Annotated in this window: 45 protein-coding genes and 3 pseudogenes; 24 read left to right on the top strand and 24 right to left on the bottom strand. The window is 66.8% G+C overall.

Features of this window, described 5'->3' with window-relative positions:
• The coding region (locus tag GSQ95_RS22240) for an NAD(P)/FAD-dependent oxidoreductase (RefSeq protein ID WP_158973908.1) at positions 1–1,126 on the bottom strand (1,126 nt) is incomplete at its 3' end.
• A 292-nt stretch (positions 1,127–1,418) separates the two neighbouring features.
• On the opposite strand from GSQ95_RS22240, the gene GSQ95_RS22235 reads away from it, so the two are divergent.
• The 5 genes from GSQ95_RS22235 (at position 1,419) to GSQ95_RS22215 (ending at position 6,600) form a co-directional block, all read left to right on the top strand.
• On the top strand, positions 1,419–2,171 hold the full coding sequence (locus GSQ95_RS22235; protein ID WP_133862694.1) for an electron transfer flavoprotein subunit beta/FixA family protein: 753 nt from the start codon (positions 1,419–1,421) through the stop codon (positions 2,169–2,171).
• On the top strand, positions 2,171–3,100 hold the full coding sequence (locus GSQ95_RS22230; protein ID WP_133862695.1) for an electron transfer flavoprotein subunit alpha/FixB family protein: 930 nt from the start codon (positions 2,171–2,173) through the stop codon (positions 3,098–3,100). Before GSQ95_RS22235 ends, GSQ95_RS22230 begins: the two co-directional genes overlap by 1 nt.
• Before the next feature lie 205 nt (positions 3,101–3,305).
• Positions 3,306–4,739: a PLP-dependent aminotransferase family protein gene (locus tag GSQ95_RS22225; RefSeq protein WP_158892644.1), complete on the top strand. Its 1,434-nt coding sequence runs from the start codon at positions 3,306–3,308 to the stop codon at positions 4,737–4,739.
• A 239-nt stretch (positions 4,740–4,978) separates the two neighbouring features.
• Positions 4,979–5,377, top strand: a complete 399-nt coding sequence (locus GSQ95_RS22220; RefSeq protein WP_158892769.1) for a hypothetical protein — start codon at positions 4,979–4,981, stop codon at positions 5,375–5,377.
• Between the two features lie 113 nt (positions 5,378–5,490).
• The gene (locus GSQ95_RS22215) at positions 5,491–6,600 is read left to right on the top strand and encodes a Gfo/Idh/MocA family protein (protein ID WP_158892646.1); all 1,110 of its coding nucleotides are present in this window, start codon (positions 5,491–5,493) and stop codon (positions 6,598–6,600) included.
• A gap of 60 nt (positions 6,601–6,660) precedes the next feature.
• Here the strand turns inward: GSQ95_RS22215 and GSQ95_RS22210 are convergent, their stop codons facing one another.
• Both GSQ95_RS22210 and GSQ95_RS22205 read right to left on the bottom strand, forming a co-directional pair.
• Positions 6,661–6,828 (bottom strand): DUF2897 family protein, encoded by a 168-nt coding sequence (locus GSQ95_RS22210; protein ID WP_017641898.1) that lies wholly within the window; start codon positions 6,826–6,828, stop codon positions 6,661–6,663.
• A gap of 48 nt (positions 6,829–6,876) precedes the next feature.
• Positions 6,877–7,332, bottom strand: a complete 456-nt coding sequence (locus GSQ95_RS22205; RefSeq protein WP_007160577.1) for a multidrug/biocide efflux PACE transporter — start codon at positions 7,330–7,332, stop codon at positions 6,877–6,879.
• 82 nt (positions 7,333–7,414) lie between these two features.
• Here GSQ95_RS22205 and GSQ95_RS22200 point away from each other — a divergent pair, with 82 nt between their 5' ends.
• From GSQ95_RS22200 to GSQ95_RS22180, 5 genes are all read left to right on the top strand, one after another.
• Complete coding sequence (locus tag GSQ95_RS22200; protein WP_158892648.1) at positions 7,415–8,290, top strand: LysR family transcriptional regulator; 876 nt, start codon at positions 7,415–7,417, stop codon at positions 8,288–8,290.
• A gap of 77 nt (positions 8,291–8,367) precedes the next feature.
• On the top strand, positions 8,368–9,066 hold the full coding sequence (pyrF, locus tag GSQ95_RS22195; protein WP_158892650.1) for an orotidine-5'-phosphate decarboxylase: 699 nt from the start codon (positions 8,368–8,370) through the stop codon (positions 9,064–9,066).
• A 104-nt stretch (positions 9,067–9,170) separates the two neighbouring features.
• A complete protein-coding gene (locus GSQ95_RS22190) occupies positions 9,171–10,088 on the top strand; it encodes a MoxR family ATPase (protein WP_007160574.1) in 918 nt (305 codons plus the stop codon).
• The gene (locus tag GSQ95_RS22185; protein WP_158892652.1) at positions 10,085–11,041 is read left to right on the top strand and encodes a DUF58 domain-containing protein; all 957 of its coding nucleotides are present in this window, start codon (positions 10,085–10,087) and stop codon (positions 11,039–11,041) included. Before GSQ95_RS22190 ends, GSQ95_RS22185 begins: the two co-directional genes overlap by 4 nt.
• Positions 11,038–13,047, top strand: a complete 2,010-nt coding sequence (locus tag GSQ95_RS22180) for a DUF3488 and transglutaminase-like domain-containing protein (protein ID WP_158892654.1) — start codon at positions 11,038–11,040, stop codon at positions 13,045–13,047. The genes GSQ95_RS22185 and GSQ95_RS22180 overlap by 4 nt, the downstream gene beginning before the upstream one ends.
• On the opposite strand, the gene GSQ95_RS22175 is transcribed toward GSQ95_RS22180, so the two are convergent.
• From GSQ95_RS22175 to GSQ95_RS22165, 4 genes and pseudogenes are all read right to left on the bottom strand, one after another.
• Positions 13,029–13,208, bottom strand: coding sequence for a hypothetical protein (locus GSQ95_RS22175; protein WP_007160571.1), 180 nt, complete (start codon positions 13,206–13,208; stop codon positions 13,029–13,031). The two genes, GSQ95_RS22180 and GSQ95_RS22175, sit on opposite strands and share 19 nt — an antisense overlap.
• Positions 13,209–13,282: 74 nt before the next feature.
• Positions 13,283–13,813 (bottom strand): annotated as a pseudogene (locus tag GSQ95_RS27285) (methyl-accepting chemotaxis protein); the annotation flags it as partial.
• 333 nt (positions 13,814–14,146) lie between these two features.
• Positions 14,147–14,314, bottom strand: a pseudogene (locus GSQ95_RS27280) (HAMP domain-containing protein); the annotation flags it as partial.
• A gap of 402 nt (positions 14,315–14,716) precedes the next feature.
• On the bottom strand, positions 14,717–15,547 hold the full coding sequence (locus GSQ95_RS22165; protein WP_158892658.1) for a TatD family hydrolase: 831 nt from the start codon (positions 15,545–15,547) through the stop codon (positions 14,717–14,719).
• An 88-nt stretch (positions 15,548–15,635) separates the two neighbouring features.
• Between GSQ95_RS22165 and GSQ95_RS22160 the strand changes: the two genes are divergently transcribed.
• Both GSQ95_RS22160 and GSQ95_RS22155 read left to right on the top strand, forming a co-directional pair.
• On the top strand, positions 15,636–17,066 hold the full coding sequence (locus GSQ95_RS22160) for a transglycosylase SLT domain-containing protein (protein ID WP_158892660.1): 1,431 nt from the start codon (positions 15,636–15,638) through the stop codon (positions 17,064–17,066).
• 153 nt (positions 17,067–17,219) lie between these two features.
• Positions 17,220–17,525: a hypothetical protein gene (locus GSQ95_RS22155; RefSeq protein ID WP_158892662.1), complete on the top strand. Its 306-nt coding sequence runs from the start codon at positions 17,220–17,222 to the stop codon at positions 17,523–17,525.
• On the opposite strand, the gene greB is transcribed toward GSQ95_RS22155, so the two are convergent.
• Genes greB through GSQ95_RS22140 form a run of 3 tightly spaced genes read right to left on the bottom strand, consistent with a single transcriptional unit; the run spans position 17,522 to position 21,216 of the window.
• A complete protein-coding gene (greB, locus tag GSQ95_RS22150; protein ID WP_133862710.1) occupies positions 17,522–18,031 on the bottom strand; it encodes a transcription elongation factor GreB in 510 nt (169 codons plus the stop codon). The two genes, GSQ95_RS22155 and greB, sit on opposite strands and share 4 nt — an antisense overlap.
• Before the next feature lie 3 nt (positions 18,032–18,034).
• Positions 18,035–20,545, bottom strand: coding sequence for an ABC transporter permease (locus tag GSQ95_RS22145; protein ID WP_158892664.1), 2,511 nt, complete (start codon positions 20,543–20,545; stop codon positions 18,035–18,037).
• Positions 20,542–21,216, bottom strand: coding sequence for an ABC transporter ATP-binding protein (locus GSQ95_RS22140; RefSeq protein WP_158892666.1), 675 nt, complete (start codon positions 21,214–21,216; stop codon positions 20,542–20,544). Before GSQ95_RS22140 ends, GSQ95_RS22145 begins: the two co-directional genes overlap by 4 nt.
• Before the next feature lie 148 nt (positions 21,217–21,364).
• Here GSQ95_RS22140 and GSQ95_RS22135 point away from each other — a divergent pair, with 148 nt between their 5' ends.
• The 3 genes from GSQ95_RS22135 to GSQ95_RS22125 all read left to right on the top strand — a co-directional run bounded on the left by GSQ95_RS22135 (position 21,365) and on the right by GSQ95_RS22125 (position 23,351).
• Positions 21,365–21,919, top strand: coding sequence for an arylesterase (locus GSQ95_RS22135; protein WP_178118416.1), 555 nt, complete (start codon positions 21,365–21,367; stop codon positions 21,917–21,919).
• 98 nt (positions 21,920–22,017) lie between these two features.
• Positions 22,018–22,299, top strand: a complete 282-nt coding sequence (locus GSQ95_RS22130; RefSeq protein ID WP_158892670.1) for a hypothetical protein — start codon at positions 22,018–22,020, stop codon at positions 22,297–22,299.
• A gap of 74 nt (positions 22,300–22,373) precedes the next feature.
• Positions 22,374–23,351 carry a L,D-transpeptidase family protein gene (locus GSQ95_RS22125; RefSeq protein WP_133862714.1) on the top strand — a complete coding sequence of 326 codons (978 nt, stop codon included), beginning with the start codon at positions 22,374–22,376 and terminating at the stop codon, positions 23,349–23,351.
• A gap of 122 nt (positions 23,352–23,473) precedes the next feature.
• On the opposite strand, the gene GSQ95_RS22120 is transcribed toward GSQ95_RS22125, so the two are convergent.
• Positions 23,474–23,725: an Lpp/OprI family alanine-zipper lipoprotein gene (locus GSQ95_RS22120; RefSeq protein ID WP_007160560.1), complete on the bottom strand. Its 252-nt coding sequence runs from the start codon at positions 23,723–23,725 to the stop codon at positions 23,474–23,476.
• A 446-nt stretch (positions 23,726–24,171) separates the two neighbouring features.
• Here GSQ95_RS22120 and GSQ95_RS22115 point away from each other — a divergent pair, with 446 nt between their 5' ends.
• Positions 24,172–24,453 carry a GNAT family N-acetyltransferase gene (locus GSQ95_RS22115; RefSeq protein WP_158892672.1) on the top strand — a complete coding sequence of 94 codons (282 nt, stop codon included), beginning with the start codon at positions 24,172–24,174 and terminating at the stop codon, positions 24,451–24,453.
• 227 nt (positions 24,454–24,680) lie between these two features.
• On the opposite strand, the gene GSQ95_RS22110 is transcribed toward GSQ95_RS22115, so the two are convergent.
• On the bottom strand, positions 24,681–25,760 hold the full coding sequence (locus GSQ95_RS22110) for a 3-deoxy-7-phosphoheptulonate synthase (protein ID WP_158892674.1): 1,080 nt from the start codon (positions 25,758–25,760) through the stop codon (positions 24,681–24,683).
• 165 nt (positions 25,761–25,925) lie between these two features.
• Between GSQ95_RS22110 and GSQ95_RS22105 the strand changes: the two genes are divergently transcribed.
• From GSQ95_RS22105 to cysB, 3 genes are all read left to right on the top strand, one after another.
• Entirely contained in the window at positions 25,926–26,252 is a 327-nt protein-coding gene (locus GSQ95_RS22105; protein ID WP_158892676.1) for a thioredoxin family protein, read from the top strand.
• Between the two features lie 108 nt (positions 26,253–26,360).
• A complete protein-coding gene (locus GSQ95_RS22100) occupies positions 26,361–26,843 on the top strand; it encodes a universal stress protein (protein ID WP_158892678.1) in 483 nt (160 codons plus the stop codon).
• 251 nt (positions 26,844–27,094) lie between these two features.
• On the top strand, positions 27,095–28,069 hold the full coding sequence (gene cysB, locus GSQ95_RS22095) for an HTH-type transcriptional regulator CysB (RefSeq protein ID WP_158892680.1): 975 nt from the start codon (positions 27,095–27,097) through the stop codon (positions 28,067–28,069).
• 88 nt (positions 28,070–28,157) lie between these two features.
• Here cysB and GSQ95_RS22090 read toward each other — a convergent pair whose 3' ends face one another.
• Positions 28,158–29,081: a LysR family transcriptional regulator gene (locus tag GSQ95_RS22090; protein WP_158892682.1), complete on the bottom strand. Its 924-nt coding sequence runs from the start codon at positions 29,079–29,081 to the stop codon at positions 28,158–28,160.
• Positions 29,082–29,183: 102 nt separating this feature from the next.
• Here GSQ95_RS22090 and araD1 point away from each other — a divergent pair, with 102 nt between their 5' ends.
• A complete protein-coding gene (gene araD1 / locus GSQ95_RS22085; protein WP_158892684.1) occupies positions 29,184–30,179 on the top strand; it encodes an AraD1 family protein in 996 nt (331 codons plus the stop codon).
• A gap of 152 nt (positions 30,180–30,331) precedes the next feature.
• Positions 30,332–31,909: an aldehyde dehydrogenase (NADP(+)) gene (locus GSQ95_RS22080; RefSeq protein ID WP_158892686.1), complete on the top strand. Its 1,578-nt coding sequence runs from the start codon at positions 30,332–30,334 to the stop codon at positions 31,907–31,909.
• Between the two features lie 268 nt (positions 31,910–32,177).
• Here GSQ95_RS22080 and GSQ95_RS22075 read toward each other — a convergent pair whose 3' ends face one another.
• The 8 genes from GSQ95_RS22075 to GSQ95_RS22040 form a co-directional block, all read right to left on the bottom strand.
• Positions 32,178–33,326, bottom strand: a complete 1,149-nt coding sequence (locus GSQ95_RS22075; protein ID WP_158892688.1) for an aldose epimerase family protein — start codon at positions 33,324–33,326, stop codon at positions 32,178–32,180.
• Between the two features lie 123 nt (positions 33,327–33,449).
• Entirely contained in the window at positions 33,450–35,189 is a 1,740-nt protein-coding gene (locus tag GSQ95_RS22070; RefSeq protein WP_158892690.1) for an IlvD/Edd family dehydratase, read from the bottom strand.
• An 82-nt stretch (positions 35,190–35,271) separates the two neighbouring features.
• The gene (gene araH / locus GSQ95_RS22065) at positions 35,272–36,240 is read right to left on the bottom strand and encodes an L-arabinose ABC transporter permease AraH (protein ID WP_166655940.1); all 969 of its coding nucleotides are present in this window, start codon (positions 36,238–36,240) and stop codon (positions 35,272–35,274) included.
• A gap of 26 nt (positions 36,241–36,266) precedes the next feature.
• The gene (gene araG / locus GSQ95_RS22060; RefSeq protein WP_158892692.1) at positions 36,267–37,793 is read right to left on the bottom strand and encodes an L-arabinose ABC transporter ATP-binding protein AraG; all 1,527 of its coding nucleotides are present in this window, start codon (positions 37,791–37,793) and stop codon (positions 36,267–36,269) included.
• A 59-nt stretch (positions 37,794–37,852) separates the two neighbouring features.
• Positions 37,853–38,857, bottom strand: coding sequence for a substrate-binding domain-containing protein (locus GSQ95_RS22055; RefSeq protein WP_158892694.1), 1,005 nt, complete (start codon positions 38,855–38,857; stop codon positions 37,853–37,855).
• A 221-nt stretch (positions 38,858–39,078) separates the two neighbouring features.
• On the bottom strand, positions 39,079–39,948 hold the full coding sequence (locus GSQ95_RS22050; protein WP_158892697.1) for an SMP-30/gluconolactonase/LRE family protein: 870 nt from the start codon (positions 39,946–39,948) through the stop codon (positions 39,079–39,081).
• 82 nt (positions 39,949–40,030) lie between these two features.
• Positions 40,031–40,717, bottom strand: coding sequence for a FadR/GntR family transcriptional regulator (locus tag GSQ95_RS22045; protein WP_158892699.1), 687 nt, complete (start codon positions 40,715–40,717; stop codon positions 40,031–40,033).
• 29 nt (positions 40,718–40,746) lie between these two features.
• Positions 40,747–41,502 carry a FadR/GntR family transcriptional regulator gene (locus tag GSQ95_RS22040; protein WP_158892701.1) on the bottom strand — a complete coding sequence of 252 codons (756 nt, stop codon included), beginning with the start codon at positions 41,500–41,502 and terminating at the stop codon, positions 40,747–40,749.
• Positions 41,503–41,770: 268 nt separating this feature from the next.
• Here GSQ95_RS22040 and GSQ95_RS22035 point away from each other — a divergent pair, with 268 nt between their 5' ends.
• A complete protein-coding gene (locus GSQ95_RS22035) occupies positions 41,771–43,081 on the top strand; it encodes an MFS transporter (protein ID WP_158892703.1) in 1,311 nt (436 codons plus the stop codon).
• Here GSQ95_RS22035 and GSQ95_RS22030 read toward each other — a convergent pair.
• The 3 genes from GSQ95_RS22030 to pabB all read right to left on the bottom strand — a co-directional run bounded on the left by GSQ95_RS22030 (position 43,054) and on the right by pabB (position 46,408).
• Positions 43,054–44,334: an MFS transporter gene (locus GSQ95_RS22030; protein ID WP_158892705.1), complete on the bottom strand. Its 1,281-nt coding sequence runs from the start codon at positions 44,332–44,334 to the stop codon at positions 43,054–43,056. The two genes, GSQ95_RS22035 and GSQ95_RS22030, sit on opposite strands and share 28 nt — an antisense overlap.
• 61 nt (positions 44,335–44,395) lie before the next feature.
• A complete protein-coding gene (locus tag GSQ95_RS22025) occupies positions 44,396–45,016 on the bottom strand; it encodes a phosphoadenosine phosphosulfate reductase family protein (RefSeq protein WP_158892707.1) in 621 nt (206 codons plus the stop codon).
• Positions 45,017–45,064: 48 nt separating this feature from the next.
• Positions 45,065–46,408 (bottom strand): aminodeoxychorismate synthase component I, encoded by a 1,344-nt coding sequence (gene pabB, locus GSQ95_RS22020; RefSeq protein ID WP_158892709.1) that lies wholly within the window; start codon positions 46,406–46,408, stop codon positions 45,065–45,067.
• 153 nt (positions 46,409–46,561) lie between these two features.
• On the opposite strand from pabB, the gene GSQ95_RS22015 reads away from it, so the two are divergent.
• On the top strand, positions 46,562–47,263 hold the full coding sequence (locus GSQ95_RS22015) for a GntR family transcriptional regulator (RefSeq protein ID WP_158892711.1): 702 nt from the start codon (positions 46,562–46,564) through the stop codon (positions 47,261–47,263).
• 4 nt (positions 47,264–47,267) lie between these two features.
• A pseudogene (gene prpB, locus GSQ95_RS22010) lies at positions 47,268–47,379 on the top strand (methylisocitrate lyase); the annotation flags it as partial.

The following is a 47,379-nucleotide window of genomic DNA, read 5'->3' as shown; positions in this document are numbered from 1 at the left end:
CCTTGAAGCCATCGACGTAACCCTGGAGTTCGTCGCCTTCGCGACCGGCCGCCAGGGCGGCGACGATGGCGTCGGCGGCGAGCATGCCGGACTTCATGGCGGTGTGGCTGCCCTTGATCTTGGCCGGATTGAGGGTGCCCAGGTCGCAGCCGATCAGGGCGCCACCGGGGAAGACCATCTTCGGCAGGGAATTCAGGCCGCCCTTGACCAGGGCACGGGCGCCGTAGGAGACGCGCTTGCCGCCTTCCAGGTACTGGGCCACCACCGGATGGTGCTTGTAGCGCTGGAATTCGTCATAGGGCGAGAGGTGCGGATTGCTGTAGGCCAGGTCGACGATCAGGCCGACCACCACCTGGTTGTCTTCCAGGTGATAGAGGAAGGAACCGCCCGGGTTTTCCTTGTCCAGCGGCCAGCCGGAGGTGTGGATCACCAGGCCCTGCTCGTGCTTGGCCGGATCGATCTCCCACAGCTCCTTGATGCCGATGCCGTAGTGCTGCGGATCGGCGCCTTCGCCGAGCTTGAATCTCTGGCCCAGCTGCTTGCCCAGATGGCCACGGCAGCCCTCGGCGAACAGGGTGTACTTGCCGCGCAGTTCCATGCCGGGGGTGTAGACCCCCTCCTTGGGCTGGCCTTCGCGATCCACGCCCAGGTCGCCGGTGATGATGCCGCGCACCACGCCCTGCTCATCGATCAGCGGCTCCTGGGCGGCGAAGCCCGGATAGATCTCCACGCCCAGGGCTTCGGCCTGCTGGCCGAGCCAGCGGCAGAGGTTACCAAGGGAGATGATGTAGTTGCCCTCGTTGTGCATGGGCTTGGGCACGAAGAAATTCGGCACCTTGGTCGCCTGGCGATCATCCTTGAGCAGGTAGATGTCGTCGCGCTTGACCGGGGTGTTAAGGGGCGCGCCGAGTTCCTTCCAGTTGGGAAAGAGCTCGTCCAGGGCGCGGGGTTCGAAGACCGCGCCGGAGAGAATGTGGGCACCGACCTCGGAGCCTTTCTCGACCACGCAGACACTGATCTCCTGGCCATTTTTGGCCGCCTGCTGCTTGAGGCGACAGGCCGCGGACAGGCCCGCGGGGCCGGCCCCGACGATCACCACGTCGAATTCCATGTATTCGCGTTCCACGGCTCACTCTCCTCAGGCAAAACTCACGATCTGGTTATTTATGTAGGGGTGCAACAAAAGACTTCATTATATCCGGCACGCTCCCTGGTACCCATTCAAACGTTTGTTTAAATTTTCCGCAAGCCTGTTAGACTCGGGAGTTACTGGCCCCTGACGGACTGTCGCGTTGACCCCTGCTGCCGTGGAGGTCAACATAAGAAGAATTTGCAACAAGCTTGGACCGGCAGGGGTCGTGTCCAACGCAAGGCCGCCTTGGCGTCCTGTTTATTCACCAGAATAAATCGAGGGATTCATGAAGGTTCTCGTAGCTGTCAAACGCGTGGTGGACTACAACGTCAAGGTCCGCGTCAAGGCCGACCAGACCGGTGTCGACCTGGCCAACGTCAAGATGTCCATGAACCCCTTCTGCGAGATCGCTGTGGAAGAAGCGGTGCGCCTGAAGGAAAAGGGTATCGCCAGCGAGATCGTGGTCGTGACCGCGGGTCCCGCCCAGGCGCAGGAACAACTGCGTACCGCTCTGGCACTGGGCGCCGATCGCGCCGTGCTGATCGACACCGGCACCGCCGAGCTGTCGTCGCTGACCACCGCCAAGCTGCTCAAGGCCGTGGTGGACAAGGAACAGCCGCAGCTGGTGATCCTTGGCAAGCAGGCCATCGACAGCGACAACAACCAGACCGGCCAGATGCTGGCCGCTCTGACCGGCTTCGCCCAGGGCACCTTCGCCTCCAAGGTGGAGCAGGCCGCTGACGGCCTCAACGTGACCCGCGAGATCGATGGCGGGCTGCAGACCGTGGCGCTCAAGCTGCCGGCGGTGGTGACCACCGACCTGCGCCTCAACGAGCCGCGCTACGCCTCGCTGCCCAACATCATGAAGGCCAAGAAGAAGCCGCTGGAAACCCTGACCCCGGACGCCCTGGGCGTGGCGGTGAAAGCCTCCTACGAGGTGGTCAAGGTGGAAGCTCCGGCGGGTCGTCAGGCGGGCATCAAGGTCAAGTCCGTGGCCGAGCTGGTCGAAAAACTCAAGAACGAAGCTAAGGTGATCTGATGGCCATTCTCGTCATTGCCGACCACGACAACGCCAACCTCTTCGGCGCTACCCTGAACACCGTTGCCGCGGCCCAGGCCATCGGCGGCGACATCCATGTGCTGGTCGCCGGGCAGAATGCCCAGCCGGTCGCCGATGCCGCCGCCAAGCTCGCCGGCGTCGGTAAGGTCCTCTTGGCCGACAACGCCGCCTACGCGCACCAGTTGCCGGAAAACGTCGCGCCGCTGGTGGTCGAGCTGGCCGCCAACTACAGCCACGTCCTGGCCGCTGCCAGCACCAATGGCAAGAACTTCCTGCCGCGCGTCGCCGCGTTGCTGGACGTCGACCAGATCTCCGAGATCATCGCCGTCGAATCCGCCGACACCTTCAAGCGGCCGATCTATGCCGGCAACGCCATCGCCACCGTGCGCTCCACGGCGCCGGTCAAGGTGATCACCGTGCGCGCCACCGGTTTCGATCCGGTCGCCGCCGAGGGCGGTTCCGCCGCCATCGAAGCCGTGAGCCTGGTCAAGGATGCCGGCATCTCCAGCTTCGTCGGCGAAGAGCTGGCCAAGTCCGACCGTCCCGAGCTGGGCGCCGCCAAGGTGGTGGTCTCCGGTGGTCGCGGTCTGCAGAACGGTGACAACTTCAAGATCCTCTACGCCCTGGCCGACAAGCTGGGCGCGGCGGTGGGTGCCTCGCGCGCCGCGGTGGACGCCGGCTTCGTGCCCAACGACATGCAGGTCGGCCAGACCGGCAAGATCGTCGCGCCGCAGCTGTATATCGCCGTCGGCATCTCCGGGGCCATCCAGCACCTGGCGGGCATGAAGGATTCCAAGGTGATCGTCGCCATCAACAAGGACGAGGAGGCGCCGATCTTCCAGGTGGCCGACTACGGCCTGGTGGGTGACCTGTTCGAATTGATCCCCGAGCTGGAAAAGGCCATCTGAGGCCCACCCCCGTGCAAGAGCCCGCCCTTTGGCGGGCTTTTTCATGGGCACGGCATGGCCTCTGGCATCAAGGCGGGGTGCGCCGGTTCCTTGTCGTTTTTGGACATTGCCGCCCCGGGAAGGGAAGGGTTAAGGTCAGGCTTAGCTGTACCGGTATACCTTCAGGGTAGCCTGCTACTGTTCCGCTTTCGTCCAGGAAGACGCCATGACCAATCTGTTGCTCTATCAGCGCATCGCCCAGCAACTGGCGAACGACATCCGCACGGGGGTCTACAAGCCCGGCGAGCGAGTGCCTTCGGTGCGCAAACTGAGCCAGCAGTTGGGCGTCAGCCACGCCAGCGTCCTGCAGGCCTATGCCACCCTGGAAGACCAGGGGCTGATCCGGGCCCGGCCGCAATCGGGCTTCTATGTGCACCAGACCCCGGCGCTGACCGCGCCGACACCGGATATCGCCACGGTGGAACGGCCCAGCCTGGTGACCCGCGCGGGTATCATCAACCAGGTGCTGGCGGAATCGCGGCGGGAGGGCGTGGTGCCCCTCGGCATGGCGGTCCCCCAGCCCGACTACCTGCCCTTGCGGGCCCTGCACCAGCAACTGTCCAAGGTGACCCGTTTCCAGGCTCGCGCGGCCTTTTCCTATCTGCACAGTCCGGGCTACGAGCCCCTGCGCCGCCAGGTGGCCATCCGCCTGCGCGATGCGGGGGTGGTGGTGGGTCCGGAAGAGGTGGTGATCACCCATGGCTGCGTGGATGCGCTGCAGATGTCGCTGCGGGTGCTGACCAAGCCGGGCGACCTGATCGCCACCGAATCGCCGTCCTACTACGGGCTGCTGCAGCTGGCCGAGGTGCTGGGCCTCAAGGTGATCGAGATCCCCTGCGATCCCGAGACCGGGCTCAGTGTGGAGGCGCTGCAGCTGGCCGCGAGCCAGTGGCCGGTCAAGGCCCTGGTGGTGGCCGCGCGGCTGAGCAATCCCCTGGGGGGCAGCATGCCGGAGGCGCGGCAGAAGCAGCTGCTCAGACTGGCGGCGGAGCGCAACATCGCCATCGTCGAGGACGACATCTATGGCGAACTGACCTACGACAGCGGCTCCAGGGCGCTCAAGGCGCTCGACAAGCAGGGTCGGGTCATCTACTGCTCGAGCTTTTCCAAGACCCTTTCGCCCGGTGTCCGCATCGGCTGGGTAGTGGCCGGGCCCTACCAGGAAGACATCTGCCGCCTGCAGACCTTTACCACCCATTCCGCCTGCAGCGTGACCCAGATGGGGGTCTCCGCCTATCTGGAGAACGGCGGCTATGACCGCCACCTGCGAGCCATCCGCCAGGAATACCGCCGCAACATGACCGCCTTCCAGCTGGCGATCCAGGAGCACTTTCCCGAAGGCACCCAGATGAGTCGACCCAATGGCGGCTTCATCCTCTGGGTCAGCCTGCCGGTGCGGGTGGACACTCGCCTGCTGCACCAGCGCGCCCTGGATCAGGGGGTGAGCATTGCGCCGGGCATGATCTTCAGCAACACCGACCAGTTCAATCACTGCATCCGCCTCAATTGCGGCCTGCCCTGGGGGCGCGATGCCCAGCGAGCGCTGATGACCCTGGGCCTGCTCGCCCGTCAGCTCTGCCAGGAAAGCCTGGCCGCCTAGCGGCACGCCTGGAACCCGCCACGGGGCAGCGGAGTCGGTTGTAGAGACTGACCCCTGTCGCGCCCGGTGCCTCGCTCCGGGGGCGATATCCCAAGTGTGGTGAGCCTATGCGTGGATACCTGGCAACGACGGCGCTGGCCGTGACCCTGCTGTTGGCGGGCTGTGATAACCAGTCCCCGCCCGCCACGGCCAAGGCGCCTCCGGCAGCGGCGCCAGCGCCAGTAGCGCCGAAGTCATCGGTGGCAACCGAGGCCCAGGGCAGCGCCGCCGATCTGAGCGCCTACCGCCTGGACCCGCTCCCGACCAAGGCCTTCGTGCTGCCTGCACCGCCACCGAAGAAACAGGACCTGGCCAGGAACAGCCAGCTCAAGAAGCCTGCCGTGCCCAAGCCGGCGCCGGCTGTCGCCCATCCGCTCGACCTCAGTGTGCCCGGTGAAGCGGCGGCGTCTCCGTCGGTGAGCGCTCGCCGCCTGGGCGCAGGCAAGGCCGACAACAGCGTCGCCGAGGCGGGTCTGCTGCCGCAGCTGTTTCGCAAGGAAGGCGACCCCGGTCGTTTTGAACTGGGCGGTCGGGTGATCAGCCGGGATCGCAGCGACGACTTCGAAGGGGCGGAGGTCGAATTGCGCTTTCGGCGCTAGTCCGTGGCTGTCAGGTGGCCGTTGCTGAACATCGGCCCGGAACTTCATCGCCGCAACGCTTGCCGACAGTTCAGTTGGCGGACACAACGTCTGCCCGGATTCGGGAGCGTTCCATGCCCAGTGCGACAGGCAAGATTCTTTATGCGGTGGTAGGCGGTGGCTGGATTTCCCAGGGCGCCTTCATGCCTGGGGTCGGCCAGACCCGCAATTCCGAGATGACCGCCCTGGTCACCGGCGATCCCGTCAAGGCGCGGGATCTGGCCGCCAAGTACGGTCTCAAGAGCTATACCTATGAAGAATTCCCGGCGCTGCTGTCGTCCGGCGAGATCGATGCGATCTACCTGGCCACGCCCAATTTCCGCCATCTGGAATTCGCCGTACCGGCGCTGGACGCCGGCATTCACGTTCTGCTGGAAAAGCCCATGGCGATCAGCGAGGAAGAATGCCAGGCGATCAATGCCGCGGCTGCGCGCTCCGGGGCCAAGTTGATGATCGCCTATCGACTGCACTGCGAGCCGGGCACGGTGGAAATGATCGAGCGAGTGCGCAATGGCGAGATCGGCGATCCGCGCCTGTTCACCTCGACCTTCACCCAGCCGGTCGACACGGCCAACCACCGTGCCCAGAGCGGCTTCTGGGCCGGCCCCGTCACCGACATGGGGCCCTATCCACTCAACGCCGTGCGGGCGCTCTTTGGTGACGAGCCCATCGAAGTCAGTGCCGTCGGGGTGCAGACACCCGGGCGCGACATCACCACCTGGGATGCCGTGACCGTGACCTTGCGCTTTCCCGAGGAGCGGCTGGCGACGTTCTCCGTCAGCTTCAGCGGCCCCAACACCGAGCGCTTCCAGCTGGTGGGCCGCAAGGGCGCGATCGAGGCGTCGCCGTGCTTTGGTTTCGGCGAAGGCGTCGCCATCGGCTATCGCCTGACCGTGGACGGGGAGACCGAGGAGTTCAAGGCACCGGTGGTGGATCACTTCGGCGGCGAGACGGCCTATTTCTCCGATTGCATCCTCGAGGATCGCCAGCCGGAAATGGATGGGGAGGAGGGCTGGCGCGACGTGCGCGTGCTGGCGGCCATCGAGCGTGCCCTGCAGAGCGGTCAGCCGCAATCCCTGGAGCCGCTGCCCAAGCGCCAGGGACCGACCCGCGAGCAGGTGCGCAGCCTGCCACTGGCGGAGGTGCCGGAATACGTCAACACCAAGGCACCGCTGGAGTCCTGATGCTACAAAGCCCTGCCACCCAGAGGGTGACAGGGCTCTGCCTGGACGCCCGGGGCGCGGTCAGCGGTCCTGGGCCTCCTTGGCATCCATCTCGGCATTGCGCTGCCGGATCTTGGATTTCTGTTCGTCGGTCAAGGGCACCTTGCGCGCCGTGTCCTTGAGCATGAGCAGGCTGCCGACCACCGAGCCGATGGCGACCAGCAGGATCAACCAGGCATACCAGGGCATCTGTCTTCTCCTTGAGTGGCTATATCGCTTCGACCACGGGAGAGGCCGTCAGTGCGCCCGGCAGGTGGCATTCGTGCGCCGGAGCCAGGCGGCGTAACCCAGGTCGTAGAGCCAGTTGAAGGCCAGTGTGTAGGGCAGGAAGAACAGGATCAGTCCCAGGTCCAGCAGCAGTGCCTGCCACAGGCTGATGGACAGCCACCAGGCGGCCAGGGGCACCAGCACTAGGATCAGTCCGCCTTCGAAGCCGAGAGCGTGCAGCAGGCGGACACCCAGGCCACGGGTGAAGCCCAGGCGCTGTTGCAGCCGATCGAAGCCCAGATTGAACACCAGATTCCAGAGCATGGCGATGGCTGAAAAGGCGGCGGTGAGCAGACCCATGTGCCCCAGGGAGCGATCCAGCAGCCAGGCCAGGGTCGGAGTGGCGAGCAGCACGGCGATCCCCTCGAACAGCAGGGCGTGCAGGATGCGGGCACTGGCGGGACGCTGGGTGAGGGGGCTGGACATGAGGCGACTCCACGATGGACAGGTCCTCAGTCTCATCGGTTAAGCTGGGGAGATCAAAATGGATTCCATAGGCTGAGCCGATATGTATCCCAATGCCGAAGCCCTCGAGGCCTTCGTCGAGGCGGCCGCCGCCGGCTCCTTCAGCGCCGCAGCGCGGGTGCTTGGCAAGCGCCAGTCCAGTATCAGCGAGAGCATCGCCCGGCTGGAGGACGAACTAGGGGTGTCGCTGTTCGATCGCCAGGGCCGCTATCCGCTGCTGACGGCGGCCGGCGAGCAACTGCTCGACCAGGCCCGTGCCGTGCTCTCGGCCCATGACCGCCTGGCCAATCGCGCCACCCAGCTGGCGGCCGGGGTGGAGCCGCGCCTGACGCTGGTGATTTCCGATACCTACCAGCCCTCCCGCTATGAGGCGCTCCTGGCCGAGCTGGACCAGCGCTATCCGGATCTCGAATTCGAATGCCTGATCGCCGAGGACGCCGATGTGCTCAGCCTGGTCCAGGGGCGCGCGGATCTGGGCTTGCTGGCCGGTCAGCCGCCCTATCCGGCGGACATCGAGGCGGCCACCCTGGATGGTCTGGTCACCTTCGGTCTCTATGTCGCCGTCGATCATCCGCTGGCAGCGCTGGAGCGAGTCACACCGGCCGACCTGGCGCCCTATCGGCTGCTGCGCCTGAGCACCGTAACCGAAGCCTCTCCCCAGGTCAGCCGCCTGCCGGACACCCGCGGCCGCTGCTGGTCGGCGCCCGACTACCTGCTGCTGCTGGACATGGCGGTGCAGGGCTTCGGCTGGGCCGAACTGCCGCTGTGGCTGGTGACGACCTTTGGCCAGGGGCGGCTGGTGGAGCTGGCCGTGCCGGGCTGGCCGCAACGGGTAGCGGTGGACGTGGTCTGGTCACGGCGACGGCCGCTGGGTCCGGCGGGCAACTGGCTGCGCGAACGCCTGCTCAGGCCGAGCTGACGGAAGAGAACAGCCAAGTGCCGGCGCGGCGCTTTTCTGCGAAAATGCCGGCCTTTGCCGTTTTGCCGAGAGCTCCCATGTCCGCCTGCCAGTCTCCCATCATCGTCGCCCTGGATTTCCCTTCGTCGTCCGCCGCCCTGGCGCTGGCCGACCGCCTCGACCCCGCCACCTGCCGGGTCAAGGTCGGCAAGGAGCTGTTCACCGCCAGCGCCGCCGGGGTGGTGGAGGCTCTGCGCACGCGCGGCTTCGAAGTCTTCCTCGACCTGAAATTCCACGACATTCCCAATACCACCGCCATGGCGGTCAAGGCCGCGGCGGAGATGGGCGTCTGGATGGTCAATGTCCACTGCTCGGGCGGCCTGCGCATGATGAGCGCCTGCCGTGAGACCCTGGAGGCCATGAGCGGTCCCAAGCCGTTGCTGATCGGTGTCACCGTGCTGACCAGCATGGAGCGCGAGGACCTGGCCGACATCGGCCTGGACGTGGATCCCCAGGAGCAGGTCCTGCGCCTGGCCGGTCTGGCCGCTCGCGCCGGCCTGGACGGGCTGGTCTGCTCGGCCCAGGAGGCCTCGGCGCTCAAGGCCGCGCAGCCGGCGCTGCAACTGGTCACCCCCGGCATCCGTCCGGCCGGCAGTGCCCTGGACGACCAGCGCCGCATCCTCACCCCGCGCGAAGCCCTGGATGCCGGCTCCGACTACCTGGTGATCGGCCGGCCCATCGCCCGCGCCGCCGATCCGGCCCGCGCCGTGGAAGAGATCCTCGCCACCCTGAAATAAGCGGTAAACCTCCGGGGCGGCGGTCGCCGGCAACAGGTGCTGCTATTCTCGTTCTGCAGGCCGACCCCCTTCTCGGGTCGGCGCAAGGCGAGAGACCTCAGGGCATGCACGATAGGTTGAACGCCTGTCTCAAGGCGGTAGACGGCGTTTTGTTGGGCAAGGAAACCCAGGTCAGGCTGGCGCTGGCCTGCCTGCTGGCGCGGGGTCACCTGCTGATCGAGGACCTGCCCGGGATGGGCAAGACCACCCTCAGCCATGCCCTGGCCAAGGTGCTGGGGCTGTCCTTCCAGCGCATCCAGTTCACCTCGGACCTGCTGCCCGGCGATATCCTCGGCACCTCGGTGTTCGATCGCGACAGCGGGCAGTTCGTCTTCCATCCCGGGCCGGTGTTCGCCGAGTTGCTGCTGGCCGACGAGATCAATCGCGCCACGCCCAAGAGCCAGAGCGCGCTGCTGGAAGCCATGGAGGAGGGGCAGGTGACCATCGAGGGCGCCACCCGGCCCTTGCCCGATCCCTTCTTTGTCATCGCTACCCAGAATCCCATCTCCCAGGGCGGCACCTTCGCCCTGCCGGAATCCCAGCTCGATCGCTTCCTGATGCGTCTGTCGCTCGGCTACCCCGGCCGCGCCGCCGAGCGGGCGCTGCTGCTCGGCGGTTCCGGACGCGAGCAGCTGCCGCGCCTGGAGCCCCTGCTGGATCACGCCCAGCTGCGGCTGATCCAGGCCGAGGTGCCGCGCATCCACGCCAGCGAGGCGGTGGTGGATTATGTGCTGCGCCTGGTGGAGGCCACCCGCACCCAGACCTCCTTCGCTCTCGGCCTGTCGCCACGCGGCAGCCTGGCGCTGCTGGCCGCAGCGCGGGCCTGGGCGTTGCTGGCGGGGCGCGACCACGTGCTGCCCGAGGACGTCCAGACGGTGCTGCCGGCGGTGGCCGGCCATCGCCTGCGCGACATCGCCGATCCTGCCGGGCACGGTGGCGGCGCCCTGGTGCAGTGGCTGCTGCGCGAAGTCCCGGCGCTGTGACCGGCGGCGCCTGGCAGCGCTATCGGGACGGCTGGCTGACACGGCGGATTCCGCCGGCCAATCGCATCACCCTCGATCAGCGACGCATCTTCATCCTGCCCACCCGCCAGGGCGGCGCCTTCGCCATCGCCCTGCTGCTGATGCTGCTGGCCGGCATCAACTACCAGAACAGCCTGGCCTATGGCCTGACCTTCCTGCTGTTTTCCCTGGCGCTGGTGGCCATGTTGCACACCTATCGCAACCTGGCCGGCCTGCAACTGGTCGGCGGCGGCGCCAGCCCGGTGTTCGCCGGGGAGGTCGCCGGATTTCGCCTGCGCCTGGAGAGCAGTGGCCGCGCGCACCAGGGCATCGCCCTGGGCTGGCGTAACGAGCCGCTGGTGCTCAGCGACGTACCGGCGGAGGAGAGCGTCGCCCTGCAGATCTTTCACCCGGCGTCGAGCCGCGGCTGGCTGAGGCCCGGACGGCTGCGGGTGGAAAGTCGCTTTCCCCTCGGCCTGTTCGTCGCCTGGAGCTGGCTGGACCTGGACGTGCGCGCCCTGGTCTATCCGCAGCCCCTGGCGACCACGACGCCGCTGCGCAGCGGCCAGGATGCCGGCGGCGAGGAAGGCCAGCGCCAGGCCGGACAGGGTGCCGACGACTTCCAGGGCCTGCGGCCCTATCAGCCCGGCGATTCACGCCGGCGGCTGGACTGGAAGGCCTTTTCCCGCGGGCAGGGCCTGCTGGTCAAGGACTTCACCGCCCTGGCCGGCAGCGAACTCTGGCTGGATTTCAGCGTACTCGATGGCGACACCGAGACCCGGCTGTCCTGGCTGTGCCAGGCGGTGCTGGATTGCAGCGCCCGCCAGCTGCGCTTCGGCCTGCGCCTGCCCGGGGTGGAGCTGGCGCCGGCCAGCGGCGAGAGCCAGCGTGACGCGGCGCTGCAGGCCTTGGCCGTATTCGGACGGCCGACATGAGCAGCGCCGTGCCGCAACCCATTCCGCGCATCGCCCTGATCTGGCTGCTGGTGGCCCAGGCCCTGGTGATCCTGCCGCACCTCACCCATCTGCCGCCCTGGGTCGGCTTGCTCTGGGCCTTTTGCGCCGGTTGGCGGGTGCTGCTGTTCCGCATGCAGGTGCGGGCGCCGACGCGGATCGAGAAGGGCGGCCTGCTGCTCTTGACCATGGGCGGCATCTGGCTGTCGCGCGGCTCCTTCATCGGCCTGGACGCCGGTGCCGTGCTGCTGCTGGTGACCTTCGCCCTCAAGCTGATCGAGATGCACAGTCGCCGCGATGCCCTGGTGGTGATCTACCTGGGTTTCTTCGCGGTGGTGATCGCCTACCTGTTCGAGGACGGCCTGCTCGCCGCGCTCTACAGCCTGCTGCCGGTGACCGCCCTGGTGGCGGCGCTGATCGGTCTGCAGCAGAGCGCCCTGGCCAGTCGGCCGCTGGCGACGCTGAAGGTCGCCGGTACCCTGCTGCTGCAGGCGGTGCCGCTGATGCTGCTGCTGTTTCTGGTGTTTCCGCGCATCGGTCCGCTGTGGTCGCTGCCGCAACCGGGCGACCAGGCGCGCACCGGACTGGGCGACAGCATGGCGCCGGGGGAGATCGCCCAGCTCTCGCAATCCGCGGAGCGGGTGTTCCGGGTCAGCTTCGCGGGCGACCGGCCCGCGCAGCGTGACCTCTACTGGCGCGCCACCACCTACGAGCGCTTCGATGGCGCGCGCTGGTCGGTGGATCCCGACACGGCCTGGAGTCCGGAACCGGCCTGGACGCCTGGCGGACCCCAACTAGATTATCAGGTGGTCATGGAGCCGAGTGGTCGGCCCTGGCTCTATGGCCTGGACGTGGCGCGCAGCGATCAGCGCGACGTGCGCCTGGCCAGCGACTTCCACCTGCAGCGCCGCCGCCCGGTGGATCAGGCGCTGCTTTACCGGGTTTCCAGCTGGCCGCAGGCCATCCGCGAGCCGGCGCGGCTGTCCGCCTCCAGCCAGCGTCGTGCGCTGCAGCTGCCCAGTGGCGGTGAACCGCGCACCCGTGCCTGGGTGGCCCAGCTCAAGACCCAGGCGTCGACGCCCGAGGCGCTGGCCCAGGCGATCCTGGCCTATTTCCGCCAGCAGCCCTTCGTCTACACCCTGCAGCCGCCCACGGCGAGCGTCGATGCCATCGACGCCTTTCTCTTCGACAACCGTCGCGGTTTCTGCGCCCACTATGCCGGTGCCATGACCTTTGCCCTGCGGGTGGCGGGCATCCCCGCGCGGGTGGTGGCGGGCTACCAGGGCGGCGAATTCAACGCGGCGGGTGGCTATCTGCTGGTGCAGCAATTCGATGCCCATGCCTGGGTGGAATACTGGCTGCCAGGGCGCGGCTGGATCAGCGTCGACCCTACCGCCCAGGTGGCGCCCGAGCGGATCGAGCGCGGCTTGCAGGAGGCCCTGGCGGCCCAGGGCGCGGCCAGTGAATTCCTCGCGGACAACCCCTTCGCCGCCAATCGCTACCGCAACCTGGCCTGGCTCAATGAGCTGCGTCTGGGCTGGGACCGCATCAACTACGGTTGGCAGCGCTGGGTGCTCAACTATCAGGAAGACACCCAGGGCGAACTGTTCAAGCGACTGCTCGGCGAGGGCTCGCTGCAACGCCTGGGACTGCTGCTGGCGCTGGTGGTGTTGGGCGTGCTCGGGGTGATGGCGCTGCTGGTGCTCAAGCCCTGGCAGCGGACCCGGGATCCCCTGCTGACGCGTTTCGACCAGTTCGAGCGGCTGCTGGCGCGCCAGGGGGTAAAGCGGCAAGGCGGCGAGCCTGCCGGCAGTTTCGCCGGGCGCGCCATGGCCGAACTGCCGGCGGCATGCGCGGCGATAATGGCGTTCTCCGCGGAATTTCAGGCACAGCGCTATGCCGGTCGACCCGCGGATCCGGCGGCGCTATCGAGGGCGCTGAAAGCCTTGAAACGTCAGCTGCGTAGCCGTCAGGCGCGCAGCGACTGAGGCACGGGGAGGGCGTCGGGTTCCTGCAGAGCGAAGGCCACCAGGCAGACGACGGCCGCCAGGATCAGCGGTTGCGGATGCGGATTGCCAAGCGCCTGGGCGATGCAGCCTAGGCCCAGTAACAACAGCACGGCGGAAGTGAGGGTGGTGACCGAGCGCATGGCGGTTCTCCAAAAACGTGCGGGCATCTTGCCGCCTGTCGGGCAACCGCGCGAATGCGCTCTCGCTATGGAGGCTATAGGCGCAACTGGCGGATCGCCTGATTCAGGGTTCCTGCGAGGGCGGCCAGTTCGGTGCTGGTGCTGGCCGACTCCTGCGTCAGCAGCATGGTCCTTTCCGTGACATCGCGGATGCCTACAACCGACCTGCTCATCTCTTCCGCCACCTGGGCCTGCTGCTCCGCGGCCACGGCGATCTGGGTGTTGCTGTCGCGCATCAGGGTCACGGCGGCGGTGATGTCGGCCAGGGCCTGCCCGGCGGCGCTGGCCTGGACCACGCAGTCGTCGGCCTTGAGCGAGCTTTCGCGCATGAATTCCACGGCATCGCGGGTGCCGGCCTGGAGGCTGTCGACCATGCGGGTGATCTCGTCGGTGGAGCCCTGGACACGCTTGGCCAGGTTGCGTACCTCGTCGGCCACCACGGCGAAGCCACGGCCGGCCTCGCCGGCGCGGGCCGCCTCGATGGCGGCGTTGAGCGCCAGCAGGTTGGTCTGCTCGGCGATGCCGTGGATGACGTTGACCACGCTGGTGATGCGCTCGCTGTTCTCGGCCAGCTCCTGGATCATCACCGCGGTCTGCTGCACGCCCTGGGAGAGGTCGGCGATGGAATGACCGACGCGCTCCACCGCCTGCTGGCCGGCGCCGGCCAGGCGATCGGCCTCCTGGGACTGGTCACGGGTGCCGGCGGCGTGCTCGGCGATCTGCTGCACGGTAGCGCTCATCTCGTTGATCGCGGTAGCCGCCTGGTCGGTCTCGTGCTGCTGATCGTGCATACCGCCCCGCACGCCCTGCATGCCGTTGGCCAGGCGCCCGGCGCCTTCGTCCAGGCGCGAGGCGCTGGCGGCCACGGTACCGACGACGCGGGTGTAGCTGTCCTGCATGGCGTTGAAGGCCTGGGTCATCTGCCCGACCTCGTCACGCCCGCGCACCTCGACCCGGGCGGTGAGATCGCCGTCGCGTTCCACCCTCAGCATGGTGTCCTTGAGGCGTTGCAGATTGCCGAGGATGAAGCGGATCAGGAGCTGCGAGGCCACCAGCAGCACCAGCATCAACACACCCACGGCCAGGGCGTATTCCGGCGCCCGGGCGATAAAGATGTCGCCGAAGGTCGGGGCGCTCAGCCTGGCCGCCGCGTCGCCCACGACAGCCTTGACCGCCTTGAGCTGTTCGGCGCGACCGGAGACTTCCAGCTGCATGGCGAACAGCACCAGCAAGAGGCTGGTGACGAAGGCGACGGCATTGACCGCCCAGAATTTGTACTTGAGGGAAATATCGCGCAGCCAGGCAAACATAGGGGGCATCCAGTCGGCGGGGCCGCACAGCCTGGCAGGCCGGCGCGCCCCGGATCTTGACTGGCGTCAACGTCCTGCGAGAGGACGTCTGACGCCGTGGAATAAGCCCAAAGGTTAACGGCTTGCACTGGCCTGACTTTAGCGAAACGGTACCCGCGCCTAGTCGTATTCCTCGACCTGCTCTGGCTCGGCGATCTCCGGCAGGTCGAAGAAGGCACGAGCGGTGGCACTGGTGTGCAGGGCGGTCTGCTCGGGCGTTTCGTTGCGCAGGCGCGCCACGGTGCGCAGGATTTCCGGCAGGAAGGCCGGCTCGTTGTGGCCGTGGCGCGGCTTGGGTCTGAGGGTGCGCGGCAGCAGGTAGGGGGCATCGGTTTCCAGCATCAGCCGACCGACCGGGATCTGCCCGACCAGTTCGTGCAGGTGCAGGCCACGGCGCTCGTCGCAGATCCAGCCGGTGATGCCCAGGTGCAGGTCGAGATCCAGGTAGCCGTAGAGCGCCTTGCGCTCGCCGGTGAAGCAGTGCACCACGGCGGCCGGCAGGTGGTCGCGATAGTCGCGCAGGATCGCCAGCATGCGTTCGCTGGCGTCGCGTTCGTGGAGAAACACCGGGCGGCGCAATTCGGCGGCCAGGGCCAGCTGTTCCTCGAAGCAGCGCTCCTGCTGTGGCCTTGGAGTGAAGTCGCGATTGAAGTCCAGGCCGCATTCGCCCAGGGCCCGCACCTTGGGCTGGCCGGCCAGGTCACGCAGGGTCCTGGCGGCGGCCGCGCTCCAGGTCGAGGCTTCGTGGGGATGGACGCCCGCGGTGCTGAACAGTGCCTCGCCGGCGTCCAGGCGCAGGCAGAGGTTGAGGGCGTTCTCGCTGTCTTCCAGGGTGGTACCGGTCAGCACCAGTTGCATCACCCCGGCGGCCTGGGCCCGCTCGATCACCGCGTCCACCTCCTTGATCAGACTGGGGTGGGTGAGGTTGACGCCGATGTCGATCAATTGCATGGTGCGGACCTTCTACAGACTTTGTTCGCTCATTCTATCCGTAGTCCGGGTGCTATCGGCGCTGTCCCGGCCAGGTCAGGAGTCCTGGATGCCGTTTCGATTCACCCTTGTCATCCTCGGCTGCCTGCTCGCCGGTTCCGCCCAGGCGCGGCTCGGCGCGCTGCCACCCGAAGCACCGCGGCATGTCGCGGCCCGCGACCTGACTGCCATCGAGCGTACCGGCGAGTTGCGCGTCCTGGTCAACCAGAGTCGGCACAGCTCCGGCGAATGGAACGGCCAGGCGCTCGGCATCGAGTATCGGCGCCTGCAGACCTTCGCCCGCTACCTGCGGCAGCAGCCCGGGGGCCGGCCGCTGCGCCTGGTCTTCGTGCCCAAGGCCAAGGACGACCTCCTGGCAGCGCTGCAGCGCGGCGAGGGCGATCTGGTGGCGCCGGGCGAAACCCTGCTGCCACCGCCGCATTCGGCGCTGATCGCCGCCTCGGTGGCGGCGCCCGCTAGCCTGGTGGTAGTGGGCGGACGTGGTCAGCGCCTGCCACGTCATCTGGAACAACTGGCCGGGCGCCGGGTGGTGCTGCCCCAGGGCAGCGCCGCCGGCCCGGCTCTGGAACGGCTCAACGTCCAGCTGGAGAAGCGCAGATTGCGGCCGGTGCAGATCGAGTGGGCCGATCCGACCCTGGCGGTGGAAGACGTCTTGGAACTGACCCAGGCCGGCATCTATCCGCTCAGCGTCGTCGAATCCGGCCTGGCCCATCGCTGGGCGCGGGTGCTGTCACGCCTGCGGGTCGCCGATCGGGTGGTGGTGGCCCATGACCAGGCGCAACTCTGGTACTTGCGCGCCCCGGCGCACCAGCTTGCCGAGCGGATACGGGCCTTCGCCCGGCAACCCCAGGCGCGTGACGACGACACGGCCTTTCGCCAGGCCTATGCGCGCCGCTACCAGGTGCGCGATCCACTGCAGGCCCATGACCGCAAGCGGCTGGCCAAGGTGCGGCCACTACTGCAGCGCTATGCCAAGGCCTACGACTTCGACTGGCTGACCCTGGCCGCCATGGCCTACAAGGAATCCGGCCTCGATCCCCATGCCCGCGGTGCCGGCCGCGCCGCTGGGCTGCTCCAGATCACCCCGCGGGCGGCGCGCAGCGTCGGGGTGCGCAACCTGCATTCCGCCGAGGACAACGTCAAGGCCGCCACCCGCTATCTGGCGCGCCTGCGGCGGGAGTTCTTCTCCAGTCCGCGGCTTGCCGAGCGCGAGCGCCGTGCCTTCACCCTGGCGGCCTACAACCTGGGACCGGAGCGCGTCCAGGCGCTCAGGGCCAAGGCGCGCAAGCAGGGCCTGGACGGCGATCGCTGGTTCTTCCAGGTCGAACGCATCGCCGCCGAGGAGGTGGGTATCGGGGTGGTCAACTACGTGGCCAGCGTCAACAAGTACCGGGTGGCCTTCAGTCGTGAACGGGCGCGTCTGGAAGCACCGGCCGTGGCGGCGACGCGCGCCAGGGCGATCCGCCGCGAGGACGGTTGAAGCCCGCTTGACAGGGCAGTCTGGCCCTCCCTAGGATGATCCTGCGCCGATTTAAACAGCAACTTGCGGGGCGCTTACAAATACCGCTAAAGCGCTGGACGGAACAGGCCTCGTACTACCGCCCAGCTGGATCCACGAGGCGGAATTTCGTCCATGCTACCGCTCCCGCTACGCCTTACCCCCCTGACCCAGGGCAAGCTCGCCAGTCATCCCGCCATCCTGCTCGGCGGTCCCGACCAGCCCACCCTGCTGCGCTATCTCGAAGGCTGGCCGAGGCGCTGGCCCCACAGCCGCACCCTGCAGATCCGCTTCGCCGACCGCGCCGAACAGCTGTGTGGCTTTGCCGACGACAGCTTCGACTTCGCCGTGGTGCAGTCGCCCGGCCAGGCCGGTCTCGTACCCCTGGTGCGGGAATTGACCCGGGTGGCGCGGCAGGGCGTGATCACCCGGCGGCGCTAGCCCGCTTCTTCCGGATAGGCGATCTCGACGATGTACCAGCGCTGTTCGCCGGCCGGCGTCTGCAAGCGGACTTCCGCGTCCAGCGCCTTGCCGACCAGCGCTCGCGCCAGAGGCGAGTCGATGCTGATGAGATTCTGCCGGAGGTCGAGTTCGTCCGGGCCGACGATGCGATAGCGCTTCTCGGCGCCGTCATCGTCTTCCAGGGTGACCCAGGCGCCGAAATAGACCTTGCCCGGATCGGCCGGGCGCTCGCGGATCACCTTGAGATTCTCCAGCCGCTTGCGCAGGAAGCGCACTCGGCTGTCGATCTCGCGCAGCATCTTCTTGCCATAGATGTACTCGGCGTTCTCCGAGCGATCGCCCAGGGCGGCCGCCTCGCTCACCGCCTGGGTGACCTGGGGCCGGCGCACGTTCCACAGCTCGTGGAGTTCGGCGCGCAGCCGGGCTTCGCCGGCGGCGGTGATCAGGGGCGTGCCGGCGGTGCGCGGCGGACGGTAGCGACTCATGGATCAGCTTTCTCTTAGGATCAGTAACGGACTGGCGGTAAGGGCCCGCCGCGTGCCCAGCAGGCCCGCCGCGCCGACCAGCAGGGCGCCCAGCACCGGCAGGAGCAACAGCCAGGGATGGGGTTGCCAGTCCAGGTCGAAGGCCAGCCGGTAGAGCAGGGCACTGACGATCTCGCAACCGAGCGCCGCGAGCAAGCCGCTGGCGCCGCCGAGCAGGATGAATTCGGTGCGCCGCGCCCGTTGCAGCAATTCGCGCCGGGCACCCAGGGCGCGCAGCAGGGCGCCCTGGCGGATGCGTTCGTCGAGGGTCGCCTGCAGGCCGGCCAGCAGCACGGCGATACCGGCGGCCAGCACGAACAGCAGCACGAACTCCACCGCCACGCTGACCTGGCGCAGGATGCTGCGCAGCTGGTCGAGCAGGGCATCGATGGGCAGCAGCGTCACCGCCGGGAATTGCCGGGCCAGGTTCAGCAATTCGCGGTCGTGACCGGGCGGCAGGTAGAAGCTGCCCAGATAGGTGAAGGGCACACCCTCCAGGGCACCCGGGGCGAAGATGACAAAGAAGTTCGGCTGGAAGTTGTCCCAGCTGACCTGCCGCAGGCTGGTGATCCGCGCCTCGATCTGGCGATCACCGATGATGAAGCCCAGGGTGTCGCCCAGGCCGACGCCGAGGCTGCGCGCCAGTTCGCTTTCCAGCGAGACGCCGGGCAGCTCGCCGGCGGGCAGCGCATCCCACCACTGACCGGCTTCCAGGCGGTTGCCGTCCGGCAACCCAGCCGACCAGGTCAGATTGAGATCGCGCCGGGTGGCACGGCCACCGCGGGAGTCGTCTTCCAGGCCTTCCTGGGCGGGATGCCCCTTCACGCTCACCAACCGCCCCTGCACGATGGGATAGAGCGGACTGGCATGGGGCGAGAGCTTGCCCACCGCCGTGGCGAAGGCCTGGCGCTCGTCCGGCAGGACATTGAGGGCGAAGTGATTGGGTGCCTCGGCCGGCAATTGCGCCTGCCAGCGTTCCAGCAACTCGCCCCGCAGCAGCACCACCAGACTCATGGCCAGCAGGATCAGGCCGAAGGCCAGGGTCTGGCCCACCGCTGCCAGCGGATGGCGCAGCAGTTGGCCCAGCCCCAGCCGCCAGGCCAGGGGCGCACCCTGCATCCCCCGGCGCAGGCCACGCAGGGCCAGGTACAGCAGGCTGCCGAACAGCAGCCCGGCGAGCAGGCCGCCCACCAGCAGCGCCAGGGTCAGGCGCAGATCCAGCGACAGCCGCCACATGATCAGCCCCAGGGCCACCAGGGCGCAGCCATAGACCAGCCAGGTGCGCAACGGCACCGGCTGCAGGTCGCTGCGCAGGACCCGCAGCGGCGGGACCCGCCCCAGGGCGGCCAGCGGTGGCAGGGCGAAGCCGACCAGGGCGACCATCCCGGTGCCCATGCCGGCCAGCGCCGGACCGATCCCGGCGGCCGGCAGGCGCGCCGGCAAGAGTCCGTGCAGCAGCTCGAACAGCACCAGCTGCGCCAGCCAGCCGAGCAGGGCGCCGAGCAGACTCGCCGCCAGGCCCAGCAGCCCCAGTTGCAGGCCATAGAGCACCAGGGCGTCGCGCCGGGTCAGGCCCAGGCAGCGCAACAGGGCGCTGGCGTCGAAGCGCCGGGTGGCGAAGCGATTGGCCGACAGGGCCACGGCCACGCCGGCCAGCACCACCGCCACCAGGCTGACCAGGCCGAGATAGCGCTGGGCGCGCTCCAGGGCGTTGCCCAGTTGCCGATTGCCGTCGCCCGGTCCCTCGAAGCGCTGGTTGGCGGCCAGGGCCGGGGTGAGGGCCTGGCGATAGGCGGCCAGTGCCTGGGGTTCGCCGCGCCAGAGTTCGCGATAGCGCACCCGGCTGCCGGGCTGGATGACCCCGGTGGTGGCGACGTCGTCGAGATTGATCAGCACCCGTGGCGTCAGGCTGTAGAAGTCGCCGGCGCGGTCGGGTTCGTAGGTGAGCACCCGGGTGATGGTGAGGGTCTTGCGGCCGATGTCCAGGCGATCGCCGACCTTGGCATCCAGCGCCAGCAGCAGGCGTGGTTCGACCCAGGCCTTCCCGGGTGCCGGAGCGCCGCCCGGCTGTTCGGGACCGTCCGTTACCGCGGCGCTGCGCACCTCGCCGCGCAGCGGGAAGTTGGCCTGGACCGCCTTGACGCTGGCCAGCTGCAGGGCCTCGGCGCCTGCGGCCATGGTGCTGAAGTTGAGCGAGCGGCTGTGTTCGAGGCCGAGCTGCAGGCCGGCGTCCACCTGTTCCGGACGGGGCGGTTCGCTGCCCAGCAACACCAGGTCGGCGGCGAGGAATTCGCTGGCGCGATTCGCCATGCCCGCGCCAAGGCGAGCGGTGAAGTAGCCGATGGCGACACTGGCCGCGACGGCGATCACCAGCGCCAGGCAGAGCATGCGGATCTCGCCGGCGCGGAGTTCTCTCAGACTCTGGCGCCAGGCCAGGCCGAACAGCCGGGCGAAGGGTAGACCGGTACGCCTCATGCCGCGACCTGCCGACCGCCTTCCAGGCGCAGTTGGCGGGCGCAACGGGCGGCCAGGCGCTCGTCGTGGGTCACCAGCACCAGCGTCGTGCCCCGCTCGCGATTGAGTTCGAACAGCAGATCGCTGATATGGGCGCCGGTACGGCTGTCGAGATTGCCGGTGGGTTCGTCGGCGAAGAGAATGCTCGGACGCGGCGCGAAGGCGCGCGCCAGGGCCACCCGCTGCTGCTCGCCGCCGGAGAGCTGGCGCGGATAGTGCCGCAGCCGTTCGCCCAGGCCGACCCGTTCCAGCAGGGTCACCGCCTGTTCCCGGGCCTGGCGCGCACCCTCCAGTTCCAGCGGCAGCATGACGTTTTCCAGCGCCGTGAGGCTGTCCAGCAACTGGAAGGACTGGAAGACGAAGCCCACCCGTTCCGCGCGCAGGCGGGCGCGGGCGTCTTCGTCGAGGGTGTCCAGCCGCTGACCGGCGAGATGGACCTCGCCGCCGCTGGGCAGGTCGAGACCGGCCAGCAGACCGAGCAAGGTGGACTTGCCGGAACCCGAGCTGCCGACGATGGCCAAACTGTCGCCGGCCTCCAGTTGCAGATCCAGCGCCTGGAGGATCGGCAGCGCGCCTTCCGCGCCCGTGACGACCTTGCTAAGGTCGCGTGCCAGCAGTATGACTTCGCTCATGAGGTATCCGATGCCGTATTCGAAGGGCCCGCACGCGGGCGGCTGTGGCGAGTTAGAGTCAAAAAGCCGGGCGAAGTCCAGTGCGCCTTTGCGCCAAGGCATTGCCTGGCTGCTGGCCGTGCTTTGCCTGACCCTGACGCCGCTGGCCATGGCGCGCACCCTGCTGGTGGTGGGCGACAGCATCAGCGCCGGCTACGGCCTCGCCGAAGGCCAGGGCTGGGTACGGCTGCTGGAGCGGCGGCTGCAGGAGCAGCAGCTCGATTATCAGGTGGTGAATGCGTCCATTAGCGGCGACACCACCGCCGGTGGCCTGGCGCGCCTGCCAAAGCTGCTGGCCGATCATCAGCCCACGGTGGTGGCCATCGAGCTGGGTGGCAACGACGGCCTGCGGGGCCAGCCGCTGGCCCAGTTCGAGCGCAACCTCAGCGCCCTGGTGGAGCAGGCCAAGGCCAGGGGTGCCCGTGTCCTGCTGCTGGGCATGCGCCTGCCGCCCAACTACGGACCGCGCTATACCGACGGCTTCGCTCAGGTCTATACCGACGTGGCCAAGGCCCAGCAGGTGGCGCTGGTGCCCTTCCTGCTCGAAGGGGTAGGCGGCGATCCCGCCTTCATGCAGCCGGATGGCATCCATCCCCAGGCCAATGCCCAGCAACGCCTGCTGGACAACGCCTGGCCCCAGTTGCAGCCGCTGCTGCGCGACTGAACGTCGGACTTTTCCCCGGCGGGGCTTTCCGCTAAGGTTGCGCGCCCCGCCGGTCCGGCCAATCTACCGCCCGGCGGATCCGCCCCTGGAGTATCCCGATGTCCCGCCTTTCCCGGTCCATGCACGGCTATCAGCTGATCCAGCCCGATGCCCAGCTCGACCTGTTCGCCTGCCGCGAGGGGCGGGTGCATATCGTCGCCCGGCAGCTGGAGCTGGGCTCGCCAACCGACCGGACCCTGTGCGGCACCCTGCTGCCGGCGCGGCCCCGGATGCATGCGCTGAGTCGTCGGGCGCTGGGGCTCAAGACCCTCTGTCCGGCCTGCATGCAGCGCCTGCAGGGCGCCAAACGAGGCCTGCCGAATCCATTACAGGTCTTTTGAGGCCCTGCCGGACGCCGAGCGAGGCGTGTACAATTCGCGCCGTCACCTTTTTGCTTCTTGCAAGGATTCATCCCATGCCCGCGCGCGTTTCGACCCTGGTCGGTTCCCTCTCGCTGTTTGGTCTGTTGAGCGCGGGTACGGCTCAGGCACTGGAGTTGCCGCTGCCGCCACCCGGTGAAGACGTGGTCGGCGAGGTTCAGGTCATCAAGGCCGCCTACGAAGACACCTTCGCCGATCTCGGCCAGAAGTACGATCTGGGCTACACCGAGATGGTGGCCGCCAATCCGGGCGTCGATGCCTGGCTGCCGGGCGCCGGCACCGAGATCGTGCTGCCCACTCGCTTCATCCTGCCGCCCGGGCCGCGCGAAGGCATCGTCATCAACATCGCCGAATACCGCATGTACTACTACCCCAAGGGTGGTCATTCGGTGTTCACCTACCCGTTGGGCATCGGTCGCGATGGCTGGGGCTCGCCGGTCGGCGTGGCCAAGGTGGTGGACAAGATCAAAGATCCGGCCTGGTATCCGCCGGAATCCATCCGTGCCGAGCACGCTGCCGAAGGCGATCCGCTGCCCAAGGTGGTCCCGCCCGGTCCGGACAATCCCCTCGGCCCCTACAAGATCCGTCTGACCCTGCCGGGCTATCTCATCCACGGCTCGGACAAGAAGTTCGGGATCGGCATGCAGGTCAGCCATGGCTGCTTCCGCATGTACAACTTCAACGTCACCGAACTGGTCGGCATGCTGCCAATCGGCACGCCGGTGCGCATCATCGACGAGCCCTACAAGTTCGGCGTGAGCCAGGGCAAGCTCTATCTGGAGGCGCACCAGCCGGTCAACCTCAAGGGCGATCCGACTGACATCGACCGTCAGGCGGCGGTGGTCAACGCGCTGATCAAGCGTGATGACCTGCTGCAGGCCAACAGCGCGGTGAACTGGAACACGGTGCGTGACGTGGTCCAGGGCCAGGACGGCCTGCCAGTGGAGATCGCCGACCTGCCTGCCGGCATGGTTACCGGTACGGTGGCCAAGGCGCCTGCCAAGACCCTGTGATAGCGACCGGCTGAGCGTGCTCAGCCGGCCACACAAACAAAAAGCCCGCCATCTGAGATGGCGGGCTTTTTGTTTGCTCCGGGAAAGGCGACTGTTGCCACTCGCCTTTCCAGCCGAGGCGCTTACTTGCGGCTGGCTTTTTCCAGCATACGCAGGGCGCGCTCGTTGGCTTCGTCAGCGGTCTGCTGAGCTTTCTGAGCGGCGGCCAGGGCCTCGTCAGCGTGACGGTAGGCTTCGTCAGCACGAGCCTGAGCGCGGGCAGCGGCGTCTTCGGTAGCAGTCAGGCGAGCTTCGCTTTCCTTGTTAGCGGTGCTGCAACCAGTGGCCAGAGCAGCGGCCAGAGCCAGGGCGGCGAATTTCAGAGCGTTGTTCATCGTAAACCCCTTGAGGTAGACATCCTGTTTTAAGATCAATTTTCCAGGTGGAAAATTGCGGCTACATACTACTCATTACCGGTCGTAAGTAAACTGAGCGAACCCGTTGAAGAAAGATTTTTTGCGGAAAAATCCTTTTCAGCTCCTCGTGTTCGTCCCGGAATCCCTGCGCACCCGGTATCAGCAACTGCTTGGATGGCTGAAAGTCGCGAACGTTTCAAACGTTAGAGGATGAGCGGAAGTTGTCAAGGTCAAAGCCGCGCCTGCTCCCGCGCGGGCGGCCCTGATATAGTGTGATTTCTCGGTGCGACGGCTGGTCAGAACCTGCCTGTTCCGGAGGGGTCTGACGCGCTGTGGCTCAGTCCCGCACAGGAAGGGTGCCTTCTCGTCTTCGGATATCATCGATAACAATGGATAAGGCGGAGCCAAACCGCCAAGGAGTAGTCATGAACGAGTCCCTGCACGTGGAACACGATGAGGCCAATCATCAATTCCACCTTTCTGTCGACGGTCAACGCGCCTATCTCGCCTACATGGATCTGGGCAAGCAAACGATGGATTTCTATCGCACCTTCGTCCCCGATGCCCTGCGCGGGCGCGGCCTGGCCGCCAGGCTGGCCGAGCACGCCTTGAACTATGCCGAGAGCCGCGGCTACAGCGTCATTCCCTCCTGCTCCTATGTGGAGCATTATCTGGAACGGCGTGGCCAGGTGACGCCGCTGGCCTGAGAGCCTGTCCTAAGTCTGCTGCGCGTCGGCCAAACGGCGTTGAAACTGGCCTGGGTCGCCAGCCCGGTCGGAATGCTCATTTACCATTCGTAAACCCGAGCGCGGGTCCGATCCGCTTCCTCAGCCAGCTTCGCCTTGTTTGTCTCTAGCTCGCGAGACTTTGAACAGGCTCTGGTGCGGAAGAAAAACGCCGGGCTGAGCCCGGCGTTTTCGTATCCGCTGGCGGATCAGCTGCGCGCGCGGCGCGGCAGTACAGCCTTGAGCTTGCGGTGCATGTCGAGAATGCTCTTCTCAGTCATGGCCCAGTCGATGCAGGCGTCGGTCACCGAGACGCCGTACTCCAGTTGCGACAGATCCGCCGGAATCGGCTGGCTGCCGAAGCCCAGGTGGCTTTCCACCATCAGGCCGACAATGGAGTTGTTGCCCTCGACGATCTGGTTGGCGACGTTATCCATCACCAACGGCTGCAGGGCGGCATCCTTGTTGGAGTTGGCGTGGCTGCAGTCGACCATGATGTTCGGCTTGACCTTGGCCTTGACCAGCGCCTGCTCGCACAGGGTGACGCTGACCGAGTCGTAGTTGGGCTTGCCGTTGCCGCCGCGCAGGACCACATGACCATAGGCATTGCCCTTGGTCATCACCACCGAGACCTGGCCACGCTGGTCGATACCCAGGAAGCGGTGCGGACTGGAGACCGACTGCAGGGCATTGATGGCGACGGTCAGGCTGCCATCGGTGCCGTTCTTGAAGCCGACCGCGGAGGAGAGGCCCGACGCCATTTCCCGGTGGGTCTGGGACTCGGTGGTGCGGGCACCGATCGCCGACCAGCTGATCAGGTCCTGCAGGTACTGCGGGGAGATGGGGTCCAGCGCCTCGGTGGCGGTGGGCAGGCCCATTTCCGCCAGGTCCAGCAGCAGCTGGCGGCCGATGTGCAGGCCGTCCCGGATCTTGAAGGAGTCATCCAGGTAGGGATCGTTGATCAGGCCCTTCCAGCCCACGGTGGTACGGGGCTTCTCGAAATAGACGCGCATGACCAGATAGAGGCTGTCGCTGACCTGGGCGGCCAGGGCCTTGAGCCGCTCGGCGTATTCGTGGGCGGCCTTGATGTCATGGATCGAGCAGGGGCCGATCACCACGAACAGGCGATGGTCCTTGCCGTCGAGGATAGCGCGGATGACCTGGCGGCCCTGGGCGACGGTGTCGGCGGCGAGATCGCTCAGCGGGATCTCCTGCTTGAGCTGCTCGGGGGTGATGAGCGGCTCGTTGGCTTCGATGTTGAGGTCGTTAAGGCGGGGCTGTGCGGCCATGGTGCTACTCGTCGGTCACGGCGCTGCGACAGGACGGGGCCCGTGCAGGCAAAATACGGTGGAGAGGGTGGGGCACCTTAACGCGTGTCCCGCCCGGTCACAATGGTTACGACGCTATTGGCGAGCCTGAGGGCGCGCCTAGGCGATGGGCGTGGCGGGGAAGCGATGGAATTGGACGATGGGACGGCGGATGCCGTCCTGCTGGCGGCGCCCGGGCGCTCGCTGCTGATCTTCACCAGCGTCGGCTGCGCCTCCTGCCGGCTGGCGCGCCAGGTGCTGCCTGCGGCGACGCTGCCGGTCGACCGACTGTACTGGGTGGAGGCCGAGCGCAGCGGCGGCCTGGTGCAGCGCTATGGCGTCTTTCATCTGCCGGCGCTGTTTCTGGTCCGGGACGGCGAACTGCTCGGCCCGGTACAGGCGCCGCTACGCGAGCCGGCGCTGGCGGCGGCGATCCTGGCCACTGCCGCACGCGAGCCCGAAGAGCTGCCCTGAAAGGGCTCTAACGCGCGGTTCGCAGCGCAAACGTCTTTCCCCTGCTACGCTGGAGAGGGCTATCCCGCGTTGCACCGGTCAGGTCGGCTGATCTGGCCAGGAGGAATCGTGATCCGCTCGCTGCTTTACGCCACGGACCTGGGCCTGTGTTCGCCCTATGTCTTTCAGCATGCCTTGAATCTCGCCCGTATCCATCAGGCCCAGCTGTATGTCGTCCATGTGGTGGAGCCGCTCGGCCTGCTGGCGTCTACCCTGTTGCAACAGCATCTGGACGGTGAATCCCTGGACCGCCTGCGCAATGGCGGTCTGGATCGGGTGCTGGAGACCATCGAGCAGCAGGTGTTCGAATCCCTGCGCGAGGACCTGCTGGAAACTCCGGCCACCGTGGGACTGGTGCGTGCCGTGCGGGTGGTACAGGGCGATCCGCCAGCGGCCATTCTCAGGCAGGCCCAGGAGTTCGCCGCGGATCTGCTGGTAATCGGCAGTCGCAGCCAGGGCGACGCCCAGGTGACACCCCTGGGGCGGACCGCCAGCTGCCTGCTGCAGACCGCGCGCATCCCGGTGTACCTGGTGCCGCTGAGTCAGGGCTGATCCATAAACGTCAGCCTTGCCCCTCCGCGACTTAATTCGATTTCGGTCTAGAAAAAGCTTAAGGGCTGCATTACTGTTATATGCTTGCGCATGGGTCAGAAGGCTTGTCTGAAAAATCGCCGAGCGAAGGTCAGACAAGGCAAGAATCCGTGAGGAAGCGGAATTCACGAAGGGTAAATGAGCATTCCGAACGGATTTTTAACGCAGTATGACCGAGCGCAGGCACTTTTCAGACAAGCCTAGGAGCCGGCATGAAACTGCAACAGTTGCGCTACATCTGGGAAGTCGCCCACCACGATCTGAACGTATCCGCCACGGCCCAGAGTCTCTATACCTCGCAGCCCGGCATCAGCAAGCAGATCCGCCTGCTCGAGGATGAGCTGGGCGTCGAGGTCTTTGCCCGCAGTGGCAAGCACCTGACCCGGGTGACCCCGGCTGGCGAACGCATCATCCAGACCGCGGGCGAGATCCTGCGCAAGTGCGAGAGCATCAAGCAGATCGCCCAGGAGTTCTCCAACGAGCGCAAGGGCACCCTGTCCATCGCCACCACCCACACCCAGGCGCGCTATGCGCTGCCGGACGTGATCAGCGAATTCATCAAGCAGTATCCGGACGTGGCCCTGCACATGCACCAGGGTTCGCCGACCCAGATCGCCGAGATGGCTGCCGACGGCACCGTCGACTTCGCCATCGCCACCGAGGGGCTGGAGCGCTTCAACGACCTGGTGATGATGCCCTGCTATCGCTGGAACCGCTGCGTCATCGTGCCCCAGGGCCATCCCCTGGCCAAGGTGGAGCACCTGACCCTGGAGCATCTGGCGGAACAGCCGCTGGTGACCTACGTCTTCGGTTTCACCGGGCGCTCCAAGCTCGACGAGGCCTTTGCCCGCCAGGGCCTGGAGCCCAACGTGGTGCTGACCGCGGCGGACGCCGACGTCATCAAGACCTATGTCCGCCTCGGCCTGGGCGTGGGCATCGTCGCCGACATGGCGGTGGATCTAAAGGCCGATGCCGACCTGGTCTGCCTGGACGCCAGCCACCTCTTCGAGGCCAGCGTGACCAAGATCGGCCTGCGCCGCGGCACCTTCCTGCGCGGCTTCATGTGCGACTTCATCGGCCGCTTCGCGCCGCACCTGACCCGCGATGTCCTCACCAACGCCATGCAGACGCCTTCGCGACAGGAGCTGGAGACCCTGTTCCACGGGGTGACGTTGCCGACGTATTGAGGTTGGTTTTTTTGCTGGTTTATCGCGGCCATGGCGGTCCGCCGATGCGGCCGCTGCAGCAGATCAGACCAATCGCGGCCCACCTACCTTACCCTTCAAGCCGCCACTGCTCCAACAGCAGCTGCGCCGCCGCTGACAGCCCCGCGCCCTGGCGCACCAGGATCGAATAGGGCTCGTTGCGGGTGCGCTGGACCACCGGCAGGCGGCGCAGCAGGCCGTGTCTTTCGCCGAACTGGGCGATGTCGCTGGGCAGCATGGCCACCTGATTGGCGTCTTCCTGCAGCAGGCCAAGCAGGGTGAAGGTGGAGGAGGTTTCCACCGGATAGCGGGGAAACTCCAGTTCCGCGGCGCGAAATTCCCGTTCCAGGGTCAGGCGCATGGGCAGGTTGGCCGGATAGACGATCCAGCGACTGTCGACCAGCTCGGCCAGGCCCAGCGTCTCCGCCTCCGCCAGCGGATGGCGGGGATGGCAGACGATCTCCAGCCGCTCTTCGCGCACTTCCAGACAGTCATAGGCATCCGGCCGGCGGCTGACGCTGCTGCGGCAGATGGCCACTTCGATGCGGCCGGCGTCGAGCAGGTCGAGCAGCCGCACACTGGTGTCCTCGATGATCTCGATCCCCAGCTGGGGTTGCGCCGCACCCAGGCGCGACACCGCGGCGATCAGCCGGGGCACGGCGCCCATGATCACCCCTACCGCCAGCCGGCCCCCTTCGCCCTGGAGAATGCCGAGCATCTCTTCGCGCAGATGGGCCAGGTCGCTCTCGATCAGCCGCGCATAGCGAATCACGCAGCGGCCCAGGTCGTTGGGTTGCAGGCCCTGGTGGGTGCGCAGGAAGAGGGTGGCGCCCAGGGTGCTCTCGATCTCGTGCAGGGCCTTGGTGGCACCGGGCTGAGAGATGGCGATGCGTTCGGCGGCCTTGTGCAGCGAGCCTTCCTCGTCGAGGGCGATCAGCAGGCGCAGTTGCCGCAGGCGCAGACGGGAGGCGATGGAGCCCAGGGATGGCAGCATGGGAATAACCGTTGGTTATCGCGGGATAGGGAGCTCTCATTAGGCAGGCCCCGTAGCGCCGAGTAAAGTCCTTCTCAGGCGATAACCAACAAGGAGAATGCCATGCACCTGATTCAGTTCGAAGACCAACAGGGCCAGCGTCGCGTCGGCGTGGTCGAGCGCGGCGAAGTTCAGCAGGTCCGGGGCGCGACTAGCACCCGGACCCTGGCGCTGCAGGCCATCCGCGCTGGCGTGTCGCTGGAGTCTCAGGTGCAGACCCTGGGCCTGGAGCCCGGACCGGTCTATGCCGAGCTGCTCGACGGCGCCCGGCTGTTGCCGCCGCTGGACCACGAGGACCCCGCGCACTGCCTGGTCACCGGAACCGGTCTGACCCACCTGGGCAGCGCCGCCACCCGCGACAAGATGCACCAGCAGAACAGCCAGGAGGAGGCCAAGCTGACCGACTCCATGCGCATGTTCAAATGGGGCGTGGAGGGCGGTCGGCCCACCACCGGCACGGCCGGTGCCCAGCCGGAATGGTTCTACAAGGGCGACGGCGGCATCCTGGTGCGTCCCGGTGCCGACATCCCGCTGCCGGAATTCGCCGAGGACGCCGGTGAAGAGCCCGAGCTGACCGGTCTCTATGTGATCGGCGACGACGGCACGCCCTATCGCCTGGGTTACGCGGTGGGCAACGAATTCTCCGACCACGTGATGGAACGCAAGAACTATCTCTACCTGGCCCATTCCAAACTACGCTACTGCAGCTTCGGTCCGGCGCTGCGCACCGGTGAGCTGCCGCGCCATCTGGCGGGCACCAGCCGGATCCGTCGCGGCGAGCAGGTGGTCTGGGAGAAGGAATTCCTCTCCGGCGAGGACAACATGTGCCACAGCCTGGAGAACCTCGAGTATCACCACTTCAAGTATGCGCAGTTCCTGCGGCCGGGCGATGTCCATGTGCATTTCTTCGGTACGGCGACCCTGTCCTTCGCCGATGGCATCCGCGTCGAGCCGGGCGACAGATTCGAGATCGCGGTGCCGGAATTCGGCGAGCCGCTGAGCAATGGCGTCAAGGCCGGCACGGCAGCCTTTCAGCCCGGGCAGGTCCGGCAACTCTGATAGTTGTATGATGACTGCTGACTATGCGAATGCTAGAGTGGGTATCGCACAGGCTGGCCCGGCCGCTCTGAGACTGAGCGTGCCACCCTTTCGAAGACCTCCCCTTGGCGGGTGGTCTTCCCTGAACCCCTAGGTATAAGGAGTCGAGAACAATGCAGATCCAAGGCAAGAACTACATCGGTGGCGCTCGCAGCGGCGAGGGCGAGGTGCGGGTCTACAGCATCGACGCCACGACCGGCGAGAAACTGCCCTACGAATTCTTCCAGGCGTCCGCGGTCGAGGTCGATGCCGCGGCCCGCGCCGCCGAGCAGGCCGCGCCCCTGTACCGCAAGCTGAGCGCCGAAAAGCGCGCGGCCTTCCTCGATGCCATCGCCGACGAACTGGATGGCCTGGGTGACGACTTCGTCCAGCTGGTCTGCCAGGAAACCGCGCTGCCGGCTGGTCGCATCCAGGGTGAGCGTGGCCGTACCAGCGGCCAGATGCGCCTGTTCGCCAAGGTGCTGCGCCGCGGTGACTTCCACGGTGCACGCATCGACACCGCGCTGCCCGAGCGCAAGCCGCTGCCGCGCCCTGACCTGCGTCAGTACCGCATCGGCCTGGGTCCGGTGGCCGTCTTCGGCGCCAGCAACTTCCCGCTGGCCTTCTCCACTGCCGGTGGCGACACCGCCGCGGCCCTGGCCGCCGGCTGCCCGGTGGTGTTCAAGGCCCACAGCGGCCACATGGTCACCGCCGAATACGTGGCCGACGCGGTGATCCGCGCCGCGGAGAAGACCGGCATGCCCAAGGGCGTGTTCAACATGATCTATGGCGGTGGCGTGGGCGAGCAGCTGGTCAAGCACCCGGCCATCCAGGCAGTGGGCTTCACCGGCTCGCTGCGCGGCGGTCGTGCCCTGTGCGACATGGCCGCGGCTCGTCCGCAGCCGATCCCGGTATTCGCCGAGATGTCCAGCATCAACCCCGTGGTGATCCTGCCCGAGGCGCTCAAGGCCCGTGGCGACGCCATCACCGGTGAACTCGCGGCCTCCGTGGTCCTGGGCTGCGGCCAGTTCTGCACCAATCCGGGTCTGGTCATCGGCGTGCGTTCGCCCGAGTTCAGCGGCTTCCTCGAGCGCCTGGCCGGTGCCATGAACGAGCAGGCGCCCCAGACCATGCTCAATCCGGGCACCCTGAAGAGCTACGAGAAGGGCGTCGCGGCGCTGCTGGCCCATTCCGGTGTGCAGCACCTGGCCGGTGCCAACCAGGAAGGCAATCAGGCGCGTCCGCAGCTGTTCAAGGCTGATGTGAGCCTGCTGCTGGAAAACGACGAGCTGCTGCAGGAGGAAGTCTTCGGTCCTACCACGGTGGTGGTCGAGGTGGCTGACGAAGCCCAGCTGCACCAGGCGCTGCAAGGCCTGCACGGCCAGCTGACCGCCACCCTGCTGGCCGAGCCGGCCGATCTGCAGCGCTTCGAGGCCATCATCGGCCTGCTGGAGCAGAAAGCTGGTCGCCTGTTGCTCAACGGCTATCCCACCGGTGTGGAAGTCAGCGATGCCATGGTCCATGGCGGTCCCTATCCGGCGACCTCCGATGCCCGCGGCACCTCTGTCGGTACCCTGGCCATCGATCGCTTCCTGCGTCCGGTGTGCTACCAGAACTACCCGGATGCCTTCCTCCCGGAAGCCCTGCAAAACGCCAATCCGCTGGGTATCCAGCGTCTGGTGAACGGCGAGAACACCAAGGCTGCGATCTGATCCTAGTGCTTTGAGGTGGTAAGAAACCCGGTGTCGCGAGGCGCCGGGTTTTTTATTGGGTGATGGAAAGGGCCACTGGCAGGACAGTGGAAAAGGCTGCGCCGTTTTCCACGCTACGGAGCACGGAGCACGGAGCACGGAGCACGGAGCACGGAGGCGAAAGGCGCTCCGCTCCTTTCCCTCTCCCTCTGGGAGAGGGTTGGGGTGAGGGGAGCACCAAAGCAAAGGCCGCTCCCGGGAGCGCCCTTTGCTTGAGTCGGAGCAGGCCCTACTTGCCGGCGAACTTGAAGATCGTCGTCTGGGTGTAGGTCTGGCCAGGATCCAGGCGGGTGGTGGGGAAGTTCGGCTGGTTGGGCGCATCCGGGTAATGCTGGGTCTCCAGGGTGAAGGCACCCCAGTGGCCGTAGGTCTTGCCGGCCTTGCCCTTGATGTTCCCTTCCAAGAAGTTGCCGGTATAGAACTGCACGCCCGGCTCCGTGGTGTAGAGGGTCAGGGTGCGGCCGGAGCCCGGGTCGGTCACCACGGCAGCGGCTTTCTGCAGATCGCCAGCGGTGTTGAGCACCCAGTTGAAGTCATAGCCACCCTGCTTGGGTTCGGCGTACTTCAGCTGCTGATTTTCGTCGGCGATGTGCTTGCCGATGGCGGTCGGCTTGCGGAAGTCCATCGGCGTGCCGGCCACGGGCGGCAATTCGCCGGTGGGGATCAGCTTGGCGGTCACTGGCGTGTATTTGTCGGCATTGAGCATCGCCACCTGCTTGAGCACGGTTCCACTGCCGGCGCCGGCCAGGTTGAAGTAGCTGTGGTTGGTCAGGTTGAGCACCGTCGGCTTGTCGGTGGTGGCGCGGTACTTGAGGGTCAGCTGGTTGTGCTCGTCCAGCTGGTAGGTCACCTGGGTGGTCAGGGTGCCGGGAAAGCCCATCTCGCCATCGGGGGAGACATAGCTCAGGGTCACGCCGACCCAGCCGTCGCCCTTGGCCGGCTCGGCCTTCCACACCTTGGTGTTGAAACCCTGGGGGCCGCCGTGCAGGGCGTTGGTCTTGTCGTTCTTGGGGATCTGGTAGCTCTTGCCATCGAGGCTGAAGCGGCCCTCGGCGATGCGGTTGCCGAAGCGGCCGATGGTGGCGCCAAAGAATACGGTGGGGTTGTCGAGATAACCCTGGACGTCATCGAAGCCCAGGACCACGTCTTCGCTGTGGCCCTTGAGGTCGGGCACCTTGAGCGCCTGCAGCACACCGCCGTAGGTGATGACGGTGGCCTGCATGCCGTGGCTGTTGGTCAGGACGAACTTCTCGATGGGGGTGCCATCGGGCAGCTTGCCAAAGCTCGACTGCTGGCTGCTGAGGCCGGCCGCCTGGGCGGTAAGGGTGCTGATCATGAGTGACAGTCCAAGTCCGGTGAGGGCTAACGTGCGTTTCATCTCGACCACCTTTTCGGTTTGTTGTTGTGCAAGAGTGGGGCAGAGGGCCCCGAGTTCCGGAAAGAGCGGCTGCGCCAGCCCCTCACCCCGACCCTCTCCCGGTGGGAGAGGGGGTAGAGCCGGTCAATGGGAGTGGCGAGGCACCTCGGCGCCGCGGCAACCGACCAGGAAGTCGAAGTCGCAGCCTTCGTCGGCCTGCAGCACGTGGTTGACGTAGAGGCGGCGATAACCGCCGGCCAGCAGCTGATCGGCCGGCGGTTGCCAGTCGGCCAGGCGCGCGGCCAGTTCTTCGTCGGGGATATCCAGGTGCAGGCGCCCGGAAGCGCAGTCCAGCTCGATCATGTCGCCTTCGCGGACCACCGCCAGCGGGCCACCGGCCGAGGCCTCGGGTGCCACGTGCAGGACCACGGTGCCGTAGGCGGTGCCGCTCATGCGGGCGTCGGAAATGCGCACCATGTCGGTGATGCCCTTGGCCAGCAGCTTGGCCGGCAGGCCCATGTTGCCCACCTCGGCCATGCCCGGATATCCCTTGGGTCCGCAGTTCTTCAGCACCATCACGCAGGTCTCGTCGATATCCAGGTCCGGGTCGACGATGCGCGCCTTGTAGTCTTCCAGGTTCTCGAACACCACGGCGCGACCGCGATGCTGCATGAGCGCCGGGGTCGCGGCCGAGGGCTTGAGCACCGCGCCCTTGGGCGCCAGATTGCCACGCAGCACGCAGATGCCGCCGTCGGCGCGCAGCGGGTTGTCCAGGGCGCGGATGACCTCGTCGTCGCCGTAGATGGGCGCCTCGGCGCAGTTGGCCCAGAGGCTCTTGCCATTGGCGGTCAGGGCCTCGGGGTGGGGCAGCAGCTTGGCTTCGCCCATGCGGCGGATCACCGCCGGCAGGCCGCCGGCATAGTAGAACTCCTCCATCAGGAATCGGCCGGAGGGCTGCAGATCGACGATGGTGGGGGTGCCGCGGCCGACCCGGGTCCAGTCATCCAGCTCCAGGTCCACGCCGATGCGGCCGGCGATGGCCTTGAGGTGGATAACCGCGTTGGTGGAGCCGCCGATGGCGGCGTTGACGCGAATGGCGTTCTCGAAGGCTTCCTTGGTGAGGATCTTCGACAGCCGCAGGTCTTCTTCCACCATCTCGACGATGCGCATGCCGGACAGGTGCGCCAGCACGTAGCGCCGCGAATCCACCGCCGGAATGGCCGCGTTGTGCGGCAGCGAGGTGCCCAGGGCTTCGGCCATGCAGGCCATGGTCGAGGCGGTGCCCATGGTGTTGCAGGTACCGGCCGAGCGCGACATCCCGGCTTCGGCGGAGAGGAATTCGTTGAGGTCGATGGCACCGGCCTTGTAGGCCTCATGCATCTGCCAGACGATGGTGCCGGCGCCGATGTCGCGGCCGTGGTGCTTGCCGTTGAGCATGGGGCCGCCGGTGACGACGATGGCCGGCACGTCGCAGCTGGCGGCGCCCATCAGCAGCGCCGGCGTGGTCTTGTCGCAGCCGGTGAGCAGCACCACGGCGTCCACCGGATTGCCGCGAATGGCTTCCTCCACGTCCATGCTGGCCAGGTTGCGGGTCAGCATGGCGGTGGGTCTGAGGTTGGATTCGCCGTTGGAGAACACCGGGAATTCTACCGGGAAGCCACCGGCTTCGTAGATGCCGCGCTTGACGTGTTCGGCGATCTTGCGGAAGTGGGCGTTGCAGGGGGTCAGCTCGGACCAGGTGTTGCAGATGCCGATGACGGGCTTGCCCTGGAATTCGTGATCCGGGATGCCCTGATTCTTCATCCAGCTGCGGTACATGAAGCCGTTCTTGTCGTTGCTGCCAAACCACTGGGCGGAGCGGAGTGGGCGTTTGGGCGTGGTCATTGTCTTGTCCTCGGGCATTTCACGGGCAAAGCGGTCCCCGGCACGGCGCACCTGGCGCCGCGGGGGAGGGCAGAGTCTGGGTTTAGCGCTGCTTGAAGCGGTCGATGACCACGGCCAGCAGCAGGATGGTTCCGCGGATGACGTACTGGTAGAAGGTGTCGATGTTCTTCAGGTTCATGGCGTTCTCGATGATCGCCAGGATCAGCACGCCGGCGATCACGTGGCGGATCATGCCGATGCCGCCGGCCAGGGAAACCCCGCCCAGCACGCAGGCGGAGATCACCGTGAGTTCGAAGCCCTGGCCGATCATTGGCTGGCCGGAGGTCATCCGCGAGGCCAGCACCACGCCGGCCAGGGCGCCGATCACCCCGTGCATGGCGAAGATGATGATCTTGGTGCGATCGACGTGGACCCCGGCCAGCAGCGCGGCTTCCTCGTTGCCACCGATGGCCATGGTGTTGCGACCGAAGGTGGTGTAGTTGAGCAGCCAGCCAAAGAACAGGATGCACAGCAGGGTGATGACGATGGGCACCGGCAGGCCGAACAGCTGGCCGTTGCCGAACACGAAGAACTGCTCCTGGGAGACGCCCACGGCCTTGCCGTCGGAGAAGATGTAGCCCAGGCCGCGCACGATCTGCATGGTCGCCAAGGTCGTGATCAAGGCGTTGATCTTGAGCTTGGCGATCACCAGGCCGTTGATCAGGCCGACCACCAGGCCCATGGCCAGGGCGGCGGCGACGCCGAGAAAGACGCTGTCGAATTCGCGCATCACCACCGCGGCGACCACCCCGGCACAGGCGATGACCGAACCCACCGAGAGGTCGAAGTGGCCGGAGGCCAGGCAGAACAGCATGGTGCAGGCGGCGATGCCCACGGTGGAGATCGCCAGGCCCAGACCGCGCATGTTCAGCGGCGAGAGGAAGTTCTGCACGAACAGCGCGCAGAGGGTGAAGATGACGACGGCGGCCAGCATCATGGCCCAGTCGTCGAGGAAGCGACGCATGTCGAAGCCGCGGCGCGGCGGGGTCAGGCTGTGGGGTTGGGCGGACATGGACTGAACCTCTTTTCTTGTTTTCATCAGGCCCGGGTACGGGGCAGGGCGAGCTGCAGCAGGCGCTCGTCGTTGAATTCGGCGCGAGCCACCTCGCCGGTGATGGCGCCTTCGCTCATCACCAGGATGCGATCGGCCACGCCCATGACTTCCATCAGGTCGCTGGACACCACCACCACGGCGATGCCGCGGGCGGCGAGGTCATGGATGATGGCGTAGATCTCCGACTTGGCGCCCACGTCGATACCGCGGGTGGGTTCGTCGAGCAGGAGCACCTGCATGGGCATCGACAGCCAGCGACCAAGGATGGCCTTCTGCTGGTTGCCGCCGGAGAGATTCTTGATCTTCTGCCCGGCGTGGGGCGTCTTCACGTTCAGCGCGCGAATCTGCTTTTCAGCGTTGGCCTTTTCCCAGCGCCCCTGGATCAGGCAGCCGAGGCTGGCGTGATGGGCGCGAGCGCTGATATTGATGTTCTCGGCCACGCTGGCCAGGGGCACGATGCCTTCCTTCTTGCGATCTTCCGGGCACAGCAGGATGCCGGCGGCGATGGCGTCACGCGGCGACCTGAGGCTGATCGGGGCGCCCTTGAGGCTCAGGCTGCCAGCCTTGTGCTTTTCCAGGCCCGCCAGCAGGCGCAGCAGCTCGGTGCGACCGGCGCCGACCAGGCCGAACAGGCCGAGGATCTCGCCCTGGCAGACCTCGAAGCCCACCGGCTGCTGCAGGCCCTGGCCGAACAGGCCCTCGACCTTGAGACAGCCGCCGCCTATCTCGCGCGGGCGATAGTCGTAGATGTCGGCGAGATCGCGGCCGACCATCAGGGTGATCAACTGGTCGGGGGTGATGTCGGCCAGGCGCTCGATGGTGCGCACGTGGCGACCGTCCTTGAACACCGTCACCGCGTCGCAGATGCGGAACACCTCTTCCATGCGGTGGGAGACATAGAGCACCACCCGGCCTTCGTCGCGCAGCCGGGCGATGATGGTCATCAGCCGATCGGTCTCGCGGGCGGACAGCGAACTGGTCGGCTCGTCGAAGGCGATGACGCGGGCGCCACGGGAGAGCGCCTTGGCGATCTCGACCAGTTGGCGCTGCCCGAGCGACAGGCGCCCGACCTTGGTGTTGGGGTCGATCTCTTCGGCCAGGCCCTTGAGCAGGTCCAGGGCCTGGCGGCGCAGGTGGCCGCGATTGACGATGCCGTAGCGCGCCGGCAGGTGCCCGAGAAAGAGATTTTCGGCGACGGTCATCTCCGGCACCAGCTGCAGTTCCTGCTGGATCACGGCGACGCCGGCGCGGATGGCTTCGGCGGTGCTCTTGAACACCAGTTCCTGGCCATCGATGTTGAGGTGGCCGGTGGTGGGGGCGTGGTAGCCGCTGAGGATCTTCAGCAGGGTCGACTTGCCGGCGCCGTTCTCGCCCATGAGGGCGTGCACCGAACCGGGACGCACGTTGAAGGAGATGTCGGCGAGCGCCTTGACGCCGGGAAAGGTCTTGCCGATGCCGACGAAACCGAGGCTGTCGGCGCTCTGGGCGGTGGTGTGTTCCAGGGCTGCCATGAAGCACTCCTGTCAGACGAAAGAGGAGGGCGGCGCCAGCACGGGCGCCGCCGGGGTCATCACTTCCAGAGGCCGATCTTTTCCAGCTCTTGCTGGAAATTGGCGCGGGTGATGAGGGTGACCTTGTCCATCGCGGTGTACTTGGGCGGCTCCTTACCGGTAGTCACCCACTCGTACATCATGCTGGCGGTCTGGTAGCCCTCTTCGTGGGGGCTGGGCAGCATGGAGCCGAAGAAGCCGCTGTTGGCTTTATTCAGTTCGCCGATGGCATCGGTGCCGTTGATGCCGATGCCGATCACCTGCTCGGCCTTGAAGCCGGCGCTTTCGGTGGCGCGGACGCCGCCCAGCACGGTGTTGTCGTTCATGCCGCCGATGATCAGGTGCTTGGCGCCCGACGGCAGCTTGACCAGCGCGGAGGTGGTGGAGTCCATGCTGCCGGGTACGTCCAGGGTCTTCTGCGGCGCGAAGATGATGTGGTCGGCGGGCAGGCCGGCCTTCTTCAGGGCTTCCACCGAACCGTCGGTGCGCTTCTTGCCGGTATCCAGCTCGTTGTAGGTGTTGATCACCGCATAGGTGTCGTCCCACTTCCAGCCACGCTTCTCGGCTTCCGCGGCCATGGCGGCGCCCTGCTGCTGACCGACCTCGAAGGCGGCCATGCCCAGGTAGGGCACGTCTTCCATGAATTTGCCCTTGGCGTCGACGAAGCGGTCGTCCACGGCCATGACCTTGAGGTCGTTGAGCTTGGCCTTGGCCACGATGGCCGGGCCGAGGGAGACGTCGGGCGGGCAGATCACGAAGCCCTTGGCGCCGTTGGCGGCCAGGCTGTCGATGGCGGCGAGGGTCTTCTCGCCATCCGGCACGGCGATCTTGAGCAGGGTGAAGCCCTTGTCCTTGGCGGCTTTCTCGGCGAAGGCCCACTCGGTCTGGAACCAGGGTTCCTCGGGTTGCTTGACCAGGAAACCGATCTTGACCGGATCGGCGGCGAAAGCGGAAAGGGACAGGCTGACAGCGCCGGCGGCGAGGGCGGCACGCAGCAGAGAACGAACTCCCGGAACACGGAACATAGCTGGAACTCCTTGTTTTTATTGGTGTGGCCAGGCAATGCAAGGCGGCGGGCTGCCGTCGTGGAGGTCAGACGACGCCGCTCTGTATTGATATTATGATTGGATGGATGCGGGCGCAAGAAAAAGGTGACGAGATTTTTCATCACCTCTGTCACCAAGCTGTTACATAGGGCCCGAAGCGGAAAGGCGCCGCGGAAGGGCGCCTGGGTCGGTAGGATGAATCAGCCGGCGAACCTGTGGCAGGGCATGCCGGCGACCGGTGCGGTGGCCTTGAGCAGGGCGCCGTCGAGGGTACCGTCGGCGGCGGCGCTGGTGACGTAGAGGGTGCGCAGATCCGCTCCGCCGAAGACGCAGCTGGTGGGCCGCTGCACTGGCAGCTCGACGATTTCCAGCAGCTCGCCTTCCGGCGAAAAGCGCAGTAGGCAGTTGCCATCCCAGCGCGCGTTCCATACGCAGCCTTCGCTGTCGATGGCCGAGCCGTCCGGCGAGCCGCGCTCGTGGGGACCGGCCCAGACGGTGGGTGCACCCAGGTTGCCGCTGGCATCCAGCGGATAGCGATAGAGGGTGTCCCTGAGGGTGTCGGCGCTGATGACGTGGTTGTCCGCCGCGCTCCACACCAGGGTGTTGGCGATGCCGAGGTCGCTGGCGTGCCGGCTGACGCTGCCGTCGGGATCGATGCGGAACAGGCCGCCCGAGTGCCGGTCGATGGCCACGTCGCCGCCCTGGGCATCGAGGTTGTTCTGCATGGTGCCCAGCCAGAGACGCCCCTGGGCGTCACAGCGGGCCTCATTGCCGCGATTGCCCGGATCGGGATCGGCGACGCAGAAGAGTTCCAGCGCGGGACGCTCTGGCGGGGAGTCGAGATCCAGGCGGAAGACGCCATTCGGCAGGGTCACCAGGGCATCGCCGCGGACCGTGGGCACGAAGGCGGAGCAGGGGCGATCAAGCTGCCATTCCTGATACTGCTCGCCGCGCAGGCGGCAGGCCTTGAAGCCGGCGATATCTACCCAGTAGAGCGCCTGGGTCTCCTGGTCCCAGAAGGGGCCCTCGGCCAGTTTGAAGCGCTGGGGAAGCAGCGGCTGCCAATCCATCGTTCACCTCTCTTGTTGTGGCAGGACGAAAAGTTCAGGCATGGGAACCCGAAAGGCTGCGCAGGTTGCGCCAGGCACGACGTCAGTCGGTATAGCGCGCCAGGGTCACCGCCGCGCTGTCGATCAGCATCATGCAGGCCCAGACGGCGCGCGCCGCATCGCGCGATGCGATGCCGTCGGCCAGGGTCTTGTGCAGGGGGAGGGTACGCCGCAATTCGTCGGGATCGGCCGACGACAGGGTGAAGGAGGCTGCCAGCAGCGCGCCCAGGGCGGGCACCATCTGCTCGATGAACTGATTGTGGCTGGCCGCCAGGACGCATTCGTGGAAGCGCTGGTCGGCAGTGTTGTAGTCGCCGCCATCGAGCGACGCCTCCAGGTGCTGGTAGGCGACCTGGATCGCCTGGACCTGCTCGGGAGTGGCCCTTTCGCAGGCCCAGCGTACTGCTGCCGGCTCGATGGCGTGGCGCAGATCCAGCAGGTCCTTGACGAAATGAGCGGGCAGACCGCCGGTGGCCAGCCAGCCCACGACCTGGGTGTCGAACAGATTCCAGCGACTGAGCGGCAGGACCCGGGTACCGACCTTGGGGCCGACTTCCAGCATGCCCTTGGCCGCCAGGGTCTTGATCGCTTCGCGCAGGATGGTGCGACTGACACCCAGTTCCTGGCAGAGATCCGCCTCTACCTTGAGGGCGCTACCGGGTGGAAAATGCCCGGCCGCGAGTCGCTGGCCGAGTTGTTCTACGGTAGAGGCATGGTAGCTGCTGGACATGAGGGCATACCGCGAGTGGGTTCTTGCCCTCAATGATCATACGAAATTTCACCTTCAGACAAGGGCTGCGGCCGGAAGGCTTCGGCGACCATGTCATCGACACCGGCCAGCTGGGCGATGGCGGCGTGGCGGGCGGTCAGCGGGTCGCGGTGCTGGATCGCGGTGAGGATCGCCTTGTGCCGGGAGACCAGCAGGTTGAGGCTGTCTCCGGAGGCGAACAGCGCCGAGGAACGTTCCAGATAGTCCCGCACCGGCAGCAGCATGATGCTGTAGAGGTGAGTCAGCAATTCGTTGTGGGTGGCCGTGGCGATGGACAGGTGAAAGGCCATGTCCGGCTCGGCCATGTTGGCGATGTCCGCCGCCTGCTCCATCCGCTGGTAGGCGTCCTCGATGGCCTTGACGTCTTCGGGCTGGGCGTTGGCGGCCGCCATGGCGGCAACCTCCGGCTCGATGATGTTGCGCACCTTGACCAGGGTCTCGTAGAAGCTGTGCCGCGAATCGCTCTCCAGCAGCCAATGGAGCACGTCCGGATCGAGCAGATGCCACTCGTTGCGTGGTTTGACTACGGTCCCGACCTTGGGCTTGGACCTGACCAGCCCCTTGGCCACGAGCACTCGGGTGGCCTCACGCAGGACGGGGCGGCTCACTTCATATTCTTCGCACAGCTGCGCCTCGGGGGGCAGGCGCTGTTCTGGCAGGAAGTGCCCGGACACGATCTGGGTGCCGAGTTCATGAACGATGCGAGCGTGTCTGCTTTTGCGCGGCAGCGGTGTCTTGTAATTCATCGAAAGGCATCCGAAGTCGTCGTGCCATCACTATAACACCATCAGCGCGATAACCGATGTTATCCCGGGCTAAGCGGCTCTGTAACGGGGATCAGCGGAAATCAAGAGGTAAGATTTCCTACTTCGTAACAATATTTTAGTATTATCAAAATTAGCTTAAGAGCCGATTAATGGACTGATTAGGGTATTTAACGATTCAATGATAGTACGTTAGAATTTTGAGCGATCTGCGCTTCAACCGCACAACAACAACAAGTCGGAGAACGCCATGCACCCTGAATCCGCCCTCATCCGTCGGATCACGCTCAAGCTGGTCCCCTTTCTCGTATTGCTCTATCTGGTCGCCTACATCGACCGCTCTGCCGTGGGCTTCGCCAAGCTGCACATGGGCGCCGACATCGGCATCGGCGATGCCGCCTACGGCCTCGGTGCCGGACTGTTCTTCATCGGCTATTTCCTCTGCGAGGTGCCCAGCAACCTGCTGCTGGAGCGCTCCGGCGCGCGCCGCTGGTTCGCCCGCATCCTGGTGACCTGGGGTGCCATCACCATGGGCATGGCCTTCGTCCAGGGACCGAACAGCTTCTATGTCATGCGCTTCCTGCTGGGTGCGGCCGAGGCCGGCTTCTTTCCCGGCGTGCTCTACTACCTCACCCAGTGGTTCCCGGTACGCCATCGCGGCAAGATCATGGGGCTGTTCATCCTCTCTCAGCCCATCGCCATGCTGGTGACGGGACCGCTATCGGGCATGCTCCTGCAACTGGATGGCGCACTCGGTCTGCACGGCTGGCAGTGGCTGTTCCTCTGCATCGGCGCGCCGGCGGTGCTGCTGGCCTGGCCGACCCTGACCCGGTTGCCGGATGGTCCGCAACAGGTCGCCTGGCTGGACGTCGACGAAAAGCGCTGGCTGGCAACGGAGCTGGAAAAGGACCTGCACCTCTTCGACCAGACCCGCCATGGCAACCCCCTGCATGCGCTCAAGGATCGCCGGGTGCTGCTCTTGGCGCTCTACTATCTGCCGGTGACCCTGAGCATCTATGGCCTCGGGCTGTGGCTGCCGACGCTGATCCACCAGTTCGGCGGCAGCGATCTCACCACGGGCTTCATTTCCGCCATTCCCTACGCCTTCGGCATTCTCGGCCTGCTCATCGTGCCGCGTAGTTCCGATCGATTCGGCGATCGCTATGGGCACCTGGCCGTGCTCTATGGGGTGGGCGCCCTGGCCATGGCCGGCAGTGCCTGGTTCGGCACCGCCGTGCTGCAACTGGCAGCGCTGTCGGTGGTGGCCTTCTGTCTGTTCTCCCTTACCGCGCTGTTCTGGACGCTGCCGGGGCGGTTCTTCGCCGGGGCCAGTGCCGCCGCCGGTATCGCCCTGATCAACTCGGTGGGCAACCTCGGCGGTTATCTCGGCCCCTATGGCATAGGGGCGCTCAAGGCGGCTACCGGCACCCTGGCCTCGGGACTCTATCTGCTGGCCGCGGTGCTGCTGTTCGGCCTCTTGCTCACCGGCCTCGTCTACGCTCGCCTGGAGCGCAAGAATCGGCGGGAAGAGGGTTATGCCGCGGCGCGTTCCGCCGGCTGACGCCCCGGACAGGTCTCGGCGGCGAACCAGGCGGCGCCGAGACACACCAGGTTGGCCACCAGTAGGTAGGCGGCCGGCGCCATACGGTCGCCGGTGGCGCCGATCAGCCAGGTCACCACGATCTGGGCGGTGCCGCCGAAGGCCGCCACCCCCAGCGCATAGACCAGCGAGAAGCCGGTCGCCCGCACCCGCTGCGGAAAGCTTTCCACCAGCAGCACAATCAGGGCGGCGCCACTCATGCCGTGCAGGCCGGAGAGCACCGCCAGGGTCAGCAGGAAGGTGCCCGGCCCGGGTGCCTGGGTGATGAGCTGCAGCGCCGGATAGAGCAGCACCAGCAACAGCAGTCGCGGCAGGATCAGTACGATGCGCCGGCCATAGCGATCGCTGAGCACCCCGCCCAGGATCGAGCAGACCGCCATGGCCGCGCCCATCACCAGGGTGGCGAGCATGGCGATCCCGGTCGGCAGCTTCAGTTCCACCAGGGCGAAGGTGGTCATGTAGTTGAGGAAATACTGGGTGATGGTGCTGCCGGAGAGGATCAGCAGCCCCAGCAGCAGGGGCCGCCGCTGGGTGGCCAGTACCTCGCCCAGCACCGCGCCGGTACCCCGGGTTTCGCCGACATGGGTATCCACCAGGCCGCGGCGGATATAGAGGCCGATGGGCAGGATCGCCAGGCCCAGCAGGAAGGGCAGGCGCCAGCCCCAGGCCAGCAGCTGCTCCGGCGTCAGCCAGAGGGTCAGGCCATAGCCGATCAGCCCGGCCGCTACCGCGGCCAGCCCCTGGGCCACCACCTGCCAGCAGGCGTAGGTGCCCCTCTTGTGCAGTGGCGCCGCCTCCAGGATGTAGGTGGTGGCCGGGCCGGCTTCGCCACCCCAGGCCAGGCCCTGCAACAGCCGCGTCAGCACCAGCAGGATGGGGGCGGCGATGCCGATCTGCTCGTAGCCCGGCAGCACGGCGATGCCACCGGTGCCCAGGGCCATCAGCACCATGGTCAGCAGCATCGCCGGCTTGCGCCCGACGCGGTCGGCCCAGGCGCCGATGAGAATGGCGCCCAGCGGCCGGACGACGAAACCGACGCCAAAGGTGATGACGCTGGCCATCAGGCTGGCGAAGGCATTCTGCGAAGGAAAGAACACCTGGCCGATCAGCACGGCGAAGGTGGCGTAGACGCCAAAGTCGAAGAACTCCACGGCGTTGCCGAGCACCACGGCAAAGACGCCCTTGCGGGAGTGGATAGGGCGGGAAGCGGTCATGGGCGATGTTTCAGCAGGAGCAGAGCGCGCGCCCGGAACCGGGCGCGCGGGAGGTATCGACTCAGTGGGCGAGGTGCAGGCCGCACTCGCGGTTTTCGTCACCCTTGGTGGGGTCAAAGTAGTCGAATTCGTTGGGCAGGTCGTGGGCGGTGAGGTACTGGTAGAGGTCCTTGGAGGTCCAGTGCAGCAGCGGCGCGACCTTGATCAGGCCGTCCGGATTGACGCTGACCGGATCCATCTGGGCGCGCACCGCGGTGTCGGTGGCGCGCAGGGCGGTGAACCAGACCTCGGGCGCCGTCTCGTGCAGGGCGCGGGCGAAGGGTTCCAGCTTGACCTCTTCGGTGAAGGCGGCGTGGCGCGGATCGTCCAGCCCCGGCACTGGGCCATCGATGGCCTCGCGATGGGCGCGGGAGCGCCTGGGCAGATAGGTCACCAGGTTAAGATTGAGCTTGCGCCCGATCTCGTCGGCGCAGCGGTAGGTCGCGGGGGTGTTGTAGCCGCTGTCCATCCAGACCACCGGGATGTCCGGCTTGACCTGGCTGACCAGATGCAGGATCACCGCCTCGAAGGGGCGGAAGTTGGTGGTGACGATGGCGCTTTTACCCAGGCCCAGGGCCCAGGCGACGAGCTTTTCGGGATCGCGGCCGAGGTCGGCGTTGATGCGGGCGAGATCGAGAGACATGGCGGGCTCCAGCCGGGGAAGGGATGCCGCCATGGTAGCAAAGCCGGATCAGCTGTGGGTCTCCAGCGTCTCCAGCAGCACCCGCACCTTGGCCAGGGATTCGGCGTATTCGTCGGCCCAGTGGGAATCCATGACGATGCCGCCGCCGCCCCAGCAACTGAGCATGCCGTCTTCCGCCAACAGGCTGCGGATCAGGATGGAGCTGTCGCTCTCGCCGCGCACGTCCAGATAGAGCAGCGAGCCGCAGTAGGGGCCGCGGCGGGTTTCTTCCAGCTCGTCGATGATCTGCATGGCGCGGATCTTCGGCGCACCGGTGATGGAGCCACCAGGAAAGCTGCCGGCCAGGAGGTCGAGGGCGTCCAGGCCCGCGGCCAATTCGCCGGTTACGGCGCTGACCAGGTGATGGACGTTGGGATAGCTCTCCAGAGCGAACAACTCGGGCACCCGCACCGAGCCGATGCGGCAACTGCGCCCCAGGTCGTTGCGCAGCAGGTCGACGATCATCAGGTTCTCGGCGCGATCCTTGGGGCTGGCCAGCAGCGCGCGGGCTTCGCCGGCATCGGCGGCCATGTCGGCGCGGCGCGGGCGGGTACCCTTGATCGGGCGGGTTTCCACCTGGCCACGGCTCACCCGCAGGAAACGCTCCGGCGAATGGCTGAGCAGGGCGCCGCGCGCCAGCGCCAGATAGCCGGAGAAGGGCGTCGGGCAGGCCGCGCGCAGGGCCTGGTAGGCGGTCCAGGGCGAACCCTGGAAGGGCGCGCGAAAGCGCTGAGCGAAGTTGACCTGATAGCAGTCGCCGGCGGCGATATAGGCCTGGATGGCCTCGATGCGCTGGCGATAGGTGAACTCGTCGATGTCGGCGGCGAAGGAGGCGGTCAGCCGGAAGCCCTCGGCCCTGGGCGCCGCCCCGGTGTCGAACAGGGCGATCAGTCGCTGGCGTTCCCCGGCGTCCAGCGCCGGATGGCAGACCAGTTGGCTGGTGCGGGCCTGGTGATCGCTGACCAACGCCCAGGCATGGAGGCCCAGGCGCGCATCGGGCAATGCCAGGTCGGCGCGGGCGCCCGCGGGCAGGCGCTCCAGGCGCCGGCCGAAGTCGTAGCCAAGATAGCCCAGCAGGCCACCGGCGAAGGGCAGGTCCGCACCCTTCGGCAGGTCGGCGCGACCCAGGCTGGCCAGGGCCGCGCGCGTCCGCGTGAAGAAGGCCTGGCCCGTTTCACCGACAGCGGGCTGCAGCACCTGCAGCGGCCAGGCCGCCATGAGGTCGTAGCGACCCCGCTCGGCAAGCGGCCGCCCGGAGTCCAGCAGCACCGCGCCGGGTTCGCCCTGCAGCAAGGCGAAACGCACCGAGGGATCGGCGTGGTAGGGGAGGGGATGCAGGTGGCAGAGGGGCATGGCGAAATCGGCTGGGAGGGACGGCGCGCTAGTGTAGCGAACCGCCTCTGGCGGAGCGAGATACAGGCTGTCACAGCTGGATTGTCGACACCTGTTGACTGATAAGGCATTCGGGCGTAGTTATTCAGCCCATAAACACAAAAGGTGTCGACAATGATCGATAGCCCCCTCCCGGCCGAAGCGCCCGAGACCGACAGCGGGACCCTCTCCGAGCAGGTGTTCCGGCGGATCCGCGAGGCCATCGTCCGTGGCGACGTGGCGCCGGGCAGCAAGATTTCCGAGCCGGAGCTGGCCCGCACCTATGGCATCAGCCGCGGGCCGCTGCGCGAAGCCATCCACCGGCTGGAAGGCCAGCGCCTGGTGGTGCGGGTGCCCCATGCCGGCGCCCGGGTCGCCGCCCTGAGCCTGGCGGAACTGGTCGAACTCTATGAAATCCGCGAATCCCTCGAAGGCATGGCCTGCCGCCTGGCGGCCGAACGCCTCACGCCCCAGGGCATCGACGAATTGCGCCAGCTGCTGGACACCCACGAGCGCGATCCGGCGTTCCAGGCCGGCACCGGCTACTACCTGCAGGAAGGCGACCACGACTTCCACTACCGCATCATCCAGGCCAGCGGCAACGGCATGCTGGTGCGGCTGCTCTGCGGCGAGCTCTATCACCTGGTGCGCATGTACCGGCTCAAGGTCTCCGCCACCCCCAATCGGCCGCGTCAGGCCTTCGCCGAGCACCATCGCATCCTCGATGCCCTGGCCGAGGGCGACGGCGAACTGGCCGAGCTGCTGATGCGCCGCCACATCGCCGCCTCCAAGCGCAATCTGCAGCACCATCCCCTAGTCCAAGATCAGTCGAGGTAACGCCATGCCCGCCGTCAGTCCCGGCCAGAAATTCCGCGCCGCCGTCGCCGCCGAACGCCCGCTGCAGGTGGTCGGCACCCTCAATGCCAATCATGCGCTGCTGGCCAGGCGCGCCG

This window comes from Pseudomonas sp. BAV 4579, from assembly GCF_009765395.1.
GTDB classification, from domain to species: domain Bacteria; phylum Pseudomonadota; class Gammaproteobacteria; order Pseudomonadales; family Pseudomonadaceae; genus Chryseomonas; species Chryseomonas aestiva.
This window is presented reverse-complemented; position numbering and strand designations above follow the sequence as displayed.

Coding starts and splice junctions, on each gene's coding strand:
- GSQ95_RS22015 (WP_158892711.1), top strand. CDS start 46,562: ATGATCGATAGCCCCCTCCCGGCCGAAGCGCCCGAGACCGACAGCGGG.
- GSQ95_RS22155 (WP_158892662.1), top strand. CDS start 17,220: ATGCTACCGCTCCCGCTACGCCTTACCCCCCTGACCCAGGGCAAGCTC.
- GSQ95_RS22040 (WP_158892701.1), bottom strand. CDS start 41,502: ATGAATTACAAGACACCGCTGCCGCGCAAAAGCAGACACGCTCGCATC.
- araG (WP_158892692.1), bottom strand. CDS start 37,793: ATGGCAGCCCTGGAACACACCACCGCCCAGAGCGCCGACAGCCTCGGT.
- GSQ95_RS22090 (WP_158892682.1), bottom strand. CDS start 29,081: ATGCTGCCATCCCTGGGCTCCATCGCCTCCCGTCTGCGCCTGCGGCAA.
- GSQ95_RS22045 (WP_158892699.1), bottom strand. CDS start 40,717: ATGTCCAGCAGCTACCATGCCTCTACCGTAGAACAACTCGGCCAGCGA.
- pabB (WP_158892709.1), bottom strand. CDS start 46,408: ATGCCCCTCTGCCACCTGCATCCCCTCCCCTACCACGCCGATCCCTCG.
- GSQ95_RS22075 (WP_158892688.1), bottom strand. CDS start 33,326: ATGAAACGCACGTTAGCCCTCACCGGACTTGGACTGTCACTCATGATC.
- GSQ95_RS22190 (WP_007160574.1), top strand. CDS start 9,171: ATGCACGATAGGTTGAACGCCTGTCTCAAGGCGGTAGACGGCGTTTTG.
- GSQ95_RS22030 (WP_158892705.1), bottom strand. CDS start 44,334: ATGACCGCTTCCCGCCCTATCCACTCCCGCAAGGGCGTCTTTGCCGTG.
- GSQ95_RS22055 (WP_158892694.1), bottom strand. CDS start 38,857: ATGTTCCGTGTTCCGGGAGTTCGTTCTCTGCTGCGTGCCGCCCTCGCC.
- GSQ95_RS22165 (WP_158892658.1), bottom strand. CDS start 15,547: ATGCAATTGATCGACATCGGCGTCAACCTCACCCACCCCAGTCTGATC.
- GSQ95_RS22050 (WP_158892697.1), bottom strand. CDS start 39,948: ATGGATTGGCAGCCGCTGCTTCCCCAGCGCTTCAAACTGGCCGAGGGC.
- GSQ95_RS22105 (WP_158892676.1), top strand. CDS start 25,926: ATGGAATTGGACGATGGGACGGCGGATGCCGTCCTGCTGGCGGCGCCC.
- GSQ95_RS22230 (WP_133862695.1), top strand. CDS start 2,171: ATGGCCATTCTCGTCATTGCCGACCACGACAACGCCAACCTCTTCGGC.
- greB (WP_133862710.1), bottom strand. CDS start 18,031: ATGAGTCGCTACCGTCCGCCGCGCACCGCCGGCACGCCCCTGATCACC.
- GSQ95_RS22225 (WP_158892644.1), top strand. CDS start 3,306: ATGACCAATCTGTTGCTCTATCAGCGCATCGCCCAGCAACTGGCGAAC.
- GSQ95_RS22025 (WP_158892707.1), bottom strand. CDS start 45,016: ATGTCTCTCGATCTCGCCCGCATCAACGCCGACCTCGGCCGCGATCCC.
- GSQ95_RS22135 (WP_178118416.1), top strand. CDS start 21,365: ATGGCGCGCACCCTGCTGGTGGTGGGCGACAGCATCAGCGCCGGCTAC.
- GSQ95_RS22175 (WP_007160571.1), bottom strand. CDS start 13,208: ATGCGCTCGGTCACCACCCTCACTTCCGCCGTGCTGTTGTTACTGGGC.
- GSQ95_RS22160 (WP_158892660.1), top strand. CDS start 15,636: ATGCCGTTTCGATTCACCCTTGTCATCCTCGGCTGCCTGCTCGCCGGT.
- cysB (WP_158892680.1), top strand. CDS start 27,095: ATGAAACTGCAACAGTTGCGCTACATCTGGGAAGTCGCCCACCACGAT.
- pyrF (WP_158892650.1), top strand. CDS start 8,368: ATGTCCGCCTGCCAGTCTCCCATCATCGTCGCCCTGGATTTCCCTTCG.
- GSQ95_RS22200 (WP_158892648.1), top strand. CDS start 7,415: ATGTATCCCAATGCCGAAGCCCTCGAGGCCTTCGTCGAGGCGGCCGCC.
- GSQ95_RS22125 (WP_133862714.1), top strand. CDS start 22,374: ATGCCCGCGCGCGTTTCGACCCTGGTCGGTTCCCTCTCGCTGTTTGGT.
- GSQ95_RS22145 (WP_158892664.1), bottom strand. CDS start 20,545: ATGAGGCGTACCGGTCTACCCTTCGCCCGGCTGTTCGGCCTGGCCTGG.
- GSQ95_RS22235 (WP_133862694.1), top strand. CDS start 1,419: ATGAAGGTTCTCGTAGCTGTCAAACGCGTGGTGGACTACAACGTCAAG.
- GSQ95_RS22070 (WP_158892690.1), bottom strand. CDS start 35,189: ATGACCACGCCCAAACGCCCACTCCGCTCCGCCCAGTGGTTTGGCAGC.
- GSQ95_RS22080 (WP_158892686.1), top strand. CDS start 30,332: ATGCAGATCCAAGGCAAGAACTACATCGGTGGCGCTCGCAGCGGCGAG.
- GSQ95_RS22120 (WP_007160560.1), bottom strand. CDS start 23,725: ATGAACAACGCTCTGAAATTCGCCGCCCTGGCTCTGGCCGCTGCTCTG.
- GSQ95_RS22180 (WP_158892654.1), top strand. CDS start 11,038: ATGAGCAGCGCCGTGCCGCAACCCATTCCGCGCATCGCCCTGATCTGG.
- GSQ95_RS22110 (WP_158892674.1), bottom strand. CDS start 25,760: ATGGCCGCACAGCCCCGCCTTAACGACCTCAACATCGAAGCCAACGAG.
- araH (WP_166655940.1), bottom strand. CDS start 36,240: ATGTCCGCCCAACCCCACAGCCTGACCCCGCCGCGCCGCGGCTTCGAC.
- GSQ95_RS22215 (WP_158892646.1), top strand. CDS start 5,491: ATGCCCAGTGCGACAGGCAAGATTCTTTATGCGGTGGTAGGCGGTGGC.
- GSQ95_RS22115 (WP_158892672.1), top strand. CDS start 24,172: ATGAACGAGTCCCTGCACGTGGAACACGATGAGGCCAATCATCAATTC.
- GSQ95_RS22140 (WP_158892666.1), bottom strand. CDS start 21,216: ATGAGCGAAGTCATACTGCTGGCACGCGACCTTAGCAAGGTCGTCACG.
- GSQ95_RS22210 (WP_017641898.1), bottom strand. CDS start 6,828: ATGCCCTGGTATGCCTGGTTGATCCTGCTGGTCGCCATCGGCTCGGTG.
- GSQ95_RS22130 (WP_158892670.1), top strand. CDS start 22,018: ATGTCCCGCCTTTCCCGGTCCATGCACGGCTATCAGCTGATCCAGCCC.
- GSQ95_RS22205 (WP_007160577.1), bottom strand. CDS start 7,332: ATGTCCAGCCCCCTCACCCAGCGTCCCGCCAGTGCCCGCATCCTGCAC.
- GSQ95_RS22035 (WP_158892703.1), top strand. CDS start 41,771: ATGCACCCTGAATCCGCCCTCATCCGTCGGATCACGCTCAAGCTGGTC.
- araD1 (WP_158892684.1), top strand. CDS start 29,184: ATGCACCTGATTCAGTTCGAAGACCAACAGGGCCAGCGTCGCGTCGGC.